49 protein-coding genes and 6 pseudogenes (2 of these 55 running past the window's edge) are annotated in these 56,464 nt (G+C 67.0%); 21 read left to right on the forward strand and 34 right to left on the reverse strand.

Annotation, left to right across the window (positions count from 1 at the left end; translation table 11 throughout):
• The 3 genes and pseudogenes from M2351_RS45165 to M2351_RS19720 form a co-directional block, all read right to left on the reverse strand.
• Window positions 1-65 carry the 5' portion of a DUF1127 domain-containing protein gene (locus tag M2351_RS45165; RefSeq protein ID WP_406567409.1) on the reverse strand. Its footprint begins 208 nt before the window's first position, so the window shows 65 of its 273 coding nt (coding positions 1-65); its start codon is at window positions 63-65; its stop codon lies off the left edge, out of view.
• Between the two features lie 224 nt (window positions 66-289).
• Window positions 290-442: pseudogene (locus M2351_RS19715) on the reverse strand (ISKra4-like element ISAzba1 family transposase); the annotation flags it as partial.
• A gap of 65 nt (window positions 443-507) precedes the next feature.
• Window positions 508-1,217, reverse strand: a pseudogene (locus tag M2351_RS19720) (IS6 family transposase).
• A gap of 755 nt (window positions 1,218-1,972) precedes the next feature.
• Between M2351_RS19720 and M2351_RS19725 the strand changes: the two are divergent.
• A complete protein-coding gene (locus M2351_RS19725) occupies window positions 1,973-4,726 on the forward strand; it encodes a hybrid sensor histidine kinase/response regulator (protein WP_264657786.1) in 2,754 nt (917 codons plus the stop codon).
• 554 nt (window positions 4,727-5,280) lie between these two features.
• Here M2351_RS19725 and M2351_RS19730 read toward each other — a convergent pair.
• From M2351_RS19730 to M2351_RS19740, 3 genes are all read right to left on the reverse strand, one after another.
• Complete coding sequence (locus M2351_RS19730) at window positions 5,281-5,958, reverse strand: hypothetical protein (protein WP_264657787.1); 678 nt, start codon at window positions 5,956-5,958, stop codon at window positions 5,281-5,283.
• A gap of 92 nt (window positions 5,959-6,050) precedes the next feature.
• The gene (locus M2351_RS19735) at window positions 6,051-6,788 is read right to left on the reverse strand and encodes an IS1 family transposase (RefSeq protein WP_264654917.1); all 738 of its coding nucleotides are present in this window, start codon (window positions 6,786-6,788) and stop codon (window positions 6,051-6,053) included.
• A 45-nt stretch (window positions 6,789-6,833) separates the two neighbouring features.
• Window positions 6,834-8,405 carry an AAA family ATPase gene (locus tag M2351_RS19740; protein WP_264657788.1) on the reverse strand — a complete coding sequence of 524 codons (1,572 nt, stop codon included), beginning with the start codon at window positions 8,403-8,405 and terminating at the stop codon, window positions 6,834-6,836.
• Window positions 8,406-8,517: 112 nt separating this feature from the next.
• Between M2351_RS19740 and M2351_RS19745 the strand changes: the two genes are divergently transcribed.
• Genes M2351_RS19745 through M2351_RS19755 form a run of 3 tightly spaced genes read left to right on the forward strand, consistent with a single transcriptional unit; the run spans window position 8,518 to window position 12,980 of the window.
• Window positions 8,518-9,099, forward strand: coding sequence for a transposase family protein (locus tag M2351_RS19745; protein ID WP_264658092.1), 582 nt, complete (start codon window positions 8,518-8,520; stop codon window positions 9,097-9,099).
• The gene (locus M2351_RS19750; RefSeq protein WP_406567410.1) at window positions 9,096-9,389 is read left to right on the forward strand and encodes a hypothetical protein; all 294 of its coding nucleotides are present in this window, start codon (window positions 9,096-9,098) and stop codon (window positions 9,387-9,389) included. Before M2351_RS19745 ends, M2351_RS19750 begins: the two co-directional genes overlap by 4 nt.
• Window positions 9,390-9,395: 6 nt before the next feature.
• Entirely contained in the window at window positions 9,396-12,980 is a 3,585-nt protein-coding gene (locus M2351_RS19755; RefSeq protein WP_264657789.1) for a hybrid sensor histidine kinase/response regulator, read from the forward strand.
• A gap of 67 nt (window positions 12,981-13,047) precedes the next feature.
• On the opposite strand, the gene M2351_RS19760 is transcribed toward M2351_RS19755, so the two are convergent.
• The 4 genes and pseudogenes from M2351_RS19760 to M2351_RS19770 form a co-directional block, all read right to left on the reverse strand.
• Complete coding sequence (locus M2351_RS19760; protein WP_264657790.1) at window positions 13,048-13,413, reverse strand: hypothetical protein; 366 nt, start codon at window positions 13,411-13,413, stop codon at window positions 13,048-13,050.
• A 96-nt stretch (window positions 13,414-13,509) separates the two neighbouring features.
• On the reverse strand, window positions 13,510-13,716 hold the full coding sequence (locus M2351_RS19765; protein WP_264657791.1) for a hypothetical protein: 207 nt from the start codon (window positions 13,714-13,716) through the stop codon (window positions 13,510-13,512).
• 308 nt (window positions 13,717-14,024) lie between these two features.
• Window positions 14,025-14,186, reverse strand: a pseudogene (locus tag M2351_RS45475) (IS256 family transposase); the annotation flags it as partial.
• A gap of 55 nt (window positions 14,187-14,241) precedes the next feature.
• A pseudogene (locus M2351_RS19770) lies at window positions 14,242-15,247 on the reverse strand (DDE-type integrase/transposase/recombinase).
• A 608-nt stretch (window positions 15,248-15,855) separates the two neighbouring features.
• On the opposite strand from M2351_RS19770, the gene M2351_RS19775 reads away from it, so the two are divergent.
• Window positions 15,856-17,055, forward strand: coding sequence for an IS256 family transposase (locus M2351_RS19775; protein WP_264654291.1), 1,200 nt, complete (start codon window positions 15,856-15,858; stop codon window positions 17,053-17,055).
• 39 nt (window positions 17,056-17,094) lie between these two features.
• Here M2351_RS19775 and M2351_RS19780 read toward each other — a convergent pair whose 3' ends face one another.
• Together M2351_RS19780 and M2351_RS19785 are read right to left on the reverse strand one after the other, a co-directional pair.
• Entirely contained in the window at window positions 17,095-17,469 is a 375-nt protein-coding gene (locus M2351_RS19780; protein ID WP_264657792.1) for a hypothetical protein, read from the reverse strand.
• A 271-nt stretch (window positions 17,470-17,740) separates the two neighbouring features.
• Window positions 17,741-18,256: a hypothetical protein gene (locus M2351_RS19785; protein ID WP_264657793.1), complete on the reverse strand. Its 516-nt coding sequence runs from the start codon at window positions 18,254-18,256 to the stop codon at window positions 17,741-17,743.
• 264 nt (window positions 18,257-18,520) lie between these two features.
• Between M2351_RS19785 and M2351_RS19790 the strand changes: the two genes are divergently transcribed.
• Entirely contained in the window at window positions 18,521-19,231 is a 711-nt protein-coding gene (locus M2351_RS19790; RefSeq protein ID WP_264657794.1) for an IS6 family transposase, read from the forward strand.
• A gap of 107 nt (window positions 19,232-19,338) precedes the next feature.
• On the opposite strand, the gene M2351_RS19795 is transcribed toward M2351_RS19790, so the two are convergent.
• Both M2351_RS19795 and M2351_RS19800 read right to left on the reverse strand, forming a co-directional pair.
• A complete protein-coding gene (locus tag M2351_RS19795; RefSeq protein WP_264657795.1) occupies window positions 19,339-19,794 on the reverse strand; it encodes a hypothetical protein in 456 nt (151 codons plus the stop codon).
• A 227-nt stretch (window positions 19,795-20,021) separates the two neighbouring features.
• Window positions 20,022-20,723: a CBS domain-containing protein gene (locus M2351_RS19800; protein ID WP_264657796.1), complete on the reverse strand. Its 702-nt coding sequence runs from the start codon at window positions 20,721-20,723 to the stop codon at window positions 20,022-20,024.
• A 646-nt stretch (window positions 20,724-21,369) separates the two neighbouring features.
• On the opposite strand from M2351_RS19800, the gene M2351_RS19805 reads away from it, so the two are divergent.
• Both M2351_RS19805 and M2351_RS19810 read left to right on the forward strand, forming a co-directional pair.
• Window positions 21,370-22,101 (forward strand): IS5 family transposase, encoded by a 732-nt coding sequence (locus tag M2351_RS19805; protein ID WP_406567411.1) that lies wholly within the window; start codon window positions 21,370-21,372, stop codon window positions 22,099-22,101.
• A 665-nt stretch (window positions 22,102-22,766) separates the two neighbouring features.
• The gene (locus M2351_RS19810; RefSeq protein WP_264657797.1) at window positions 22,767-22,955 is read left to right on the forward strand and encodes a hypothetical protein; all 189 of its coding nucleotides are present in this window, start codon (window positions 22,767-22,769) and stop codon (window positions 22,953-22,955) included.
• A gap of 823 nt (window positions 22,956-23,778) precedes the next feature.
• Here the strand turns inward: M2351_RS19810 and M2351_RS19815 are convergent.
• The gene (locus M2351_RS19815; RefSeq protein ID WP_264657798.1) at window positions 23,779-25,119 is read right to left on the reverse strand and encodes an IS1380 family transposase; all 1,341 of its coding nucleotides are present in this window, start codon (window positions 25,117-25,119) and stop codon (window positions 23,779-23,781) included.
• Window positions 25,120-25,246: 127 nt separating this feature from the next.
• Between M2351_RS19815 and M2351_RS19820 the strand changes: the two genes are divergently transcribed.
• A complete protein-coding gene (locus tag M2351_RS19820) occupies window positions 25,247-25,390 on the forward strand; it encodes a hypothetical protein (protein WP_264657799.1) in 144 nt (47 codons plus the stop codon).
• Between the two features lie 201 nt (window positions 25,391-25,591).
• Here the strand turns inward: M2351_RS19820 and M2351_RS19825 are convergent, their stop codons facing one another.
• Window positions 25,592-25,846 (reverse strand): hypothetical protein, encoded by a 255-nt coding sequence (locus tag M2351_RS19825; RefSeq protein ID WP_264657800.1) that lies wholly within the window; start codon window positions 25,844-25,846, stop codon window positions 25,592-25,594.
• Window positions 25,847-25,949: 103 nt separating this feature from the next.
• Here M2351_RS19825 and M2351_RS19830 point away from each other — a divergent pair.
• Window positions 25,950-26,483, forward strand: a pseudogene (locus M2351_RS19830) (IS630 transposase-related protein); the annotation flags it as partial.
• Between the two features lie 64 nt (window positions 26,484-26,547).
• Here the strand turns inward: M2351_RS19830 and M2351_RS19835 are convergent.
• The 12 genes and pseudogenes from M2351_RS19835 to M2351_RS19890 all read right to left on the reverse strand — a co-directional run bounded on the left by M2351_RS19835 (window position 26,548) and on the right by M2351_RS19890 (window position 40,348).
• Window positions 26,548-27,260: pseudogene (locus tag M2351_RS19835) on the reverse strand (IS6 family transposase).
• Window positions 27,261-28,725: 1,465 nt separating this feature from the next.
• The gene (locus M2351_RS19840; RefSeq protein ID WP_264657801.1) at window positions 28,726-29,430 is read right to left on the reverse strand and encodes an ABC transporter ATP-binding protein; all 705 of its coding nucleotides are present in this window, start codon (window positions 29,428-29,430) and stop codon (window positions 28,726-28,728) included.
• A complete protein-coding gene (locus M2351_RS19845) occupies window positions 29,417-30,226 on the reverse strand; it encodes an ABC transporter ATP-binding protein (protein ID WP_264657802.1) in 810 nt (269 codons plus the stop codon). The genes M2351_RS19840 and M2351_RS19845 overlap by 14 nt, the downstream gene beginning before the upstream one ends.
• The gene (locus M2351_RS19850) at window positions 30,223-31,275 is read right to left on the reverse strand and encodes a branched-chain amino acid ABC transporter permease (protein ID WP_264657803.1); all 1,053 of its coding nucleotides are present in this window, start codon (window positions 31,273-31,275) and stop codon (window positions 30,223-30,225) included. Before M2351_RS19850 ends, M2351_RS19845 begins: the two co-directional genes overlap by 4 nt.
• Entirely contained in the window at window positions 31,272-32,144 is an 873-nt protein-coding gene (locus tag M2351_RS19855) for a branched-chain amino acid ABC transporter permease (protein WP_264657804.1), read from the reverse strand. Before M2351_RS19855 ends, M2351_RS19850 begins: the two co-directional genes overlap by 4 nt.
• Before the next feature lie 51 nt (window positions 32,145-32,195).
• A complete protein-coding gene (locus tag M2351_RS19860) occupies window positions 32,196-33,350 on the reverse strand; it encodes an ABC transporter substrate-binding protein (protein ID WP_264657805.1) in 1,155 nt (384 codons plus the stop codon).
• A gap of 135 nt (window positions 33,351-33,485) precedes the next feature.
• On the reverse strand, window positions 33,486-34,643 hold the full coding sequence (locus tag M2351_RS19865) for an ABC transporter substrate-binding protein (RefSeq protein WP_264657806.1): 1,158 nt from the start codon (window positions 34,641-34,643) through the stop codon (window positions 33,486-33,488).
• A 28-nt stretch (window positions 34,644-34,671) separates the two neighbouring features.
• Entirely contained in the window at window positions 34,672-36,039 is a 1,368-nt protein-coding gene (locus M2351_RS19870) for an L-serine ammonia-lyase (protein WP_264657807.1), read from the reverse strand.
• Window positions 36,036-36,677, reverse strand: coding sequence for an SRPBCC family protein (locus tag M2351_RS19875; RefSeq protein WP_264657808.1), 642 nt, complete (start codon window positions 36,675-36,677; stop codon window positions 36,036-36,038). The genes M2351_RS19870 and M2351_RS19875 overlap by 4 nt, the downstream gene beginning before the upstream one ends.
• Window positions 36,678-36,681: 4 nt before the next feature.
• On the reverse strand, window positions 36,682-37,167 hold the full coding sequence (locus M2351_RS19880) for a (2Fe-2S)-binding protein (protein WP_264657809.1): 486 nt from the start codon (window positions 37,165-37,167) through the stop codon (window positions 36,682-36,684).
• Window positions 37,164-37,979, reverse strand: a complete 816-nt coding sequence (locus M2351_RS19885; protein WP_264657810.1) for an FAD binding domain-containing protein — start codon at window positions 37,977-37,979, stop codon at window positions 37,164-37,166. The genes M2351_RS19880 and M2351_RS19885 overlap by 4 nt, the downstream gene beginning before the upstream one ends.
• The gene (locus M2351_RS19890; protein WP_264657811.1) at window positions 37,976-40,348 is read right to left on the reverse strand and encodes a xanthine dehydrogenase family protein molybdopterin-binding subunit; all 2,373 of its coding nucleotides are present in this window, start codon (window positions 40,346-40,348) and stop codon (window positions 37,976-37,978) included. The genes M2351_RS19885 and M2351_RS19890 overlap by 4 nt, the downstream gene beginning before the upstream one ends.
• A gap of 288 nt (window positions 40,349-40,636) precedes the next feature.
• On the opposite strand from M2351_RS19890, the gene M2351_RS19895 reads away from it, so the two are divergent.
• Genes M2351_RS19895 through M2351_RS19910 form a run of 4 tightly spaced genes read left to right on the forward strand, consistent with a single transcriptional unit; the run spans window position 40,637 to window position 44,875 of the window.
• On the forward strand, window positions 40,637-42,118 hold the full coding sequence (locus M2351_RS19895) for a pyridoxal-phosphate dependent enzyme (protein WP_264657812.1): 1,482 nt from the start codon (window positions 40,637-40,639) through the stop codon (window positions 42,116-42,118).
• Between the two features lie 28 nt (window positions 42,119-42,146).
• Window positions 42,147-43,109, forward strand: a complete 963-nt coding sequence (locus tag M2351_RS19900) for a CoA transferase subunit A (protein ID WP_264657813.1) — start codon at window positions 42,147-42,149, stop codon at window positions 43,107-43,109.
• Window positions 43,102-43,869 (forward strand): CoA-transferase subunit beta, encoded by a 768-nt coding sequence (locus M2351_RS19905; protein WP_264657814.1) that lies wholly within the window; start codon window positions 43,102-43,104, stop codon window positions 43,867-43,869. Before M2351_RS19900 ends, M2351_RS19905 begins: the two co-directional genes overlap by 8 nt.
• A 52-nt stretch (window positions 43,870-43,921) precedes the next feature.
• On the forward strand, window positions 43,922-44,875 hold the full coding sequence (locus M2351_RS19910; RefSeq protein WP_264657815.1) for an LLM class flavin-dependent oxidoreductase: 954 nt from the start codon (window positions 43,922-43,924) through the stop codon (window positions 44,873-44,875).
• 82 nt (window positions 44,876-44,957) lie between these two features.
• Here M2351_RS19910 and M2351_RS19915 read toward each other — a convergent pair whose 3' ends face one another.
• From M2351_RS19915 to pxpB, 3 genes are read right to left on the reverse strand one after another with little or no spacing between them, the layout of a single operon-like run.
• The gene (locus M2351_RS19915; protein WP_264657816.1) at window positions 44,958-45,782 is read right to left on the reverse strand and encodes a GntR family transcriptional regulator; all 825 of its coding nucleotides are present in this window, start codon (window positions 45,780-45,782) and stop codon (window positions 44,958-44,960) included.
• 32 nt (window positions 45,783-45,814) lie between these two features.
• Window positions 45,815-46,867 (reverse strand): 5-oxoprolinase subunit C family protein, encoded by a 1,053-nt coding sequence (locus tag M2351_RS19920; RefSeq protein WP_264657817.1) that lies wholly within the window; start codon window positions 46,865-46,867, stop codon window positions 45,815-45,817.
• Window positions 46,864-47,598, reverse strand: coding sequence for a 5-oxoprolinase subunit PxpB (gene pxpB / locus M2351_RS19925; protein ID WP_264657818.1), 735 nt, complete (start codon window positions 47,596-47,598; stop codon window positions 46,864-46,866). The genes M2351_RS19920 and pxpB overlap by 4 nt, the downstream gene beginning before the upstream one ends.
• A gap of 172 nt (window positions 47,599-47,770) precedes the next feature.
• Between pxpB and M2351_RS19930 the strand changes: the two genes are divergently transcribed.
• From M2351_RS19930 to M2351_RS45170, 7 genes are read left to right on the forward strand one after another with little or no spacing between them, the layout of a single operon-like run.
• On the forward strand, window positions 47,771-48,550 hold the full coding sequence (locus M2351_RS19930; RefSeq protein WP_264657819.1) for a LamB/YcsF family protein: 780 nt from the start codon (window positions 47,771-47,773) through the stop codon (window positions 48,548-48,550).
• Between the two features lie 23 nt (window positions 48,551-48,573).
• Window positions 48,574-49,236: an NADPH-dependent F420 reductase gene (npdG, locus tag M2351_RS19935; RefSeq protein WP_264657820.1), complete on the forward strand. Its 663-nt coding sequence runs from the start codon at window positions 48,574-48,576 to the stop codon at window positions 49,234-49,236.
• A 12-nt stretch (window positions 49,237-49,248) separates the two neighbouring features.
• Window positions 49,249-50,007: a coenzyme F420-0:L-glutamate ligase gene (gene cofE / locus M2351_RS19940; RefSeq protein WP_264657821.1), complete on the forward strand. Its 759-nt coding sequence runs from the start codon at window positions 49,249-49,251 to the stop codon at window positions 50,005-50,007.
• A 7-nt stretch (window positions 50,008-50,014) separates the two neighbouring features.
• Window positions 50,015-50,983 carry a 2-phospho-L-lactate transferase gene (gene cofD, locus M2351_RS19945; protein WP_264657822.1) on the forward strand — a complete coding sequence of 323 codons (969 nt, stop codon included), beginning with the start codon at window positions 50,015-50,017 and terminating at the stop codon, window positions 50,981-50,983.
• Window positions 50,980-51,654 carry a 2-phospho-L-lactate guanylyltransferase gene (gene cofC, locus M2351_RS19950; protein WP_264657823.1) on the forward strand — a complete coding sequence of 225 codons (675 nt, stop codon included), beginning with the start codon at window positions 50,980-50,982 and terminating at the stop codon, window positions 51,652-51,654. The genes cofD and cofC overlap by 4 nt, the downstream gene beginning before the upstream one ends.
• 8 nt (window positions 51,655-51,662) lie before the next feature.
• Entirely contained in the window at window positions 51,663-54,101 is a 2,439-nt protein-coding gene (gene cofH, locus M2351_RS19955; protein ID WP_264657824.1) for a 5-amino-6-(D-ribitylamino)uracil--L-tyrosine 4-hydroxyphenyl transferase CofH, read from the forward strand.
• Window positions 54,102-54,103: 2 nt separating this feature from the next.
• Window positions 54,104-54,595: a hypothetical protein gene (locus M2351_RS45170; protein ID WP_406567412.1), complete on the forward strand. Its 492-nt coding sequence runs from the start codon at window positions 54,104-54,106 to the stop codon at window positions 54,593-54,595.
• On the opposite strand, the gene M2351_RS19965 is transcribed toward M2351_RS45170, so the two are convergent.
• The 3 genes from M2351_RS19965 to M2351_RS19975 form a co-directional block, all read right to left on the reverse strand.
• The gene (locus M2351_RS19965; protein ID WP_264657826.1) at window positions 54,565-55,020 is read right to left on the reverse strand and encodes a MarR family winged helix-turn-helix transcriptional regulator; all 456 of its coding nucleotides are present in this window, start codon (window positions 55,018-55,020) and stop codon (window positions 54,565-54,567) included. The two genes, M2351_RS45170 and M2351_RS19965, sit on opposite strands and share 31 nt — an antisense overlap.
• A gap of 334 nt (window positions 55,021-55,354) precedes the next feature.
• Entirely contained in the window at window positions 55,355-56,179 is an 825-nt protein-coding gene (locus M2351_RS19970) for a phytanoyl-CoA dioxygenase family protein (protein WP_264657827.1), read from the reverse strand.
• A 94-nt stretch (window positions 56,180-56,273) separates the two neighbouring features.
• Window positions 56,274-56,464 carry the final stretch of an amino acid ABC transporter substrate-binding protein gene (locus tag M2351_RS19975; RefSeq protein WP_264657828.1) on the reverse strand. 1,015 nt of this gene lie beyond the right edge of the window, so the window shows 191 of its 1,206 coding nt (coding positions 1,016-1,206); the start codon falls outside the window, past its right edge; it ends in the stop codon at window positions 56,274-56,276.

Genomic DNA, 56,464 nt, shown 5'->3' on the forward strand with positions numbered 1-56,464 from the left:
GTAGCTTTCATGATCGGGATGCCTTCCAGGGTGGCGAGATGCCGGCAAATTTCCGGGCATGCCATAACTCAAATGCACAAAAAATGTACGCAACTGCACAGCATTGCACCACGCGCATCATGGAATGCTTGCACTGCAGCATTCGAATAGATTGGCCAGACAAACCAATCATGTTGGTGTCTGCAATTAAGTTGCGATCAGTGTAGCGGTGGGGGTGGCCTTCGGGCTGCTCTTCGCCATTGATCGTCACGATTACGAGTATGTGAGACCGCCGCGAACCTGCGGGCCATCATGCCGCCCGCCGGAAAGGTCGGTGGGCGTATAGATTGGCGGCGGTGTAGTCGGAGGCGGGCGTGCCGTTCATCGCGGCGGTGCGCACCTTCAGCATCCGGTGAGCACCCCGTGGAGACCAGCGCATGTGTTGGTTGGCACCCTTGCGCCGGGGCGTTATCAACTTCGCGACTGGTTGAGGAACTGAGGGCCTGAACTATCCGTTTGCTGGATGGCTCAGGCCCTCAGGACGAGGCTGGTCGCCTGACGCCACGTGGTGAAGGCGTGAGCTCGGGCGGCGCGGTATTCGGTGGCAGTGATTAGATGGCGGCGAAGCTGGACATGGTTGTGGATCGGGCTATGGGGGAGAGGAACCTCTGGGCATGTCGGGCGGATTTGAACCTCTTCCTGTGCCGCTCGTGCCGTCGGGTCGGTTGATGCGACACTTCGCCGGCGTTGTTCAGGTATCGGCTTTGCCGATGCTCGCGGCCGAGCTTCAGGTCCTTCGTCGCCGCGGCGTAGGACTTCAGCTTGTCGGTCACGAGGACACGCGGGGCGTAGCGCAGCCCTTTCAGCAGCTTGCAAAAGAAGCGCTTGGCCGCTTTGGTGTTGCGGCGGCTCTGGATCAGGATGTCGAGGACCACACCGTTCTGGTCGATGGCCCGCCACAGGTGGTGCTGCTTGCCGCGGATGCGGATGAACACCTCATCCAACAACCACGTGTCGCCCGGCTGGGACCGGCGGCGCTTGAGCGTGTTGGCGAACTCCCGGCCGAAGCGCAGGCCCCACTCCCGGATGGTTTCGTCGCTGACCTCGATGCCGCGCGCCGCCAGGATCAGCTCGACCTCGCGCAGGCTCAAGCTGAATCCGTGATACAGCCACACCGCTTCGCTGATGATCTCGGCCGGAAAGCGGAAGCCGCGGTACGGGTCAGGCGTCGTGCTCATGCCGACCAACTTGCCATGCGCGATCCGCCCTCGCCAACCTGACAACACCCGCGCCAGCCCTGGCTGGAATTGCTGCGACGGGGTGGAAAGTGCGGGGTTCCGGGGTGCGATGTGCGGGGCGACGTGCACTGGTCGGGGTGAAAAGTACGGGGAGACGGGGTGACGAGTCTGGAATCGGCGAACACGGCGGTTGGAACCGGCGCTGTCGCCGGGTGGCGCCATCGCACCGGGTGCGCGCCGGGGCGGGACCACTATCGCTTTGGAATCGTTGAGACATCCGGGCGCACAACGGTTCTGGGGGAAGTCGGGCGGAGAACTGCGGGAGCACGGGCGGCGCATTCCCGCACCCCTAAGAGCTTGATCTCTCAAAGGACCCGCGCTGCGTTTGCTGTGCGTTGGCATCTGCGACCGCAGCGGCGCGACACCGACGGCGCCCACGGCGCCGGGCACCGTCCGGCCGCCACCGTTGTCCCGTTCGCTCGACCGCGCCAGGTCGGCGCCATTGCCCTCGGCTGGGTTATCGACCGGCTGACTCCACACTTGGTGTTGGGCAGCGCCTACGCCCCTTCGGCCGCCTTCATCGCGGTGGTGGCGTTCGGGGCCTCCAACCTGTGGGTTCTCATGCCGGCCACCTTCCTCGCCGGCTTCGGCGTGGTCGGCACGCAGATCGTCCTATGCGGGCACGACATACGTCCGTATGCTGTTGTTCGCGTGCGGTCTGAACGGCCCGGCGGTCCGGGCCAGGACAGTGGACCATGTCGATCGTTCGGCGCCTTCTGCTTCTTCTCCTGGCCTTGACCCCGCTCGTCGGCTTCGAGGGCTACACGCATGTCAGCCTGTGGGGCGAACGCGAAGCCGAGATCACCCAAGAGGCGCTCCGGCTGCTCGACCTGATCCAGACCGAGCAGCAGCGCATCATCGACGACATTCACCATATCCTGGCAACCCTGGCCGAGACCGGCGGCGCGGAGATCGCCGGGCCGGCGTGCGCGACCACCATGGACCGCCTGCGGCCGCAGTACCCGGCCTACCTGACCATTGCCGTGGCGGACCGGACCGGCGTTGTCCGGTGCGCCACCGAGCCGCGGGCCATCGGCGCCAACATCGCGGCGCGGCCGCACGTCCAGCGCGCCCTGGCGACCGGGCAATTCGCCGTGGGCGAGTACGACTTCGCCCGCAGCGTGGGCCACCACGTCCTGCCGTTTGCCATGCCCTTCCGCAACCCGGACGGCACGCCCGGCGGGGTGATCGCGGCTCTGCTCGACCTCGACTGGCTCAAGCAGTACCAAGCCCGCAAGCCCCTGCCGCCGAACTCCGCCGTGGTGCTGACCGACCGCTCCGGCACGGTCATCCTGCGCGTGCCGGAGGTACCCTCTCTGGTCGGCACCCTCCTGCCCGAGCGCTTTCGCGCCTACCTGGGGGGTGATCACCCCGGCACGGCCTTGATCGACGGCGTCGATCATGTTGCGCGGGTCTTCGCCTACTCCCCGTCCAGGGCGAACGACGGCGGCCTCGCCTTGGCGGTCGGCATCGACCGCGCGGCGGCGCTGCGCACCGTCGACCGCGCCGCGATGCGGTCCTGGGCGCTGTTCGCCAGCGTTCTGGCCCTGTCGCTGATCGGCGCGGCCTGGGGCATCGGCCGGTTTTCCAGAGCGGTGCAAACCGAGCGGACGCTGCTGAAGGCGGTGCTCAAGCACCTGCCCTCGGGCGTCGTGGTGGCGGAGGCTCCATCGGGCCGCGTGCTGCTGCACAACGCCGCCGCCGCTCGGCTCATCGGGCGGTCGCTGGACAAGGTCGAGTGCGTTGCGGAGTACCCCCTGGCCGACAAGCGCCATCCCGACGGCACTCCCTACCGGCTCGACGAGCTTCCGCTGGTTCGCGCCTTGCGCCACGGCGAGGTCGTCGAGCAAGAGGAAATCCTCCGCCAAGCCGCCAACGGCGCCGTGCGGACGTATGTCACCGACGCGGCGCCGGTGCGCGACCGCGACGGCCGGATCACGCTGGCCATCACCGCGCTGACCGACATCACCGAACGCAAGGCCACCGAAGCGGCCCTGCGCCGCAGCGAGGAGCGCTTCCGCACCCTGGTCGAGCACACCCCGGTGATGATGTGGATCAACCGCCCGGACGGCACGCTGGAGTTCTTCAACGCCGCCTGGCGGGCCTACACCGGCCTTGCGCCCGACGAAAGCAGCCTCTGGGTACCCATTCTCCCAAACGACCAGGCACACATGAAGGAGGTCCGGGCGCGCGCGATTGCTGCGGGTGAAGCCTATGGGTTCGACACGCGCATGCGGCGGCACGACGGCGCCTTCCGCTGGCACACCTGCCGGGTTCATCCGCTGCACCAGAACGGGACGCTCATCGCGTGGGTGGGCACGGCGGTCGACGTTCACGAGAGCCGCCTGGCGCGCGAGGTGGCCGAGCAGGCGAACCGTTCAAAGAGCCGCTTCCTTGCCGCGGCCAGCCACGACCTGCGCCAGCCCCTGCAGTCGATGGTCTTCTTCGCCGAGGCGCTGCGCAGCCACGTGCACTCGCCGCGCGGACGCGACGCTCTGGCCATGCTGGAGCGCGGCATGGACACGCTGAAGGGCCTGCTCGACAGTCTGCTCGACGTCTCCCGCCTCGACTCCGGGGTGATCGAGCCCAGCATCGCGAACGTCGCGATCAAGCCCCTGCTCGACGACATCGGGGCCGCGTACGCCCCGGTTGCGGCGGCCAAGGGCCTGGAGTTCCGGGTCAAGAACACGTGCGACTGTGTGGTGCGCAGCGACCGCAACCTGCTTGGGCGCATGGTCCGCAACCTGGTCGAGAACGCCATCCGCTACACCGAGCGCGGGGCCATCCTTTTGGAATGCCGCGCCGAAGACGGGCATGTCGGGATTGCCGTCCGCGACACCGGCATCGGGATTCCGCCTGACCAGCTCACCCAGATCTTCGAGGAGTTCCATCAAGTCGGCAACCCCGAGCGGGACCGCAGCCAGGGCTTGGGGCTTGGCCTGTCCATCGTCCAGAAGCTTTCCGTATTGCTGGAGCACCCAGTGGAGGTTCGGTCAGAACTTGGCAAGGGCTCCGTCTTCCGCATCTCCGTGCCGTCCGGCTCGGCCGAGCCCATCTCGGTCGCACCGGCCCAGACCAAGCCGGACGGGCACGGCCGCTTGGCCGTCCTGATTGACGACGACGCCATCGTGCTGATGGGACTGCGGTCGATCTTCCAGGATTGGGGCTTCGAGACGATCATCGCGGCGTCGACGGAGCAGGCGCTGGACCGCTTGCAGGCTTCCGGGCGGCGGCCGGACATCGTGGTGGCCGACTACCGGCTGCGCGCGCACCGGGTCGGGACCGAAGCAATTGTCCGAATCCGCGAGCAGGTCGGCACGCCGGTTCCGGCCGTGCTGCTGACCGGGGATTCGGGGCCGGAGGTCCGGCACGACGCTGAGCGCCATGGCATCGGCTTGATCTTCAAGCCGGTCACCGCGCGCCTGTTGCACGAAGCCCTGTGTCAGTGAGGCGTTGCCCCACCAAATCCCTTCCAGTTCGCTCCTGACCCGTGGCGGGGTGGCGACCCTATCCAGTTTGAGCCTTTCCATGGTCTCTGACGAACATCCATTGAGGGCCTGGCAAATTGGTTCTCTGACCAATGGAGCGTGGCAGTCCGTCCCCGTCAAGCGGACTTATTCACAGCCGTCCACCTCATTTTCTTGACTCCCGCTCCCGTCGCGCGAATGCAGCGACTTTCGAAGAGAATAACTCGGAGGCCAAGAATCTGCTTGGTTTCCGATTCTTTAATTTGCGCCTAAAATTTAGGCAAAACGCGCGAACCCGTTGAGTCGGATCGGTCCCAAAGGGCTTACCCTTCGATTCGCCAACAGGGTTATCCACAGCATATGGGGATATCCGAATGGCGGAGGCCTCCATTGACGACGCCTCAAGAGCGCCACGCACGCACCCGGGCAGGAGTGCGCGTGTTTTTGCGCGTTGGGCAGCAACAAGCCACCCCCGCCGCGGCCATGCCGCCGCTATGTGTGCTTTGCGGAGAAGGTCGCATCCGCCAAAGACACCGCTATGCCGCCTGGTCGAGCAGTGCTTTGGCCTTCACCAAATCGGGCAGGTCGGCGCGCCCATCAAGCCAATCGCAAAGAGGGGCGAGCAGATCACGGGCCGCTTGGCAGTCCTCCCGCTCAATCCACAGGCGGGCGAGATCATAGTTGATGCGCAGTTCGGCAACCCGGTCCCCTTGCCGGCGCGCCTCACCCAAGGCTTCCGAAAGCCATCGCTCGGCGTCCTCCTTGGAAACGGCGGCACACAGTACGGCGCGACACGCCCGACGTCGGAGCAGCTCCGGGCGAACCCAGACCTCGCCCGTCGTCTCGGCCAAGGCCAGCGCCTGCCGCAGCAGGCCATCCGAGCGCTCGGGGTCTCCCGCGGCGAAACACGCATCGGCCACGAGCATCAGATTGAACGGCATGTTGAGTAGGAACCCGGTTTGCCGCTGCCGTTCGAACGCGTCGAAGATGCCGTCCAATCCCACCCTCTCACCGGCGCCCAGTGAGGCCCACAGGTACATCAGCTCGCCCAGGTGTCTCCACTGATGGACGTCCCGCTCAACGCAGATGGTCCGAAGCGCTGACGCCAAACGTTGAGCTGCACTGTGGTTTCCGATCATCGCCTCGAAGATCGACGAGTGCCGAAGAACAAGGGCCAGGGTCAACGTGTGATCAAGGCTCTTGGCCTCGTCCATTGCACAGGCCACCAGCCGGCGCGCGCGGTTGACCTCACCGCGCCTCAGTTGCACGCTCGCGAGATGAAGGTGTCACGGGGTAACGACGCAGTTTAGGCAAGAGCCTTGCGCTGGAGCGAAATGCCGGGAAGCCGGTGCATTTCTGGCCGGGCCTCATCGTTGCCATGGAGATGGGCAAACAGGGCCATACGGCGGTTCACCATGGCCTTGCTCTTGGAGACGATGATCGACTTGCGGCGGCAGGTTCCGACCCAATGCCGCTGGCGGCCATTGTTGCGCTCCAGGGCGACACTCTGGTCCTTGCCCTGATAATGCCGCCCGATCGGGAGAACCGTGTCGTAGACGGCGAACTGATCGGTGCAAAACAGGCGTGCGCCCCAGCGTTGCAGACGCTCGTACAGACGCCGGAAGGTGGCTTCGTCGCGCTTGCCGCATTCCCAGTCGATCAGGCGTCCTCTGTCGCGGTCGTACGCCTTCCAGATCCAGAGTTTCTGCGCCTTGCAGCCGAGATAATGCCACATCTCGTCGATCTCGATGACGTTGGCCGGCTCCGGAATCGGCTTGGAGCAATGCCGGTCCACATACTGGCAGACCCAACGCAGCACGGACTGGCCGGTCGTGCCGAGCAACTTGCCGACGGCGCGCAACGACAGCCCATGCCCGTACAGCGTCACCGCCGCTTGCTTCGTCGGCTCCGGCACCGTCGTGTCCGGCAGGCGCGTGAACTGGAAGCCGCACCTGCGGCACAACCAACGTTGTTTGCCCAGCACGTGGCCGGATTTCACCACCCGCACGCTGCCGCAGCGCGGGCACCACGGTCGTTCACCCAAATCGACCCTTCCTCGTAGAATGAGCCGATTACATGGGATGCGTCGTTATCCCGTGACACCCTCCTCAACGACATCGGCGGGCAGTGTCGACCCTGCCGCGTCCGCGGCGATCCGCGTGATGGCGTCGCGGGAAAGGCGGCTCAGGGGCAGCGGCATCACCCGCGGGTCGGCGCTCAGTGATGGCAGGTTATCCGGGCGACTGGTGAAGAGCAGGAAGACCGGTGCCTTCACCGTGCGATCCAGCGCTTGATCGAAAAGCTCAAGGGTCGTCGGGTCAAGCCAATGCGCATCTTCGATGATGACGAGCACCGGTCGCTGACGCGCCCATCCGAGAAGCTGATCAAGCAGAGCGTCGAGCGCCCGCTCCCGGCGTTTTCGGGGGGCGGCCGCGGCCCAGGCCGGATCGGCCTCGGCCATGCCGGCGGCGGTCGCAATGAGCGCTACCGTGTCGGCGTCCACCTCCACCGCCTGCCTGAGCAGAAGAGCAAGCTTCGTCAGGCGCGTCTGGGCGTCGTCGTCCGAGGCGAGACCGGCGGCGAAGCCCAGTTGCTGCCTCACGGGCCAAAGCGCCTGGTCGGTGTGGAGCGGCGATCCCTGGTAGCGCAGGCAAACATGGTCGTCCTCGTGCACGGCGTCCATGAGCGCCCGCACCATCCTGGACTTGCCAATCCCAGCCTCACCAATAAGCAGAATAGCTTGCCCCGCGCCGGCACGCGCCTGGTGCCAGCGCTGCAGAAGCAAACCGAGTTCGATCTCCCGCCCGACAAGGGGCCGAACGATTGCGGAGCGGGCGTCGAATCGACACATCCCGACCTTTTCGATGAGCAGCGTGAAGGCACTGACCGGCTCGGCCACCCCTTTCAGCCGCGTCGGGCCGAGATCCTCCACCTCGAAGAGGCCGTTCACCAGCCGGCGGGTCGGCTCGTCAATCACCACGCTCCCCGGCTTGGCCATGGCCTGCAGTCGGGCGGCCCGGTTCGGAGCCTCGCCCACCACGTGCCGCTCACGCGCTTCGCCGCAGCCGATGAGATCGCCAACCACGACCAACCCGGTCGCCAGGCCAACGCGCGCGGCCAGCGTCTCGCCTGATGGCGTCGACAGGCCGGCAACGGCGGCGGTGACGCAGAGGCCGGTGCGGACGGCCCGCTCGGCGTCGTCCTCGTACGCCCGCGGCCACCCGAAATAGGCCAAGACGCCGTCGCCCATGAACTTCGCCAAGTGGCCATCGAACCGCGCGACTGCGCCCGCCACCCGGTCCTGGTAAGCGCGGATGAGTTCACGCATCTCCTCGGGATCGAGCCGGCACGCCAGCGCCGTCGAACCGACGAGATCGACAAACATGACCGTGAGCTGACGCCGTTCCGCCTGCTCCTTAGCGACCGCAAGGGGGCGCTGAGCCGATGCCCCCAGAGGTGGCGAGCCTTCAGCATCATGAGCTCCGGCAAGAGCCGCAATCGCCATGAGAAGGCGCTTGCGATGGCCGAGCGATGCGACACCGATCTCCTGCAGATCCTCCGCGGTGAGCGTGATCAGCACTGCCTCGTCAATATCGTTATCGCGGAACGCCTGCTCGTACTGGCCGAGGCCAAGGCTGCGCAACCAGGTTTCTACGTCCACGCTCTGCCCCCCGAGCAAACGTGACGCTCAGTCGCCATACGCAGCCTAGCAATTTTCCCCCGCGCTCGCATCAAGGAAGCCCGTCGGAAGGCGCAACAGCGTCCGTTGTCCGATTTGTGAAGTTCCGAGCCGAGCCGACCACAGCTGGTACCGACGATCGCCGGCTGACCTTCCTGCAATCGAACGGAGCGTGCGGATCGACTTGACGGTTCGGCGCTTCTACTGCCGCGAAGCCAACTGCCCCAGGCGCACGTTCGCGGGGCGCTTCGGCTTGGCCGTTGCCCCCTTCGCTCGGCGAGCCCGGCGGCTGGGCCAAGCTCTGGGGCGGATCGGAACGGCTCGCGGCGGCGAAGCCGACGCACGGCTCGCTGGACACTTGGGCATGCCGGTCAGCGGCGATACCCTGCTGCGTGCGGTGCGGGCCCTGCCCCTGCCGATGCCGGCATCACCGTGTGTGGTTGGGGTGGATGAGTGGGCGCTGCGCAAGGAGCGGACCGATGGGACCATTGTCATCGACCTGGAGCGCCGCCACGTCCTCGACCGCCTCGCCGACCGCTCGACCGGCACGCTGGCGGCTTGGTTGCGCGAGCATCCGGGGATCACGGTGGTCGCGCGCGACCGCGCGAGCGAGTACGCCCGCGCCGTTTCGCTCGGTGCGGAGCACGCGACGGAGGAGGCCACTCATGGAGCATGATCAGCCGCATCGGCATGGACACGTCGAAACATGTCTTGCACCGGCATGGCGTGGATGCCGCCGAGCGGCCCGTCCTGCGCAAGGCATTGCGGCGCAAGGATACGGTGCGGTTCTTCGAACGGCTGCCCCCGACGCGGATCGGCGTCGAGGACTGCGGCGGGTCTCACCGTGGGGCCCGGCTGTTGGGCGGCTTTGGCCACGAGGTGCGGCTGATCCCGGTGCGGTTCAATATGACAATGCCCGCGCGGCGCTCTAGTGTATTGGCCAGCGCCACGGCCATTTTCGGGTAGCCAGCCATGCCGAGCCGCCGCCTCCTGTTTCTCCTGCCCTTGGCGGTTCTTCCCCTGCTCCTCTTCGAGGTCGCTACCCAGCTTGCCCTGCGCGATACGCGGGCGACGGAAGTCCGCCAGGACGCCATGCGTCTGCTCGACCTTGTCGTGTCCGAGCAGAGCCGTCTGGTCGAAGACATCCGGCACGTCCTCGGCACCGTCGTGTCGGTTGGCGCCGCTGAACTGGCGGGCCCGGATTGCCAAACGGCGTTCGAGCGAATGAGGCCGCGCCTGCCCGACTACCTCATTGTCCAATACGCCGATCGCATGGGGACCGTGCGGTGCAGCACCGACAGCCGGGCTCTGGGCGCCCATATCGGCGACCGCCTGAACGTGCAGCGGGCGCTCGCCACCGGCGCCTTTGCGATCGGAGGCTACAGCACGGTGCGCGGCATCGGTCACACCGTCCTTACCTTTGGCCTGCCCGCCATCGGTCCGGATGGGCAGGCCGATGGGGTGCTCACCGCCTTGCTCGACGTGCGCTGGCTCGAGGACTACTTAACCCGCAAGCCTCTGCCGCCGGACGCGGCGGTCGTGCTAGCGGACCGGGACGGCACCATTTTGGCCCGAACCCCAGAGATGCCGGATCTGGTCGGTCAGCCCTTGCCTCCACGGTACCGCTTCATGCTGGAAGGCACCCAGAGGGGCATCAGCGAGGTTGTCGGATTCGATGGCATCGGTCGTGTGGTCGCCTACTCGCCGGCGCGGGCCGACGTGGCCGACCTCATGGTCTGGGTCGGCCTAAGCAAGGCGCACGCCATGCTCCCGGTCGAGCGGACCATGTGGCGCACCCTGGCGGGGTTCGCCGGGCTGTTCGCCTTGGCGGTCCTCGTCACCGTCTGGGTCGTGAGGCACATGGCCCGGCTGCGCGAGCAGTCCGGCCGGACGGCCGTGAAAATGGCCAGGATATTGGAGAGCACGAACGATGCCGTGCTGGAGGTGGACCGTGGCTGGCGGGTCACCTTCCTCAACGAACGCGCGAAGGCGATCTTTGCTGGGCGCGGCGATTTGAAAGGCCAGAGGTTCTGGGATGTGTACTCGGAACTGGTCGGCACCGGAGCCTGGTCATGCTGCCACCAGGCCATGGACGCCAACGCCCCCTGCGAGTTCGAGATCGCGGGGCCGCTCTCAGGGCGCTGGTTCGCCGCTCGGGCGTTTCCATCCAAGGATGGTTTGGTCGTCTTCTTCCAAGATGTCACCGCACGCAAGCAGGCCGAACAGGAACGCGAGCGGCTGGCCGGGGAATTGGAGAAAGAGCGGACACTGTTCCAGACCGTGCTCACCCACTTGCCTTCGGGGGTGTTCGCGGTGGCCGCACCGGATGGACGTCTGCTGCTGCACAACCCTGCCGCCGAACGCGCCATTGGTCATCCCGTTTACAGCGCTCAGACCGTTGACGACTACACTGCGTACGGTGCCGTTCATTCGGACGGTACACCGTACCGGTCGGACGAGTACCCGCTGGCCCGCGCGCTGCTGTATGGCGAGACGGAAGCTCAGGGGGAAATGCGCTACCGCCGCGGCGATGGGACCATCGCCACCTTCGCCATCAGCGCCGCGCCCGTGCGCGATGCGAACGGACAGATCATCATGGCGGTCGCCATCTTCCATGACATCACCGAGCGCAAGCGCATGGAAGAGGCGCTGCGCCAGAGCGAGGAGCGCCTGAGCCTCGCCCTTGCCTCGGCCCGAGCCGGGACTTTCGACTGGGATCTGCGCTCGGGACGGGTGATGTGGTCAGAGGAGAGTCATCGCATCTTCGGGTTCAATCCCGACCACGATGAGGGCATCTTCGAGCAGTGGCTGGATCTCGTGCAGCCAGAGGACCGTGAGCGATTGCGGGCTCAGATGTCCGCCGACTTTGCCGAGCACCGGACGGATTTCCAGTCCGAGTACCGCATTGTGCAGCCGGACGGTCGCGTGCGCTGGGTGATGGGCAGAGGGCGGATCACTTACGGCGAGGACGGCGCTCCGGTGCGGGCGGTCGGCCTCGACATCGACATCACCGAGCGCAAGCAGCTGGAGGAGGCCCTGGTCCACAGCCAGGATCGCTTGAAGGACGCCTTGCTGGCCGCACGGGCTGGGTCCTGGGAGTTGGACCTGCGAACGGGTGAGATGTTCTGGTCCGAGGAGAACAACGCGCTTTTCGGCCTGCCCGCAGGCACCATCGCCTCCGGGTACAATGTCTGGCTGAATGCCGTCCTCCCCGAGGATCGGGAGCAGGCGGACCAAGCTGTTCAGAACGCGTTGGCCACGGGTGAGGAACGGTTTCAGGTCGAGTTCCGCATCCGGCATCCCGAGGACGGGGTGCGCTGGCTGAACGGGTTGGGCCGCGCCCATTTCAGTGCCGATGGCCGCCCGGTGCGCCTCAGTGGCCTGAACGTCGACATCACCGAACGCCGGCGCATGGAAGTAGCGCTGCGCGCCACCAAGGACGAGGCGGAGCGGGCGAGCCTGGCCAAGTCGAAGTTCCTGGCGGCGGCCAGCCATGACCTGCGCCAACCCTTGCAGGCGCTGTTCCTGTTCGCCGCCGCCCTGCACAACCATGTGACGACCGAACGCGGTCAGAAGGCTCTCGACACCCTGGAACGCAATCTGGAAACCCTGCGGGGATTGCTGGACAGCCTGCTCGACGTTTCCCGCCTCGACGCCGACGTGATCCGGCCGACCATCGAGGATTTTCCCCTCGCCCCGGTGCTCGACGACATCGGCGCCTCCTTCGCCCCGGTTGCCAGCGGCCGGGGTCTGGACTTCCAGGTGGCTGTCGCACAGACCGTTGTGGTGCGCAGTGACCGCCACCTGCTCGGCCGCATGATCCGCAACCTAGTCGAGAATGCGATCAAATACACCGAACACGGTGCCGTCCGCCTGGAATGCCGCGTCGCCGATGGCCTTGTCCGGATCGCGGTTCACGACACCGGCATCGGCATCCCGCCCGATCAGCGGGAGTTGATCTTCGTGGAGTTCCATCAGGTCGGCAACCCGGGGCGCGACCGAACCCAAGGGCTCGGCCTGGGGCTGGCGATCGTGCAGCGGCTGTCCAAACTCCTCGGCCACCCGGTGGCCGTCCGGTCCACGCCGGGGCGGGGTTCGGTGTTCACCGTCGACGTTCCACTGGGCGAGGCGGAGGCGGTGCGCGCGCCGGAGCCATTCGCGGTGGTTCAGCCGGACGGTGCCGGGCGTCTGGCGGTGCTGATCGACGACGACGCCGATGTGCTCGTCGGCTTGCAGGCCATGTTCCGGGATTGGGGGTATGACACCGTAACCGGCAACTCAGCGGTGCAGGCCTTGGAGCGCCTCCGCGCCGATGGCCGACCGCCGGCGGTCATCGTAAGCGACTACCGGCTGGGGGAGAACCGAACCGGCCTGGAGGCGGTGCGCCTCATCCGCAACGAGGCCGGTCGGGCGGTGCCGGGGGTGATCCTGACGGGCGAGACCGCAGCCAGCCTGCACGCCACAGCCGCCGAGCGCGACGTGGGGATCGTCATCAAGCCGGTTGCCCCTCGTCAGCTTTATGAAGTCCTGAAGTGTCTCCTCGGCGAAGCAGCCTGAACGCCAGCCCTGCAAGCTTGATCCGGAGGGCAAAATCAAGCCCGTTCCGCGAAGTATAGGGGGAAGCTCAGGCCACACGGTTGCCGGGGGCGCTCGCCACCAGCCGACGGGCGAGCGGGGCGTCGGGGTGGCGCAGCGTCTGTCCCGGATCGTCCATGGTCCAGCAGGCCAGCCCTTCCAGCGTCTGGACGCAGGCCACGGCGGCGTCCCGCGACAGGAAGTCGCGCGGCAGATGATGTCCGGTCGGCAGGTGGGTGATGATCCAGACCGGCGTGCCGTCCTCGGCGGTGCGCGGGTCGATGCCGAAGGCCCCACGGACCTCCCCGGTGATCGGGATGACGATGATTTGGCTCGGCGCGGTGCGCTCTGCGGCGACGGCCTCGTAGGTCGCGGGTGTCCAATCCGGTTTGCTGATCAGATCGCGGTTGCGCATGTCTGGCCTGGAGTGAGGTCGTTGCCCTGCTTGGAGATTCCACCGAGCCGCCGTCGTGAGGACATCGCCCTTGGTTCCATGTTGGTCAGGCGAATCTTACCGCGAGGTTCCGTTCGGCGAGCGGCGCGGCGGTGGGGAGACGGGAGCCGTCCGCCACCGCAAGACGCTGCGCACCGCAAACCGGGCATTGTCGTTGTCCTCGATGGCAAAATAGCGACGCAGTTCGACCACGGCTGCCCACTCGCCGCCGTCCTCGTAGGCGCGACTGATCGCCGCGCGTTCCTCCTCGCTCACCGTGAACATACCAAACCCTTCTTCGCAACTTTGGAATTGGCCGTTGTAAGGGCCTCCACCATAGGCCGGTCGCCTTCGCTCTTCGGCACAGGCAACTCACGTGCGCATCTGGTCGGCCCGCTCACCGGGCACGTCGAGATCGCCGCACAGGACCGTCATAACTGGACTTCATCTCTTTGTCGCGGTCATCGGCGTCATTGGCGTGTCGGTGTGGGCGACACGTCCGGATCACCCCCGCCGTGGGCAAAGCCGGGGGCCCCCGCGGGTCACGTCCGTCAAGGTGGTGGAAATTGGAAGGTGGTCAGGTGCGTCGTCGGTCAGGCCGCCTTTGTTGAAGGGAGCGGTGTAATGGCGGGCTCGTCGGCGGCGGCGATTCCGGCCATGGTTTCGAGTGTCAGGTAACGGTGCTGGAGCTGCCAGTCATCATTTTGCTCCAGCAAGATAGCGCCGACCCGCCGTCGAACGAGTGCCTCCGTAGGGTTAGATTTGGAGGTGAGCATGGACCCCATAAATATTTTGGAGGTACAGCACCCCCTAGTTGTCCGGATGCGATAGGTCCTTGGCGGCATACACCCTGAGCTGAGCGGCAACCTTGATTTTGGTGAGGTCGCACGGACTGGGAGGTCGGTAAGCGGGGTTGATCAGTTCGGGTTTTGCCTTCAGGCGCTCGCGGACGACCTCGTCGGGCGAGTGGCCCTTGAGGACGCGCTGTCGGCGGGCGTTGTCGGCGAGCCGGTAGCCGTGAAGCAGGCGCTCCAGGGCGTCGTGCGTGCCGATGCACAGGACCAACACCTCGCGCCCGATGCGCCCGTTGAAGCGTTCGACCATGCCATTGGTCTGCGGCGTATAGGGCTTGGTCTTGCGGTGCTGCACGCCCAAGGCGCGGCAGGCGGCCTCGAAGCCGTCGGCGGTGAAGCAACGGCCGCGGTCGGTCAGCACGTGGGTGATGGTGAAGGGAAAGGCGGTGACCGCCTCGTTCAGGAAGGCGGTGGCGGCAGCTTCCGTCTCCTCGTCCTTGACCGCCAGGTGGACCATCCGCGAGGCGCGGTCGATGGCGACATTAGAGGTAGCGTTTGCGCGCGCCGGCGCCGATCACGTGCAGCTTCGGCAGGTGCTTGATGGCGATGTGCAGGAAACCGAGGTCGTATGCCTTGAACGTCTTAGTGCCCTTCTTGGGCGTGGTGGTCGGGGGTGTCGGCAGGCGCCCCAGCCCTTCGGCCTTCAGGATCCGGTCGATGGCGTCGCGGTTCAGGTGAGGGAGGAAGTGGCGCAGCGTGAACGTGAGGTCATCGAGGGGGAACCCGGTGCTCCGGCGCAGCTCACAGACGATGGCGCGTTCTTCCTCGGTGGCCCGCCAGCGCAGGTGCTGGGGGAGCGACGAGTGATCCTGAACGTCCTCGGGACCACGCTTGCGCCATGTGCGGATGGTTTCGGTGCTGACACCGTAGCGCTTGGCCAGCACGCTCGAGGGCTCCGTGGAGGCGGCGATGGCGGCGCGCACCACTGGGGTGGTGCGGGCGTTGGGATGGATTTGGTCCATGGCGGCTCCTTCCGGCTGGGGCCGAACAGGCTCAGCGTCGCCGCCACAAGGGATGATGCCCGCCGCGGCCGGCCCGTCAACCCTGGCCCTGACGGGCCACCGCCGAAGGCGGCTGTGGGGTTGACCGGCCGTCACGCGGCGGGCGCTTTTGGCTCGTCATGGCGACGACGGAGGGGACTGCGCCGAAAGCTGGCCTACTGAGGCGCAGGGCCCAGACGCCTTTCGATCCACCAGCCATGCTCTTGGATGGCCCAACAGACCGGGTCCCAACAACGTTCCGCCATCACACAATTAGAACCTATTCCAGTAGGGAGGAGTTCGCGCCGTGCCGGAACCGACCGGTTGGAGCAGAATGCGGTTTAGCACGAACCGCATTCTGCTCTCGGCGAGGCTTCCCGTACTCTGCCCTAGAACCCGCTCAAGGGGGAGTCCGGCATAGTCTGGTAGAGATCGCGTCCCACCGCGTGGTGTCTGAGGCGTGAGGCTGGCCCGCCGGAGCGCTCCCCCATAGCTGGCGCAGGCGGGCCGGCCGTTCGGGAGCGGCGGTCACCGTGTTCTTCGGCTAAGTTGAGGTTGCTTAACGACCATCAACCAAGACGGAGACCACGATGACCGAGGACAGGATCGCTCTTCAGGAGCTGATTGGGAAGAGCGCCGATGCCGACTTTCTGCGCGAGATGGTCGGCTTCGCCGCCCAGCGCCTGATGGAGCTGGAGGTGGAGAGCCTGTGCGGCGCCGGGTATGGCGAACGCAGCGAGGACCGCCAGACCAAGCGCAACGGCTACCGGGAGCGGACCTGGGAGACGCGCGCCGGGGCCATCGACCTGCGCATCCCCAAGCTGCGGCGCGGCTCCTACTTCCCGGCCTTCCTGGAGCCGCGCCGCACCGCGGAGAAGGCGCTAATCGCGGTGATTCAGGAGGCCTACGTGCAGGGCATCTCGACGCGCAACGTCGATGATCTGGTCAAGGCGATGGGCATGACCGGCATCTCCAAGAGCCAGGTCAGCCGCCTGTGCCAGGACATCGACGAGCGCGTGCAGGCGTTCCTGAACCGGCCGCTGGAAGGCGACTGGCCCTTTGTGTGGCTGGATGCGACCTACGTGAAAGTGCGCCAGGACGGCCGCATCGTCTCGCTCGCCGCCATACTGGCCATCGGCGTCAACAGCGATGGCCGGCGCGAGGTGCTGGGGCTCGGCCTCGGGCTGTCGGAAGCCGAGACCTTCTGGACCGATTTCCTGCGCACCCTCACCCGCCGGGGCCTACGCGGCGTAAAGCTGGTGATCGCCGATGCGCATCTCGGGCTGAAGGCCGCCGCTTCCAAGGTGCTGGGCGCCACACTTCAACGCTGTCGTGTTCATTGCATGAGGAATCTCCTCGCCTGCGTCGGCAAGGCGCACCAGACGATGGTCGCGGCCACCATTCGCACCGCCTTTGCCCAGGAGACCGCTGAGGCGGCGCATGAGCAGTGGCGCCGGGTGGCCGACAGCCTGCGGCCGCGCTTTTCCAAGCTGGCGGCGCTGATGGACGAGGCGGAGTTCGACGTGCTGGCCTACATGAAGTACCCCAAGGACCTGCGCACCAAATTGCACAGCACGAATCCTCTGGAGCGGCTGAATGGCGAGATCAAGCGGCGCACCAACGTCGTCGGCATCTTCCCTGGCGAAGGGGCGGTTGTGCGCCTCGTCGGCGCCTTGCTGCTGGAGCAGCATGATGAATGGGCGGTGGCCCGGCGCTACATGACCATGGAAAGCCTGGCCGAGCTGTGCCACCCTCACACCCCTGATCCGCTGTCCATCGCAGCGGAGTAGACCGGCGGCCTCAACCCGCCGAAGAGCACAGAGGCCCCCTCAGACACCACGCCTCGGGGCACGATCCTGGTAGATGTTGGCGTTGAGGTCGTAGGGATCGTAGATCGGCCCTAGACCCGGATCGTAGATCGATCCGGAGGATGGGCCGACATAGCCGTAGGGATCCCAAATCGGCAGATAATTGCTGCCGGTGTTGTACGGGTCGAAGAGCGGGTCGGTCGCCGGCACGTCAGCGAGCCCGGAGATGCTGTGCAGTAGGGTGGCGAAGTTGTCTTTGACCATGGTGACCTCCCTGTGGTCGGGGTTGGCAACACCACGACCGTAGGGCGGTTCGCGACCGTAGCCTGTGAGGAACACCACCGTACGGTGCGCGAGTGAGCAGCATTCGATCCGGTCCACGCGGCCGTCGCTCACGAACCTCTGAGCCCCCAACCCCACAGCCGGTTTGAGGGAGAACGAGGAAAACGGAGCGTCCCCACGACCTGCAGGGCACCAGCGAGCGCGGTGCAACACCAAGGCAAAAATGCCCCCACCTGTTTCCAGGTGGGGGCGAAAGCCGGCAGGCTTTGTTCTCCCGCCGATGGGAAGTCCTGACGCCGGGCGAATGAGGGGCGCCGGTCAGGTTGTAGATCACGAAGGCACTGGACCGGCGGACTGTACTCGGCCGCCCGTTGGCGCCCGGACCTTAAGTGAGCGAGCCTCCGCCGGTCGGGTCGAAGATGGCGAAGTCCGTGGGATCGAGCTGGGCCATGTGAACGCCGTCCAGCAGAATAGCGTTGCCGCCGCTGAGGTCCACGAGGGCGCCATACTGCGTGTCGGAGATCACGAGTTGTTCGACCGACTGCAGCCCGGACCCATTCACATTGCCTGCGATGGCGATCAGGTCGCCGGAGTCGGACGGATCGAAGCCGTACACGATGTCGAGCCCGTTGCCGTCGCCGAAGAGGAGCAGGTCGTGGTTCGGGCCGCAGTACAGATCGGTGTCCCCGGGCAGATCGACCACAGCATCGACGCCCGGCGTCTGAGTGGCCACCGGCGTGACCTCCGGAATGCTGGGCTGCGATGGCTCCGGATCGCTGGGCACGGTCCCTAGGCCTGGCGGCTCGGTGGCCACCGGCGGCATCACGGAGGTGTCGTGATGAGAAAGATCCGAAGAATTGGCGTGGACATCGGAAGGCGCATTCACGTTGAAAGCGTTCATTGTACTCTCCGTTACATGGGTTGATCGGGCGGCATCCTTGACCGCCTGAACCCAAATATGCCTTTCCTCTGTCGCGACCTCAGTGGCCAATCCCATAACTCAATCCGAACGCCAGCAAGATTATTGCTTTGCCTTCGGCCAGCGCGAATGAGATGGACGCTCCCCGTTTCGGGCGTAGCTAGACGTTGGTGCGAAAATCGGTTAGCAGTTGGCGGGGTGTTATCAGGTTGGCGACTGCCGGTTTGGCATGGCAGGGTGCCGGGCATGGGCACGACGCCCAATCCGTACCGCGGTTTTCGTTTTCCGGCGGCGATCATCAATGAAGCGGTGTGGCTGTACCATTGCTTCAGCTTGAGCCTGCGCGAGGTCGAGTTGATCCTGGCCGCGCGCGGCATCGAGGTCAGCGACGAGACCATCCGCGAGTGGGGGCTGCGCTTTGGCCGGGCATTCGCCAACACCCTCAAGCGCTGCCGGCCCCGGCCGGGTGACAAGTGGTTGCTGGACGAGGTGTTCATCCGCATCCGCGGCAAGCAACATTATCTTTGGCGCGCAATCGACCAGAACGGCGTTGTCCTCGACATCCTGGTCCAGAGCCGGCGCAACACCAAAGCGGCCAAGCGCTTCTTTCGCAAGCTGCTGAAAGGGTTGCGGCACGCCCCGCGCGTCATCATGACCGACAAGCTGAAGTCATACGCGGCGGCCAAGAAGGACCTAAAGCTGCGCCGCGAACACCGACAGAGCCGATACCTGAACAACGCCTGCGAAGTCTCACATCAGCCGACCCGACAGCGCGAGCGACACATGAAAAGGTTCAAGTCCGCCAGGCATGCCCAACGGTTTCTTTCCACCCACAGCCCGATCCACAACCACTTCCAACTCCGTCGCCACCTAATCTCCGCCTCCGAGTATCGCGTTGCCCGCGCTCGCGCCTTTACCACCTGGCGCGAGGCGACCGGCCGTGCCCGCACCGCCTGAACCAGTGAACAAGCAGGTTGTTCAAGTCCTCCGTGCATCAATCGACCGCGAAGTTGACAGCACCCTCACGCTGCCTCCTTGCACTCTGGCAGCCCGGTGCCCGGACCTCACACTGCAATGATCCGGTAGGCCAGGAACATCTTGAGCTTGGGCTCCGTGTCGACGCCGCGGAGTTCCCACCGGAGATCGTACGGCTCGTCGCTATCGGGCTGTTCCCAGTGCGCATCCTGCGGTGGCGGCACAGCCCGGGCCGGCACATAGAGGGCGAGTGTCGGGATTTCGACCCGGTCGGGGTGGCCTGATGCGGACGTCAACGTGGCGAGGTCCACGTCGCAGACGGCATAGCTGCGCCCATCCATCGATACCCGAAGCGTGTAGCGCTCCCGGCTTTCCGGTCGAAAGCCGTGAAGATAGCCGTCGACCAGGACGATGGAGGGATTCCATGCCACGACACCGTAGTGACCGGCGCAAACGCCCTCGCCGCCGCGGGCCGCCATGCTCTCCCCCTCGCCGGATTCGGCGTTGCCCACCATGACGTGATGCGGGACGGAGTCGGCCTTCATGTGTTTTCTCCTAATATTTTGGATCCGCTACTTTTTGAGTGCGTCTTCCCTGACGATGAGGGCCCAAGACATTTTCTGACGGGTGTGCTCTGGACAGAGAGACCGAACAAGAAAGCGAAGGAGGATCCGCCGCCTTCGATCGGAGGCGCCGCACCGCAGTGAATGAATTGGCCGGCGCCCCGCTCAACGACTTTGCCTTCAGCCTCCGCCAACCCGCCGCTTGGGGATCACAGGCCCCAGGCGGCGCTTTCCACTGGGTCGACGACCTGGATGTTGTTCTCCACGCCCTTCACGCCGGGGACGCCCTCGGCGGCGACCCGGATGGCGTCCCGCTGGGCTTCCGTGCTCACGAACCCCCAGAGATGAACGATGCCATTGCGGACCACGATGGCGTCGTGACTGCGGGCATCCCAAGCCAACGGCTTGGCGGCGGCCGCCACGCGCTCGTGCAAGGTGCGGTCGTCCGCCGCGGCCGGGGACGTCTCCGGGGTGATGCTGGCGAGCGCGCGCAGCAGGTTGGCGCGGCTGATGATGCCGACGAGCGTGCCGTTGCGCACCACCGGGACGCGCTTGATCCGGCGGCTTTCCAGGAGCCGGACGATCTCGTCCGGCGCGGCGTTTTCGTCGACGGTGCTGACATTGGTGGTCATCACATCGCCGACCTTCAGAGCGTGCGATTTGATGAAGTCCTCCGAGGCAATCGCACCGCCGGTAACCAAGCCCAGCCACCAGGAGCGCCGGCGCTCCGTGCCCAGTTCGACACGGTGTAGCAGGTCGCCCTCACTGATGATACCAACGACCCGGCCCGCCGTATCCATCACCGGCATGCCGCTGATGCGGTTGTCCAGCATGCGCTTGGCCGCTTCCGCCACGCTTGCGTCCGGGGTGATGGTGATGACCCGCGGGGTCATCAGATCGACTGCTTTCATGGCTTCGCCCCCCAACTTGCAACAGCCGCTAGAACCTCATCTAAAAAGGGCTGCACACGGCAGTCACTTGGAATGAAACGCAATGAAACCCCCGAAACTCGGCGTTTGACAATATCCACGTCCGGGCACGACACCAAAGCCGTAGGAAAAACGTCAGGCGGGCGGAGCTTTGACTTGGTGTACGGTATTAAGAATTCGGCCTACCCCATGATAGATTCGTTTTCAGAACCACCTTACGGAAGGGCTCGGCTCAAACCTCAGGGTGAGCTGCTGAGCCACTTCGACGGCGTTCCGCAAAACTCATTCCGCGCAGGACGAGGACTTTTGGACCTGCCAAGGCGAGAAAAAGCCTTTTGCCCCTCATCCTCGACCGATGCCGAGCAGCCGCTCGAACTGCTTGTTGACGACACCGTAGCACTCACAGGCGGTCGCCTCAGGCCCGGCTGGTCGAGAACCATCATGGTGCCATGACCGTAGTCGATCACGCCAACCCGCTTCAGAGCATGCTTTGAAAGTTTATTGCGCGTTGAAGCGCGCCATCACGGGGCGGAACAGTACCTGGAGCTTGGCTGTATCGACGCACCTCTCGTGACGAGCGGAGCGTGTCCGCCTGTACCCGACCGATCTGCCGGATGAGATCGAGCCCATGATCCCGCCGGCCAAATCGGGCGGGCGGCCGCGCACCGCGGACATGCGCGTGGTCTTCAATGCCATCCTCTACACGCTGCGCGCCGGCGGTCAATGGCGCCTGCTGCTGCGTGAGTATCCACCGGTCTCCACCGTGTACGGCTACTTCCAAGCCTGGCAGCGCAGCGGCGTCTGGGCGGCGATCCACGACCAACTGTGCGGTGATCTGCGCGAATGCCTCGGCCGCACGCGCGAGCCCAGTGCGGCGATCCTCGACAGCCAAACCGTCAAAACCACCGAGTGCGGCGGGGTGCGCGGCTACGATGGAGCCAAACTGGTGTGCGGGCGCAAGCGCCACCTCGTGGTGGACGTCCTCGGTCTGGTGCTGGTCGTGCCGGTGCACGCCGCCAACATCCAGGATCGCGCCGGCGCTCCGGCGGTGCTCTCGGCTCTGGTTGAGCAGTTTGCGTCGGTGCTGCTGATCCGGGCGGACGGCGGCTACGCCGGCAAGTTGGTCGACTGGATGTCCGAGACGCTGGGGCGGGTGCTGACGATTGTGAAACGGCCGCGCGATCAGGCGGGCTTCCAGGTGCTGCCTTGGCGGTGGATCGTGGAAAGAACCTTCGGTTGGCTCAACCGGTCGCGCCGGCTGAGCAAGGACTGCGAAGCCCTCCCGCAAACCAGCGAGGCCTGGATCCGCATTGCCATGATCCAGCTCATGCTCCGCCGCCTCGCTCGCAACGCGCAATAAACTTTCAAAGCACGCTCTGAGGCTGCGCTGCCCCGGCCCGTGGTTCGAGGACTGGAAGGCCCGCGGCAACGACGGCACGCGCAGATGGGCATGGCGGTGGTGGGTCAAACGAGCATCGCCAGCTCCGATAAGATCAACGCGAGCGAAAGCTGACTCGCAGACCGCAAGATCCAAAGAGATTTTTGGGGCATGGATATGCCTTCTTCTCTACAAGCGCGTTTGCACCTGTTCAGCCACATCCGCCCTATCATACGTTGGATAAAGTTGCCGCGTAGCTCCAAGACCTCTGCATAGCGCGCTGCCATGGCAAGAGATTGAAGCATAGCCTGCGTGCGACTGTGCCTATTTATGATCGAGAATTGAGCGTGGCGTAGACATGAGTAAGCACTTCTGCATCCATCTACTGCTATGCGAGGTGGATAACTGTGCATTTCGGCGTTCCTACAATACCGGCCTTGCACCATTTTATACCGAACGCAGGGTGTTGCGATACGCATTTACGGATGATCCGTTTTCTCCTGGAAACAGGCCAAGCATGCTAGCGCGTGTGGAGCGAATAAACTGTGCTTCGGCCGCACTCCGGAACGGCCGTTGTCGTTGGGGGCAAAGGGGAGTACCGTTGAGGTGCTGCGCGCCGGCTTTGCGCGTCTCCAGAGGAGGGCATCATGCACCTCGCTCATTGGAACACTCCTACCGTAAGTGCCCACGCCCGTTCCGTCGCCTCAGCCCTCCTTGCCACGGCGCTGATTGCCTTGCTGGCCGTGGCGGCTTACTGGCTGGCGCTGGAATTGCTCGGTCTGTTCACTGTCGAGAACACCCACTCGCTGATCATGACGCCAGTTCACCAACGGTGATGCGAGCCAAAGGCGCTGGGATGCGTTCGGGCCCGCCGCCGTCACCACCGTGATGAGCTACCCCGTTCGAACGCGCCACGCCTCGCCGAACGGGCGGCGCGGGGGTGTGGGAGCGGTGAGGAGATGTCCAGTTCTGGAGGGCGGACGCAATTGCGACGCCCCAACGGGACCAGGGCGCCACAACTGTTCTCCGATCGTATACCTGAAATGATTTCCAACGGACTCTGATACTCGGACTCTGCTCTGCCAAACCTGCATGCGCGATGCAGGCAACGGTTCAACACCATGGCGCTCGGCTGGTGCGCTGGTTCACTCGGCATACCGCCTCGGGGGAGGTCGCCTCTGCCGGGTGATAGACACGAAACGCCCGCCGCGACAGGCAGAGGGCGGCGGGCGAGGTGATCTGTTACTGCAATCAGATTGTCCCAGTAAGGACGCGCCAAGTGTACAGAGCCACCCCTGTCGGGCCAGCGGGCATGCGGGGCGGTATAGTCCGGCCGAGGTCCTTCGATCGGCATCGATACGCATTTCCGCAAACAGGCAGCGCGCGTTATTAGGCATCGCCCCGATCCCCCTCCAGATAGCTTGATTTACCCGGACTGTTGGCGCTACTGCGCCCTTGTGCAAAGAGCGTTCGGGTCCGGTGGAGCGCCTAGCCGCCTTTATTCACCGGAGTGAGGCGCGGGCTGGCCACCGAGCGGAGATGTTCAGCGTGGGGTTGCAGGGGCATGCGCCCTCAGCCGCCGCGCTGCTGGCGGCGTGAGGTCGGTGGAGTTGGCGGTGGACGGGAGTGGGTGACGGCTGGGGCACGCTGCCCCGGTGTTCAAGTGATCAGCCGCGGCAGACGGCCGAGGGCGAGATGGATGATCGCCTGATCGGGGGCGCTGGTCGGCAGATGAACCTTGATTTGCGTCTTCATCTCGACGATGCGCGCGGCGATCTTCACCAGGCGCAGCCGCAAGGTGTCGAACTGCGCCGTGCGCCAGCGGGAGCGTTTGGGCATCAGCGAGCGCAGGCTCCACAGCAGCCAGTACGCCCCGGCGTGCAGGAACAGGCGGAACTGGTTGGCGCTCGCCTTGGTGCAGGAGGTGCGGTCGGCGGCGAGGTGGGCTTTCCAGGCCTTTATATGATTTTCCGCTTGTCCCCTCGCACAGTACAGGCCCTCGTATAGCCACCGCCCGGTGCCGTGGCGGAGGTTGGTGACGATGAAGCGGGTGTCGGTGCCCTGGCCTCCGGCCTCGACGCGCGCGACGATGCGCCTCACCCGGCTCCAGGTGCTGGCGCCGTCGTAGAACTCCTTGAAGCGGCGCACCTTGTCGGCTCCGGGCGTGGCCTGGAAGCGGGCGGCGGTGCTGGCCTCCAGCGTGGTGACGTGACGGCGCAAGGTGCGGCTGGTCGGTAAGCCCAGCACGTAGTCGATCCTCTCGCCCTCACACCAGTCCAGCACCTCCGGGCAGGCGTAATGACCGTCACCACGGAGCAGGATCTCGGTGTGCGGCCAATTCGCCCGAAGGGCACGGAGCAGGCGGCGCAGGAAGGCGCGGATCTCGGTGCCCTTGGGCCGCTTGGCCGGGCGCAGCACGGCGGTGACGAAGCGCCCATCGCCGTCAAAGACGACGATGGGCTGGAAGCCGTACTCGTCGTAATGGGCGTTGAACAGGCGCAACTGCTGGCCGCCATGCACCGTGTCGAAGGTGTCGTCCACATCCAGCACGATGCGCTTGGGCACGTGGCGGAACGACGCGCAGTAGAGATCGACCATGGCCCGGCCCATGCGCAGCAAGGCACGGGTATCCGGCAGGTTCTCCAGGCGCGAGATGGTGGCTTGCGAGCACAAGTCGCGCTCGGACGGCAGCCGCTCCAGGGCCATTTTGAACAGCGGATCGGAGCGCAGACTGGCGGCATCGTTGCCGTCCTCGTAGCCCGCCGCGATCGCCAGCAGGCGGAATCCGATGATGTCGGCCAATGGATGCACGGTGCGCGTGGGATCGCGCGGATCCTTGAGGCAGGCGGCCAGCCGTTCGGCCACGCGCAGCCGCTGTTCGACCTCGCGCAGGACCAGCAGCCCGCCATCGGAGGACAAGCGGCCGCCATCAAAGCGCCCGATCACCGGCTTTCCAGCCAGGGGTGACAGACCGGGCAGCGGCAGCGTAGGATCAACCATGGCGGGTGGGCGCTCCGAAAACGGCAGGAGTTGGCGTCAGCACCCAAATCCTACGGCCGCTCAACGGATGCCGCTACACCCGCCAACCCCGGTGCATAATCCCGGCTAGCAAAGAACCGGGGCAGTGATGGAAATCAAGCTCGACGTCAACTCGGAGAATGTTCTTTCAGCGGAGGAAACGCGGTCTCTCACGGCCTCTATCAAGGCCTTGCAGGAACGCGTCGAAGAGGCTGAAGGGGAGGTCGCCCGGCTGAGAGAAGCGCTGCGTTAGGAATCCGCTCGGGCTGATAAGGCTGAGGCAGCCTTCGTCGAAGTTCGAGCGGCAGTCCAGCAGGCGATCATCGATATTGCCCCCCGGCAATTAACACCTCGGCGGTCTGGATCTCCGTTGCTGCGGGGCCAGCCGCAGCCGCCCCTTGCGGCGGTCGGGCAAAATTGAAGGTAGAGGGCCACGATCAGAGCCTGCTCCTTCTTAATGAATAGCCTCTGATTGTTCGGGTCGCGTAAAGCGCCACATGGTAACCGCGCAAACCAATCGCAGATCGCGCACACTCTCATCCATGTGCTTGGCATTTCCGTGCATTTTTGAGATTGTTAAAGCGCTGTCAAGAAAACTGACGCAATCCTCCACGCCGGCTTTCAGCATGTTGCGAATTGCGTGAGTAAGAAATTCGATCGCGCCTAACTCAATGTCGTCTCCGCCCCCACTCTCCAATGCATCGAGCATGATTGATATTCCGGCTGGAGCCCTTTCAGGAGTTACCGATTCAGGAGGAATTTACGGCGACTGGGCTGCGTGATTCACCGTCCTTGACGGATGGAGGAGCAGCATGGCCCGAGCCTACAGCCAGGATTTGCGGGATCGCGTGTTGAAGGCGGTGGCGGCCGGCCTCTCGGCCCGGCAAGCGGCCGCGCGCTACCAAGTTGGCATCGCGACGGCGATCGTGTGGGTGCGCCGAGCGCGCTGTACCGGCGAGACGGCGGCGCGGCGCCAAGGCCCGCCGCGGGGCTCGAAGCTCGATGCTCATGCGGCGTTCCTGCTCGGCCTCGTCGCAGCAACGCCCCACCTCACCTTGGCCGAGTTGCAGGTGCTGCTCCGCGACGAGCGCGGCGCGTCCGCCAGCCTCGGCACGCTGTGGCGCTTCTTCGCCGTGCGCGACATCACCTATAAAAAAACCGCGCATGCGGCCGAGCAGGACCGCGCGGACGTCGCCGCGGCACGGGAGGCGTGGTTTGAGGCGCAGCCCGACCTTGATCCGACCAAGCTGGTGTTCCTCGACGAGACCGGCGCCTCGACCAAGATGGCCCGCCTGTACGGGCGTTGCGCCCGCGGCGAGCGGTTGCGCGCCGGCATCCCGCACGGGGGCACCGTCAACTTGTCGACGACCGGGCAGAGTGAAGGCACGGCTGATGGCAGCGGTCTGCTGATTACGCGGCCAGCGGCGCGCCGGCGACCGCGGCCCAGACCTGGAACGCCTGGGTGCGAGCCTTTCGATAGTCGGCGGCAGGGCGGTGGTCGCGACGAAGGTGGAAGAGGTTGGCGATCGGATCGTGGATGGCCAGGAAGCGCTGGACTTGGGCGGGGTCTTTGAAGCGCTTCCTCTGCCGTTCACGCCGCCGGGTGGGTTGGTGGGAGTTCTCGGCCCGGTTGTTCAGCCCTTTGTGCTGACGGTGTTCCCCGCCCATGGCCAGCTCCCGCCTGGCGGCGGCGTAGGATTTCAGCTTGTCGGTGATCAGCACGCGCGGTGCCGGCCCTGCTTTTTCAGCAGCTTGCGCAGCAAGCGCTTGGCCGCCTTGGTGTTGCGGCGGCTCTGAAGCAGGGCGTCAAGAACGAAGCCATCCTGATCGACGGCCCGCCAGAGGTAGTGCTTGCGGCCGCCGATGGTCAGGACGACTTCGTCGAGGTGCCATGTGTCGCCCCGCCGTGGCGCCCGGCGGCGCAACCGAGTGGCGATCTCGGGGCCGAACTTCCGGGTCCACTGGCGTACCGTCTCGTGGCTCGCCGTGATGCCGCGTGCCGCCAGCAGCTCCTCCACCATCCGCAGGCTGAGCGGAAAGCGGAAGTACAGCCAAACCGCCGTCGCGATGATCTCGGCGGGATGGCGGTAGCCGGCGTAGCGGGGATCGGGGCGCGTCGTCATGCCGTCCCATACCCCGCCACCGTTGGCCCAGGCAACTGGGTGACCGACAAGTTGACGGTGCCCTCGTGTGAACGCCGCACCAGTGGCATGCCAAAGCCGGCTTGGTCATCACCTCGGGAACGGCGTCACGCAGGCGGTCGAGCCCCGGGCGCGGCAACGTGGCGCCGCTGTAGCCATCGTCGCGGAAGACATGGCCCGGGTCGAGCACCTAGCCTTCGGCCGTGTGTGCGTGCACATGCGCGGTCAGGCGCTCGAATTGCTGCTCAATGGTCTGGTGGTCGACTTGGTGGCTGGTCGAGACGCGACCATAGATCGCTACGCGCATGACACACCTCCGGCCGGATCGGGGGCGCCCACGTCGGGGTTGGCGCCGGTGCGGTCATCGCCCACTGCAGAAGGAGTTGATAGGCCCGGTCCCAACGCTGCTGACTGGTTGGCGTCGACACACCGGTGCGCCGAACGCGCCAAGGACACCGCTTTTGCCGCCGCATCCTTCCCTCCTTGGTGAGTGACCTCACCGCAGAGGTAGGACACAACCGCCTCCCACCCGCCGCCCCGCACGTGTGACAAGCTCAGCTGAAGATGCCCTGTGCGCGTCAGGCAGAACTTGTCATTTGTGATTAGACCATTGAACGCTCTTTTGGATGGCTCGCCCTTTACCGCCGGTTGAACACGGTCGTCGAGCGGACGAAGGAGCATCTCGTCGCCTTCGTCGAGATAGCCTTCGTTTCTATCCTCTCCCGGCGTCTGAAGCGCTCGGTGATCTAGGAGGTCAGTGCCTGACGTCTACGAACAGCGTCTAAGCTTTAGCTTCGTGCCGGGACATCTATGGCCAGTAAGCCAAAATTCGAAGGACAGGACAAAACCGCACAGGAGTTCGGCACGTAAACGTGCGCAGGCGACTTGATCGCCCGGCGGACCGTCGTAGGACGAGGTGCGTGATAGTGCGACGTAAGATTGCGCAAGTGCGAGGGCCGACTCCGCGGGTACAGGTGTGGTTTCTTGCGAGGAAATGCCGAATTCTCCAAGTTCGGCTGCGGACAATCGTTGAAAGGGAAGGCACCTCCCGCCAGAGTTTGCGCCTCCTACCACCAGAAACGGGGGACGGGGCTGGAACGTCCTCGACCACTGATCTGCGAAGGCACCTTGACACAAAATGCAGAAACGAACGGGTAGTTATGTTACCCCGCCATTTGTTGGCCTCGCAGCAAGCGCTGTGCGGGTAACATGCGGTTTTCGCTGCGGTCCTAGGTTTTGAAGGAAATCCTATATCCCATAATGTTATGGAAATATATTGCAGATGAATTGTGGTGTCCCGGTGATGACGCCAGCCCAGCTTGGCCTCTGAACGGTGGTGTAATCGCAACCGGCCGTCTCGCCGCAACAACGTCAAACGGGGCCGTACCATCCTCCCGGTTTTGCGACGATCTCTGATTTGGTATGGGCAGCAGGGATCGCGAGAGGCCTATCCGCCGAGATAGGCTTTTTGAATGTGTGGATTCCCCAGCATCTCTCGGCCGGTGCCGCGTTCGACGACCTGCCCGGTTTCCAGCAAATACGAGCGATCACACATTTCGAGCGCCGCGAGCGCGTTCTGCTCGACCATGAGAACCGTTGTTCCTTCCTTGCGGATGTCGGAGATGATCTCGAAGGTGCGCTCCACCAAATTCGGCGCCAAGCCAAGCGACGGCTCGTCGAGCAGGACCATTTTGGGACGGGACATGAGGGCGCGGGCAATCGCCAGCATCTGCTGCTCGCCCCCCGACAGCGTGCCCGCCGCCTGATGCAAGCGCTCCTGGAGCCGCGGGAAGCGATCGAAGATGCGCTCCATATCGCGGGCGATGCCCTCACGGTCGTGGCGCAGGTATGCGCCCATTTCCAGGTTCTCGCGCACGCTGAGTTGTGGAAACACCCGACGGCCTTCCGGGCAATGGGCGAGGCCCAGGGCCAGAACATCGCGCGCGGGGGTGTTGCCGATGGGCTTGTGGCGGAACGTGATTTCGCCGGCCGCCAGCGGCAGAAGCCCGCTGATGGCGCGCAACGTCGTCGTTTTCCCGGCGCCGTTGGCGCCGATGAGCGTGACCAGCTCGCCCTCTCCGACCTCGAGCGACACGTTGCGCACCGCGGGGATCTTGCCGTAGCAGACGGTGATGTCCTTAAGCTTCAGCATGCTTGACCCCCTGCCCCAGGTAGGCGCGGATGACGTCCGGATCGTGCTGGATGGTTTCCGGCGTTCCTTCCGCGATGATGCGTCCGTGATTCAGCACGACGACGGTGTCCGAGATGCCCATCACCATCTTCATATCGTGCTCCACGAGCAGGACGGTGACGCCGCGGTCGCGGATGCGCTTGACGACCCCGATGAATTCCTCGGTTTCCGAGGGATTGAGGCCGGCCGCCGGCTCGTCGAGCAGCAGCAGCTTGGGGGCCGCGGCGAGCGCGATGGCGATGCCCAGCAAGCGTTGCTCTCCGTAAGCGAGATTGCCGGCCATCTCGTCGGCACGGTTTTGCAAACCGACGAAGTCCAGGATCTCGGCCGCCTCCGCCTCCAGCCGGGCATCCTCGTCGCCAACCCAGCGCGGGCGCAGCAGCGCTCCCCATGTTTCCGTGCGGCCACGCTGGTGCATGCCGGTCAGCACGTTGGACAGGACCGAGCATCCGCCGAAGATGCTGGTCCGCTGAAAGGTGCGGACCACCCCCAAGGCGGCGATGCGGTCGGGCGACAGGCGGGTCAGGTCGGTTCCATGGTAGAGGATTTTGCCCGCGGTGGGCTTGAGGAAGCCGGTGATGACGTTGAAGGCCGTCGTCTTGCCCGCGCCGTTGGGGCCGATGAGGCTGACGATGCTGCCTTCCGGAACGGCGAAGGTCATGCGGGAAATGGCGACGAGGCCACTGAAATGAACCGCGATGTCGCGCACCTCCAGCGCGACCGGCGGCGTGGCCGTGGCGGCAAGCTGGGCGCTCATGACGAGGCTCCTTCGGTGATGCGCGGTGCCGTGGGCGTGCGGGCATCGTGCCGGGGGTGCTTCTTCTTCCGGGAGAACAGCTTGCCCACCGCCGGCACGATCCCCTGCGGCAGGAAGAAGATGATCACGATCATCACCGCGCCGTAGATGATCCACTGCACCTCGGGCCGTGCGACGTCGCGCAGGACCTCCGGCAGGAAGCCGAACAGAAGGCCGCCGACCACCGGCCCGGCGAGCGTTCCCTTGCCGCCCGTGATGACCATGATCACCATGGTCACCGTGTAGATGAACATGAAGATGTCCGGATCGACGATGCGGATGTAGTGGGTGTAGAGCCCACCCGCCGCACCCGCCATGCCGGCCGAGACCACGGTGGCGATGACCAGGTAGCGGGTGACGTTGATGCCGACCGAACGCGCCAGCGACTCGTTCTCGCGCAGCGCGATCAGCGCCCGGCCGACGCGCGACTGCACGAGGCGGTGGATGATGACGTAGCTCAGCACGCCCACCGCCAGCACGAGCAGGTAATAGTGTTCCTTGCTGTAGAGCGGCACGAAGCCTTCCCCCGGCCACCAGACCGTCAACGGCGGGATGTTGTTCAGCGCCATCGGGCCTTCGGTAAGGTCGACCCAGTTCAGCGCCACCATGCGCATGACCTGCGCGAAGCTGATGGTGACGATGACGAAGTAGGCGCCACGCACGCGGAAGGCCAGCCGGCCGATCAGCCACCCGAAGACCGCCGCCATCAGGATTCCGCCGAGGAAGGCGATCCACACCGGCTGCGGGTCCAGCACGAACGGCTCCGCCCCGCCGAGGTCGAGGTCGAAGCCCAGCGACAGCAGCGCGCTGGTGTAGGCCCCGATGCCGAAGAACGCCACGTGGCCGAGGCTGAGCTGGCCGGTGTAGCCCAGCAGCAGGTTCAGGCTCATCGCCGCGATGATGAAAATGCCGGTCGAGGTCAGGACGTAGAGGATGTACTGATCGTGCATCCACAAGGGCAGCACAGCCATGAACGCGACGAAAAGCCAGGGGAGCAGGCGAGCCGTCATCCGATGCGCTCCTTTGCGGCAAAAAGGCCCTGCGGGCGGACCAGCAGCACGGCGATGATCAGCAGAAAGCCCATGGCGTCGCGGTAGCCGGACGACAGGTAACCGGCACCGAACTCCTCGGCGAGCGCCAGGACGAAGCCGCCGATGGTGGCTCCCGGAATGTTGCCGAGGCCCCCCAGAATGACGATCGCGAAGGCCTTCAGCGCGACGAGGTCCCCCATGGTCGGCGTGACCACGAAGATGGGCCCCAGCAGCGCGCCAGCCACCGCCGCCAGGCCGGAGCCGATGGCGAAGGTCAGCGTGTACATCAGCCCGTTGTTGACCCCCATCAGCGCCGCCGTGTCCGGGTCCTGGAAGGTGGCGCGCATCGCGATGCCCAGCTTGGTGCGGTTGAGCAGCAGGTAGAAGACGACCAGCAGCACCACCGCGACCGCCAGCACGAACAGCCGGATCGGTCCGACCGACACCGGCCCGAGGACGACGGGTTCCGTGGGGAACGGGTTCGGCACGGACTTGGCGACGCCGCCCCACATCAGCTGCTCGCCCGCCTGCATGGCGATGCCGGCGCCGATCATCACCAGCATGGTGGTGTCGATGTCGGCCCCTTTGAGCGGGCGGAGCAGCGCGAATTCGATCAGCGCACCGAGCGCCATGCCCAGCGTCGCAGCCAGCGCCAGCGAGGCGAAGAAGTTGAGACCGAACATCCCGGCCAGCATGAAGGCCATGTAGGCGCCGAAGGTGTACAGCTCACCGTGGGTGAAGTTCACCACCCGCATGATGCCGAAGATCAGCGTAAGCCCGATCCCCAGCAGCGCGTACGTGCCGCCAAGGATCACCGCGTTGGCCAGGTGTTGAAGGAATTCGGGCACGGGCGTCTCCGTTGTTCCTCCCCCGGCCGGGACCGGGGGAGGGCTGGGGCCTTACGGCAGCGTCACCTTTCCGTCCTTCACCTGGACGATGTAGATGTTCGGCTGGTTCTGGCCGCTTTCCTTGCCGGCCGGGCCTTCCTTGGTGAAGGAGACGTTGCCGTTGACGCCGCTGATCTTGGTGGTCCACAGCGCGTCGCGGATCGCCTTCGGTTCGGCCTTTCCGGCGCCCTTGATGGCCTCGGCGATGGTCAGGATGCCGTCGTAGCCGCGGAAACCCTCGGTCAGGCCGGCGAAGTCGTAGCCCTTTTTGTTCCAGGCGTCGACGAAGGCCTTGGCGACGTCCGGATTGGTGGCCTTCTCCGGGAACCAGGGGGCGAAGAACAGGATGTGATAGCTGTTGTTGGCGGCGTCGCCGGCCTGGGCGATGAGCTGGTCGGGCGAGGACGAGCCGCCAGTGGTGATGATGCGCTGTGGCAGGCGCTGCTCGGCCGCCTGCTTCAGGACCAGCGTGATCTGCTCCACGCCGGTGGTGACGAACAGCGTGTCGCCGCCGGACTGCTTGATGCTGGCGAGCTGAGCCGACAGGTCGGTCGCCTCCGGCGCCATCGTTTCGACGACACCGACCTTGATGCCCTTGCTCTCCAACATCTTCCGGAATTCGTCGGACGCGCCGCGGCCGAAATCATTGTTCACGGCCAGGAAGTCGGCTCTCTTGATCGGCGGGTTGAATTGGCTCAGCTTCTCGCCGAACGCCTTGGCTTCCATGGCGGACGTCGGTGCGATGCGGAAGACCCACGGGTTGCCCGACGTGGTGATCTTACCGGAGGAGGAGGTCTCGACCACCATCGGTACGCTGTATTCCACCAGCTTCGGCATCACCGCCAAGGTCAGGGTGGAACTCCACGCCCCCATCATGACCGGCACCTTGTCGCGGACGATCAGCTTTTCCGCCGCGGCGACGGCCTCCTTGGGGTTGCTCTTGTTGTCCTCGATGACCAGCTCGATCTTCTTGCCGAGCACGCCGCCCTTCGCGTTCAGCACCTCCTCGGCGATGCGTGCGCCGTTGGTGACGTAGGTGCCGCTGGCCGCGACAGCGCCGGTCAGCGGCTCGTCGACGCCGATCTTGATGGTGTCCTGCGCGAAGGCCGCACCGGCCCCGAGCAGTGCGACCGCGGTCACGGCCACGACGTTTAGCGTTTTCACCATTCCTCCCTCCTTCTCCCTGAACGATCGGCCTGAACGATCGGAACGATCACGCGCCCTGGAGAGCTTGCGGCCGCTCCTTCACCCCATTCGAAGGGGCCGGGCGTGCTCGATCACGGCATGTCCATTCTGCCGTTCCTACGGCATGGTCACTTTGCCGTTCTTGATTTGCACGATGTAGACGTTGGCTTCGTTCTGGCCGCTTTCCTTGCCGGCCGGCCCCTGCTTGACGAAGGCGATGTCGCCGTTGACACCCTTCAGCTTGACCTTCCACAGCGCGTCGCGGATCGCCTGCGGCTCGGCCTTGCCGGCGATCCTGATGGCCTCGGCGATGGTCCGGATGCCGTCGTAGCCGCGGTAGCCCTCGGTCAGGCCGGCGAAGTCGTAGCCCTTCTTGTTCCAAGCGTCGACGAAGGCCTTGGCGACCTCGGGGTTGGTGGCCTTCTCCGGGAACCAGGGGGCGAAGAACAGGGTGAAGTAGTTGTTGTTGGCGGCGTCGCCGGCCTGGGCGATGAGCTGGTCGGGCGAGGACGAGCCGCCGTTCGTGATGATCCGGTGCGGCAGGCGCAGTTCGGCCGCTTGCCTCAGGACCAGCGTGATCTGCTCCACGCCGGTGGTGACGAACAGCGTGTCGCCGCCGGACTGCTTGATGCCGGCGAGCTGCGCCGACAGGTCGGTCGCCTCCGGCGCCATGTATTCCGTAGCGCCGATCTTGACGCCTTTCGATTCCAGCATCTTGCGGAACTCCTCCGCCGAGCCGCGGCCGAAATCGTTGTTCACGGCCAGGAAGTCGGCCTTCTTGATCGGCGGATCGAACTGGCTCAGCTTTTCCGCGAAGGACTTGGCCTCCATGGCCGAGGTCGGCGCGATGCGGAAAACCCACGGGTTGCCCGACGTGGTGATCTTTGTGGAGGACGAGGTCTCCACCACCATCGGCACACTGTACTCCATCAGTTTCGGCATGACGGACAGCGTGAAGGTCGAACTCCACGCCCCCATCAGCACGGGCACCTTGTCGCGGACGATCAGCTTCTCGGCTGCGGAGACGGTTTCCTTGGGGTTGCTTTTGTTGTCCTCGATGATCAGCTCGATCTTCTGGCCGAGCACGCCGCCTTCGGCGTTGATCGTCTCCTCAGCGACGCGCGCACCATTCGCAACGTAATTGCCGTTCGCCGCGACGGCGCCGGTCAGCGGCTCGTTGACGCCAATCCGTATGGTGTCCTGCGCGAAGGCCGCTCCGGCCCCGAGAATGACGAGGGCAGCCCCGAGCGCGCAGCCCGGTGTCGTCAGCACCATCTCCCTCCCCCCTTCGCTTGGTCGGTGGTCAGCACTCGACCACGTTGACGGCAAGGCCGCCGAGGCTTGTCTCCTTGTATTTCGTCTGCATGTCGCGCCCGGTCTCCCGCATGGTGCGGATGGCGCAGTCGAGCGACACGTAGTGGTGCCCGTCCCCTTTCAGGGCCAGCGATGCGGCGCTGATCGCCTTCACCGCTCCCATGGCGTTGCGTTCGATGCAGGGGATCTGCACCAGCCCGCCGACCGGGTCGCAGGTCATGCCGAGGTGATGTTCGAGCGCGATCTCCGCCGCGTTCTCCACCTGAGCCGGCGTCCCGCCGAGCACCGCCGCCAGCCCCGCCGCCGCCATCGACGCGGCGACGCCCACCTCGCCCTGGCAGCCCACCTCGGCACCGGAAATCGAGGCGTTCATCTTCGCCAGGATGCCCACCGCCGCCGCGGTCAGCAGAAACGTGAAGGCGGTCGCCTCGTCTTCCTCGCCGTAGAAGCGGCGATGGTATTCCATCACGGCGGGGACGATGCCGGCGGCACCGTTGGTCGGCGCGGTGACGACCTTGCCGCCGGCCGCGTTCTCCTCGTTCACCGCGATGGCGAACAGACTGACCCAATCAAAGGCCTCGTGCGGCGCCACCGCGTTGCTGCCGCGCCCGTTCTCCAGCTTCCGGCGCAGCGACGGCGCGCGGCGGCGCACCTTGAACGGCCCGGGAAGTTCGCCATCCGTCCGGCAACCGCGGTCGATGCAGGCCCGCATGGTGGCGATCACGCGCCGCAGATGCTCGTCCACAGCCCCGGGGCCGTGCATCGCCTCCTCGTTGGCGCGCACCAGTTCGGCGATGGACAGGCCGTGCGCCTGCGCCAGCGCCACCAGATCCGCCGCGTTGGCGAAGGGGAAGGGAACGGACACGGTCGGCCCTTCCTCCCCGGATTCTTCGCCGGTGACGATGAAGCCCCCGCCGATCGAATAGTAATCGTGCACGGCCAGTTCCCGGCCGTCGCCGTCGAAGGCGTGGAAGCGCATGCCGTTGGAATGGACGGGCAGCACCTCGCCCATGTTGAAACACAGGTCGCGGCCTTCGTCGAACGCGACGTCCCGGACCCCGCCGAGCGCGAGCCGGCCGTCGGCGCGGATGCGCAGCAGAAGAGGCGCCACCGCGTCGGGATCCACCGTTTCGGGCCGCTGCCCGGCGAGGCCGAGCAGAACCGCCGTGTCGGAGCCGTGCCCCCTCCCAGTCAGCGCCAGCGAGCCGTACAGCTCCACCAGAACCCGCCGGACGTCCCCGAGCCTCTTCCCGGCCGCCAACGCCTCCAAGAAGCGCAGGGCAGCCTTCATCGGACCGACCGTGTGCGAGCTGGAGGGGCCGATTCCGATCTTGAAGAGGTCGAGGGCGCTGATCATGCCGCAGAGCCCTTCCGCCTGAACACGCCGGACAGCACGCTCTTCACCCAATCCCGAACGACGGCCCAGAGGAGCGCTCTGGCGTTCAGCGCCCGCGCCGGCTCGGGGGACGGCGCCTCGACCGGCGACGCCGAAACCGGCGGCGAACCGGCGGCCGGCACGTCGGGGCCGGAAGCCGCGGCCGGGGCCTCGGCGGCGAGCCGGGCTTCCAGGTTGCGGGCGAAGTCCGCGGTCAGGCGTTGGGCGATCTCCTGCACGATGGCGCCGCGGCTGAACTGGGCCAGCGTGCCGGTCAGGGTGAAGTCCACGGACAGGGTGACGCGCGTCGCCCCACCCTCCTCCACCGCCGCGAAGGTCACATCCGCCTTGGTGCGGGAGTTGTTCTTCTGGTCGCGCCCTTCGCCGTGGATGGTCCCGGTGTGGGTGGCCTCGTCCATGGACAGTTCGCCTTCGCCGGCGAAGGCGGCGGTGATCGGGCCGAGCTTGACCTTCATCTGGCCGAACAGCTTGCCGCTTTCCGGTGGCTTGGTCAGCGACGCGCCGGGCATGCAGCCGATCACCCGCTCGACGTTGCCGAGCGCCTGCCAGACACGCTCGCGCGGGAAATTGACAGTGAAGCTTTGCGCGATCTGCGGCATCGGGCTACTCCGCGGCCGTCTTGCGGGCGTCGAGCACCCGCCGGATGGCGTTGACAATTCCCACGTAGCCGGTGCAGCGGCAGAGATTGCCGCTCATCTCCACGCGGATCTGGTTGTCGTCGGCGGTCGGCCGGCGCAGCACCACGTCGCGCGCCGAGACCAGCATCCCCGGCGTGCAGAAACCGCACTGCAGCCCGTGTTCGGTCGAAAAGGCCTCGCGCAGGTCCGCGGCCACCGGGTCGCCGTCCAGCCCCTCCACCGTGGTCACCGCATGGCCGTCGCAGGCCACCGCCAGCGTGATGCAGGACCGCGCCGGCTCGCCGTCGATCAGGATCGTGCAGGCGCCGCACACGCCGTGTTCGCAGCCCAGGTGCGTGCCCGTCAGCAGCTGCCGCTCGCGCAGAAAATCGGCCAGATGCGTGCGCGGCTCCACCGCGGCGGTCACCGCCTTGCCGTTCACCGTCAGCGTGATCGTCTTGGAATGCGTCATGCCGTCACCTGCGCGATGGCGCGCTTCAGCGCGACCGTGTGGGTGTTGACCTCGAAGGCGTCGCCGCCGATCGGCGTGCCGGCCAGCAGGTCGGCGATCCGCTCTGGACGGCAGCCGTTGCCGTGGATCACCTCCGGGTCGTCGACGACCACAGGCCGGCCCGATGCCGCGGCGATCACCGCCCGGCTCACCCCGCGCGCCGGATCGACCAGCACGGCGCCGGTGGCGTGCGAGAACTCGCCGGCCTTGCGGCAGACCTTGTAGTAGCCCCAGCGTGCGCGCTCGGAGAGCGCCGGCACGCGGAACTCGGCGATGATCTCGCCCGGCTGCAGGTCGGTCTCGAAGACACCGAGCACGAAATCGGAAACCGGCACGGCGCGCCGCCCGGCGGGGCCGGCGACCACCACGTCGGCGCCGAGCGCCGTCAGCGTGGCGATCCAGTCGGCGGCCGGGTCGGCGTGCGCCACGCTGCCGCCGATGGTGCCGCGGTTGCGCACGGCCCGGTAGGCGATGCCCGCCGCCACCGCCGGCAGAACGCCACGCGTCGCGTCGTCGTAGTCGCCGTCTTCCAGACGGGCGTGCGTCACGCAGGCGCCGATCCGCAGCGTCCCGTCCTCCCGGCGAATCTGCCGCAGCTCGGCGATGTGCGTGATGTCCACCAGCAGGTCGGGTTGCGCCAGCCGAAGGTTCAGCATCGGCCCGAGCGACTGGGCGCCGGCCACCGCCCGCGCGCTGACGTCGTCGCGGGCCAGCAGCTCCAGCGCATGGTCCAGCGCGGTGGGCCGCTCGTAGTCGAAGCCGACGGCTTTCATCGGGTGGCCTCCGCCGTGCTGGCCGCCGCGCTGGTGCTCGCGTCGTGAATGGCGGCGATGATGCGCTCCGGCGTCATGGGGCTGTCGGTGACGCGCGCGCCCAGCGGCCTCAACGCGTCGTTGATGGCGTTGCAGAGCGCGGCCGGCGGGGCGATGGCGCCGCCTTCCCCGATGCCCTTGACGCCGAACTCCGTGTAAGGCGAGGGCGTCATCATGTGCAGGATGCGCACGTGCGGCACCTCCGTGAAGCCGGGGATCAGGTAATCCATGAAGGTGGAGGCGAGCGGCTGCCCCTCGTCGTCGTAGGGCATGCGCTCGTACAGCGCGGTGCCGATGCCCTGCGCCACGCCGCCGTAGATCTGGCCGTCCACGACCATCGGGTTGACCATGGTGCCGGCGTCCTCGACCACCACGTAGTCGAGGATCTCCACCGACCCCAGCTCCGGGTCCACCGCCACCGCCACGGCGTGCGTGGCGTAGGAGAAGGTGCCGTGGTCGCTCTTCGGCTTATAGCCGCAGGTGGTCTCCAGCCCGCCGCGGTCCACGTCCGGCGGCAGCAGCTGCGGCGCCCGGTACCAGGTGTGGGCGATGTCCCGGATCGGGATGCTGGCCTGCCCGACGCGCACGCAGCCGTCCACCAGCCGCGCGTCCTCCGGCCGTCCCTGAAGCAGGTGCGCGCCGATCCGCAGGACGCGCTCGGCCAGCGTCCGGCACGCGGTGGCGACCGCGCCGCCGGCCATCACCATGCTGCGCGAGCCCCAGGTCCCGGTCGAGTAAGGCGTCAGCGCCGTGTCGCCGTGCACCAGCTTGATCCGCGCCAGCTCGATCCCCAGCACCTCGTGCGCCACCTGGGCAAAGGTGGTCTCCATGCTCTGCCCGTGCGACTGCACACCGACCCGCAGCTCCAGCCCGCCGTCGGGCGTGATGCGCGCCTGGGCCTGCTCGTGCCCCGGCACCATCGGGATGCCCCAGCCGTAATAGACGGCGGTGCCGTGCGCCGACTGCTCGCAGTAGGTGGCGACGCCGACGCCGATCAGCCGCCCGTCCGGCTCGCCCCGCGTCTGGCGGGCGCGCCAGCCGTCCAATTCGATGGCGGCGACGGCGCGGCGCACGGATTCCGGATAGTCGCCGCTGTCAAAATGCTTCTTCGTCACGTTGTCGAAGGGCATCTTGTCCGGCGGCACGAGGTTCTCCAGCCGCACTTCCCACGGCTCGCGCCCGACCGCCTCGGCCACGGCGTCGATCATCTGCTCCATGGCGAAGCAGACGCCGGTGCGCGCCACGCCGCGGTACGGGACGATCGGCGGTTTGTTGGTGCAGACCGAGAAGGTGCGGCAGCGGTAGTGCCGGAAGTCGTAGGGGCCGGGCAGGATGCTGCCGACCTGCGCCGCCTCCAGGCAGGCCGAGAAGGGATAGACGGAATAGGCGCCGGCATCGACCCAGGCGTCGGCCTCCAGCCCGAGGAGCCGGCCGCGCTCGTCGGCGTAGGCGGTGATCTCGTAATGGTGCTCGCGGCAGTTGGCGGCGGCGACCAGATGCTCGCGGCGGTCCTCGGTCCAGCGGACGGGGTGGTCGAGGTGCCGGGCGAGCCAGCCAGCCACCACCTCCTCCGGCTGCAGCAGGCCCTTCCAGCCGAAGCCGCCGCCGACGTCCGGCGCCACGACGCGGATCAGCCCCTGGTCGAGGCCCAGGCATTCCGACAGGCCCGCGCGCACGATGTGCGGCATCTGGGTGGCGGTGGTGAGCACCAGCTGCTCGACGTGGCGGTCCCAGTGGGCGACCACGCCCTTGCCCTCCAGCGGCACCATGCACTGGCGCGCGGTGCGGATGGTGCGTGTCACCTTTACTGGCGCCGTGGCGGCGATCTCGGCGATGGCGCCGCCGACGTTGGTCTCCAGAAAGACGTTGTCGGACCAGTGCTCGTGCACCCGCGGGGCGCCCGGCTTCACCGCCTCCAGCATGTCGGCGTTGACCGGCAGTTCCTCGACGTCGACGAAGACCTGGGCGGCGATGTCCTCAGCCTCAGCGCGGGTAGCGGCGATGCAGACGGCGACCGGCTCGCCGACGAAGCGGACCTTGCCGTCGGCCAGCGCCGGCTGTTCGGAGGCCTTGAAGCCCGGCAGGCCAGACACGGCGCGGATCGGCTTCACGCCGTCCATCGCCAGATCGGCCCAAATGAAGACGGCCGCGCGGTGCTCCTCCGGGATATCGACGCCGCGGATGCGGGCGTGGGCGACCGGGCTGCGGACGAACGCCAGCTCCTTCATGCCGGGCAGCGCGATGTCACCGACGAACCGGCCGCGTCCGCGCAACAGCCGCTCGTCTTCCTTCCTGCGGACCCTGGCACCGACACCCGAGGCGTGCGCCATACCCGATCCTCCCCATGCCGTTCTTGCCCGTGCCATTCTGGCTTGTGCAGGGCGGAGCGTTGCGCTCCCGGTCCGGAGGGTTATTGGTTCCCTCTCGAACAATCAGCGTTACAGACTATCGTCCGATTTATAAGAGGAAATCAAGCCCCTCTTAAAAAACATTTTTCTTGCAGGCCCGATCTAACGTGCATATGGTTCTAAAGATAGTACCTTATGCCCAGTCGACGCACCCCGCTGGAGGCTTTGCGCACGGCCGCAAACGCCGGTACCGATCCGAGGAGAGCGACCTTGAACCCATTTCAGCTCCCCGCCTCCATCATCGACCACACCGTCCGCGACCGCACCGTCAGGCGCCTGCGCGAGGCGGGCGTTCGTCTGCCTACTTTCATGGAAATGGCCGACCCTGTCGCGGCGTCTCTCGTTGTAGAACAAACGGTCGATCCCGATTCACCGGATCCCGCCAACCTTCGGCGCGTGCACTGGCACAACGCGGCCGACCGCCGGCACCTGACCGAAACGCCGGGCTACCTGGAATTGCCGAGCGCCCTCACGGGCGTGCCCGCGCGCATTTTGGTGGTGCTGGGCGAGCGCTTTCCCATGATCGGCGCGCACAAGGTGCTGCCGGCCTATGCGTGCCTGGTGGTCCGGCTCGTGTCCGGTCTGTTCGACCCGGCGCGCGACAAGGCGGTGTGGCCGTCCACCGGCAACTACTGCCGGGGCGGCGTTGCCATCTCCCGCATCCTCGGCTGCCGCGGCATCGCCGTCCTTCCGGAGGGCATGAGCGCGGAGCGGTTCGACTGGCTGGCGCGCTGGGTCGCGGATCCCGCCGACGTCATCCGCACGCCGGGATCGGAGAGCAACGTCAAGGAAATCTACGACACCTGCGCCGAACTGGCTCGCCATCCGGACAACGACGTCATCAACCAGTTCTCGGAGTTCCCGAACTACGTCGTCCACCGGATTTGCACGGGCCGCGCGCTCGCCAAGGTGTTCGAGCATGCCGGACGCGGGTCCTCCGCCCGGCTGGCGGCCTTCGTCAGCAGCACCGGCTCGGCCGGGACGCTGGCGGCCGGCGACCATCTGAAGGCCACCTACGGCGCCAGGATCGTGGCGGTCGAGCCGGTCGGGTGCCCGACCATGCTCTACAACGGCTACGGCGTCCACAACATCCAGGGCATCGGCGACAAGCACATCCCCCTGATCCAGAACGTGATGAACAGCGACATGGTGGTCGGCGTCTCCGACCTCTCGACCGACACGGTCAACGTCCTGTTCAACACGCCGGAGGGCCGGGCTTTCCTGGCCGAGCGCAAGGGCCTGTCCGACGAACTGATCGGCGCCCTGGGCTCCGTCGGGATCTCCGGGATCGCCAACATCCTGGCGGCGATCAAGGCCGCCAAGCGCCTCGACCTCACGCAGGACGACGTCATCGTCACCGTGGCGACTGATGGCGCGGCGATGTACGGCAGCGAGCGTGACAAGGCGCTGGCGCGCGACTTCGGCAACCGGTTCGACCAAGTGGCGGCGGCGGAGGTGTTCGGCCGCGCGCTGGCGGGCGTCGGCGAGGACCACGTCCTGGAACTCGGACACCGCGACCGTCAGCGGATCTTCAATCTTGGCTACTTCACCTGGGTCGAGCAGCAGGGAATCCCGCTGGCCGACTTCGACCAGCGCCGGCAGCAGCGCTTCTGGGACGAGCTGTGCGCGCTGGTTCCCGTGTGGGACGAGCTGATCGAGAGCGTCAACCGCGACGCCGGCACCGGGCGCTGACGGCTGGCCACCAAACGAAAGGGAGGGCGTGACTGTGGTGATTTCCTACGACCAGTTGCGGGCCGAAACCGCTGCACGCGACCGCAGCCTTCACGAGAAGGTCATGACGCTCGAGGAGGCGGCGGGGCTGATCAAGGACGGCGACCACGTCGCCATCGGCGGCTGCATGATGTCGCGCACCCCGATGGCGATGATCTGGGCGCTGGTGCGCGCCGGGCGGCGCGACCTGACCTTCTCGCGCTCCATCGTCTCGTCGGACGGCGACATCATCTTCGCCTCCGGCATCGGCAAGAAGATCATCACCTCCTGGTTCAGCCAGGGCATCGTCTGGGGCATTTCGAAGGTGATGCGCCATTGGGTGGAGTCCGGCCGCGCCGAGTTCGAGGAATGGAGCCACATGTCCATGGGCCTGCGCTATCGCGCCGGGGCCATGGGGGTGCCCTTCATGCCCTCGCGCTCCATGATGGGCTCGGACGTGCGCCGCCGCGTCGACGGGCAGCTGAAGGAGATCGACTGCCCCTTCACCGGCGAGAAGCTGCTGCTGCTGCCGGCGCTCAACCCGGACGTAGCGATCATCCACGTGCAGCGGTGCGACCCCTACGGCAACGCCCAGCTCGACGGCCTGCAGTTCATGGACGTCGACCTGCCGCTGGCGGCGAAGAAAGTGATCGTCACCGCCGAGCGCATCGTGTCCAACGACCAGATCCGGCGCGCGCCCGACCAGACGAAGTTCCCCTTCTTCACCGTCGAGGCGGTGGTCGAGGTGCCCTACGGCAGCGCCCCGCACGAGTGCTACGGCCATTACGAGCCATTCTTCAAGCACATGGACCAGTTCGCCGAACTGACCCGCAAGGACCCCGAGAAAGGCGCCGGGGAGTATCTGGAGCGCTTCTACCACGATCCCAAGAGCTGGACGGACACGCTCGGCCGGATGGGCCTGGGCGACCTTCTCACGGCGACCCGCGGCGGCAGGAGCATCTACGATGTCTGATCGGACCCACACGGCATCCGAGCTGCTGGCGGTGATGGCCAGCCGCTCGCTGGACGACGGCCTGACCGTCTTCGCGGGCGTCGGCACTCCGCTCCTGGCGGCGACGCTGGCGCAGCGCCTGCACGCGCCGGGGCTGACCATCCTGTTCGAAGGCGGGGTGATCGGACCCTTCATCGTGCCGGGCGAACTGCCGCCCTCCACCAACGAGCAGCGCTGCACCCGACAGGCCAACATGCTCTGCCCGATCACCGACGTGCTGCTGCTGCTCCAGCGCGGCTACGTGGACGTGGGCTTCCTGGGCGGCGCGCAGATCGACCGCTACGGGAACATCAACAGCTCCTTCATCGGCGATCCCGACCATCCCAGCTGCCGCCTGCCGGGCACCGGCGGCGGCAACGACATCGCCAGCCTGTCGCGCGTGATCGTCGCCATGAAGCACGAGAAGCGCCGCTTCGTGGAAAGGGTCGAGTACATCACCAGCCCCGGCTACCTGGAAGGCGGCGACAGCCGCCGGCAGTCCGGCCTGCTGGCGGGAGGCCCCTACCGGATCATCACCGACCTGGCGATCATGGGCTTCCACCCGGAGACCAAGCGCATGCGCATCGAGGCGCTGCATCCGGGCGTGACCGCGGCGCAGGTGCAGGAGAACACCGGTTTCGAGCTTGAGGTGTCCGAGGACGCCCACACCACCGACACCCCGACCGAGAAGGAGCTTGCGGTGTTGCGCAACCTCGATCCCGACCGCCTCTACATCGGCTGACCGGCCGCGTTAGGAAACGCCCGCATCGAAAAAACATCAAGGAAACGCCCCCATGTCGTCGAAGACGGTCAAGATCGGAATCGCGATGCGCAACTTCACCCGGTATCCCGAGATGCCGGACCCGCGCGCGCTGATGGACTACGGCATCTGGGTGGAGGAGCTGGGCTTCGAGTCCCTGTGGGTGTGGGATCACATCCTGCTCGGGACCGAGCCGAACTTCCCCATCGCCGACTCCCTCACCATGCTCACCGCCGTGGCGGCGCGCACGAAGACCATCAAGCTCGGCACCGGCGTGCTGGTGCTCCCGCTGCGCAACCCGCTGCTGCTTGCCAAGCAGCTCTCGACCCTGGATCTGCTGTCGAACGGGCGGCTGGTGCTGGCCATGGCGTCGGGCTGGTACAAGCGCGAGTTCGACGCGGTCGGCGTGCCGTTCGAACAGCGCGGCAAGATCATGGACAAGAACCTGGAGATCATGACCCGCCTATGGACGGAGCCTTCGGTCACCGCCGACATGCCGCCCTACAACATGCGCGAGGCGGTCATGTACCCCAAGCCGGGCAGCAAGCCGCGCCCGACCATCCTCATCGGCGGCTATGTCGACGCGGTGCTGAAGCGCGCCGGCGTCGCCGGCGACGGATGGCTGACCTACTTCTACACGCCGGAGGGCTTCACCCGCTCCTGGGAGAAGGTCTGCACCTTCGCCGCGGAGGCCGGCAAGGACCCGGCGACGCTGCAGAACGGCAACCAGCTGCCGATCATGATCGGCAAGAGCCGCGAGGAGGTGAAGCCCAAGATGATGGAATGGCTGCACACGGAGTGGGACTTCGCCTCCTGGAGCGAGTCGACCACCGACAGCGCCATCATGGGAACCCCGGAGGAGTGCGTCGAACAGCTGCGCGCCCACGTCGACGTCGGCATCCAGCGCATCGTGCTCGTCCCCTACCGGTACGAGCGCGAGCAGATCGAGATCATCGCCCGCGAGATCCTGCCGAAGCTCCAGGGCTGAGCGCCCGGGCGTCGCTTTCTCTCCTGTTTGTTCTCCTCTCACCTTCGGCCCCCTGCCCCGGCGGCAGGGGGCCTCTTCTTGGTCACCCGAGCCCGAAGCCGACGGCTGCGCCGTCCTTCAGCCCGCCGTCTTTCAAAAGATCGATGTCGAAGCGCACGCAGTCGCCGCGGTAGACCAGTTCGGCCACGTAGATCACCTCGCCGTCGCGGTTTTCGATGACGTAGCGCGCCTCGGCGATGGGGGCGTTCAGCGGGATGCGCAGCTGCTCGGCCGTTTCCGGGTCGGCGCTTCCGATCACCACCGACGTCTGCGCCCGCCCGATGTCGTCACGCTGATGGCGCACCAGCACCGGCAGCGTGGTGTGCGTCTCGAACTCCTCGGGGAAGCGCTCGTAGATGGCTTGCGACACATGCACGCTGGCGATGGCGAACGGCTCGCCGGCGCGGTACTGGATGCTGCGCAGGAAATGGTACGCGTCGGACGGCCGCCCGTCCTCCGGCAGCAGGCGCGGCAGGGGGGGCGGGTTCTTCACCGCGACGAACCGCGGCACGTTGCCGTCGATGGACTGGGCCAGCGATTCCATGTCGATGGCCAGGCGCAGCCAGCGCCGTTCCCGCATGTCCTGGTTGACGAAGGTCCCCTTGCCCTGCTGGCGCCAGACCAGCCCCTCCTTCTGCAGCAGGTCGATCGCCTGGCGCACGGTCACCCGCGCGACCTGGAACTCCTGCTCCAGTTCGTCGAGCGTCGGCATCTTCTCGCCGGCGGCGAACTGGCCCTCCTCGATCCGGCGGCGCAGCAAGGCGGCCACCTGGATGTACAGGGGCACCCGGCTGCGCTTGAACGTGCGGGCCAGATTCTGCGCCGGACGCGCCGGGGTGCGGGCGGCGGCTGACGGCTTTACGGGCATGGTCTCACATCCTTCACAACCTGCACTCCTCTTTACTCCAGCACGGCAACGGCGTCATCCCATTCGAAACCGCTGACCGCGCCGCTCACCAGATTGCTGGAATACAACGCCTCCAGATCGATCGCCCTGTCGCCGGCGGGCATCGCCCCGGCGATCAGGCGCCTGAGCCCCGCCTCATGGGCGCGGCGCAGCGCCTGCGCTTCCTCTACGCTGACGGCCGTGAAACGGATCCGGTCGCCGGGCCGTAAGCGCCCCGCCCGCGGCAAATCCGCCGTGCACACGGCGCCGATCTTCGGATAGCCGCCGGTGGTCTGGCGGTCGGCCAGCAGCAGCACCGGACGGCCGTCGCCGGGGACCTGGATCGCGCCCCAGGCGATGCCGTCCGAAACGATGTCGTGCCCGCCGCGGAGGGCCAGAGCGGGGCCGTCCAGCCGCAATCCCATCCGGTCCGCCGCCGCACCGACCGCGTAGTCGGCGCCGAAGAAGGCGGCGATGGAGTCCGGCTCGAACCGGTCGTCCTGCGGCCCCAGGACGACGCGCAGAGGCCCGGTGCCAAGGGCGGGCGGATCGGGGAGCCGCAGGTCGCCGCGCTCCGAGGCGCGCTCCCGGCGCAGCGGCAGGCGGTCGCCCGCGACCAGCGCCCGCCCCTGGTGCCCGCCGAACCGGCCCCGCGTGTAGGTGGAGCGGCTGCCGAGCACCGGCGCCAGGTCGAAGCCGCCTTCCACGGCCAGGTAGGAGCACGCGCAATGGCGGGACGCGACGACCCGCACCCGCTCCCCCTGGCGGAGGACGACGCTGCGCCACGCCGGCACCGTGCGCGGCTCCGGCGCTTCCAGTACCAGCGCGCCGTCGAAGGCGGCGAGCGCGACCCGGACGGACGGCGCCGCGACCTCCAGCACCGGCCCGACATGCAGGATCTCCAGCGCCGCCTCGCCCGCGCCGTTGCCGACCAGCGCGTTCGCCAGCCGCAGCTGGTCGGGGTCGAGCGCGCCGGAGACCGGCACGCCGAACGCCTGGGCGCCGAATCGCCCGGCGTCCTGGACGGTGGTGTGCAGCCCCGGCTGCACCAGGACCAGTGCCGTCATGCCGCCACCTCCTCGACGTCGAGCGTTCCGTCCCCCGCCGCCCACGCCGCGCGCAAGTCCTCGAAGGCCGCGCGCTCCGCCGGTTCGAAGCGGACGCGGTCGCCGGGGCCAAGCAGGGCCGGCGACTCGCGACCGATCGCGAAGAGGTCCACCGGCACGGTGCCGATGAGCCGCCAGCCACCCGGACTTTCCAGCGGGTAGACCGCGGTCATGGCGTTGGCGATGGCGACGGACCGCGGCGGCACGCGGACGCGCGGGGTGGTCAGCCGCGGCAGGCGCAACGGCTCCGGCAGATCGCCCATGTATGGGTACCCCGGCAGGAAACCGAGCATGTAGACGTGGTAGTCGACCGAGCCATGCAGCCGCACCACCTCGCAGGGCGACATCCCCGTCAGGCGGGCGACCTCCGCCAGGTCGGGGGCCAAATCCTCGTCGTAGCAGACCGGCAGGCGGACGAGGCGCAGGCGCCGGTCGACCGTCCGGACGGCGGCCAGCAGCTCCCGCGCGCGGCCGGCGACGTCCGGGAACCCGAGGACCAGCGGGTCGTAGTGGACGAGCAGGGAGCGGAAGGTGGGAACCAGCTCGACCACGCCCGGAATGGCGGCCCCGCGCATGGCGTCGGCCAGGGCGGTGACGCGCTCGCTCACCTCCCGGTCGATCCGGTCGCCGAACTCGACGACAATGGCCGCGTCCCCTTGCGGCAGCAGCCGCGGCCAACCGCATTCGTTCATGGATTCTCCTTCCGCGTCAGCCTGAAACAATGAGCCTTTTCAGATAGTTCTTCTGCGTCTTGGCGTACTATGGTTCTATACTTGATAAAAGTTCGCGGAGCAACTACGCTCATGAATAAGGCGTCCGGGACGCTCCCGGGCCAGAACGGCAGCCACAAGGGAGGATTGCGGTATGGCGCGAAGGGTCAACCTCAACGCGGACATGGGCGAAGGCTTCGGCGCCTATGACATCGGCAACGACGAGGCGCTGCTCTCCATCATCGGTTCCGCCAACGTCGCCTGCGGGCTGCACGCCGGCGACCCCAACGTGATGCATCGCCTGGTCATGCGCGCCAAGGAGACCGGCGTCAGCATCGGGGCGCATCCCGGCTTCAACGATCTCTGGGGCTTCGGCCGCCGCCGCATCGACATGAAGCCGCACGACCTGGAGCTGATGGTCGCCTACCAGATCGGCGCCCTGCAGGCGATCGCGGCCTACGCCGGCCTCAAGGTGACCCACGTGAAGCCGCACGGCGCCCTCAACAACATGGCGGCGGAGATTCCGGACTACGCCATGGCCATCGGCCGGGCCATCAGGAGCGTGGACCCGTCCCTGATCTACGTGGCGCTGACCGGGTCGGAAATGGACAAGGCCGGCAAGAGCCTGGATCTGCCCGTCGCGCACGAGGCCTTCGTCGACCGCCTGTATGACGACGACGGCAACCTGACCTCGCGCAAGATCGAGGGCGCGGTCATCAAGGACCCGCAATTCGCCGCCGACCGGGTCGTGCGCATGGTGCTCGACCAGGAGATCATCTCGCGCAACGGCAAGCGCATTCCCACCCGCATCGACACCCTGTGCGTCCATGGCGACGAGCCGACCGCCGTCGCCGTTGCCCAGGCGGCCCACGACGCGCTGCTCGCCGCCGGCGTGGAGCTGGTGACGATCCCGGAGATGGTCGAGCGGGGCTGAACGGCCCGGAGGGAAGGACAGGCATGACCGAAAACAACCGTCCCACCGTCGCCGTCATCGGCGGCACCGGCGCCCTCGGGTCGGGGCTCGCCGGCCGCTGGGCGCGCGCCGGCTACCCCGTCGTCATCGGCTCCCGCAGCCCGGAGAAGGCGCAGGCCGCCGCGGCCGGGTTCGGCAGCCGCGGGGCGAGCCAGGCGGAGGCCGCCGCGGCGGCCGACGTCATCGTGCTCACCGTGCCCTACGCGACGCACGCTGCCGTCATCGACGAAATCCGCCCGCATTGTGCGGGCAAGACCGTGGTCGACGCCACGGTGCCGCTGGTGCCGCCGAAGGTCGGCACCGTCCAGCTGCCGGCCGAAGGCTGCGCCGCCGTCGAGGCGCAACGCGCGTTCGGCGCCGAGGTCCGCGTCGTCTCGGCGTTCCACAACGTGTCGGCCCACAAGCTCCAGGGCAGCGCCGCCATCGAGTGCGACGTCCTTGTCTTCGGCGACGACAAGGAGGCGCGGGAGTCCGTGATGCGCCTGGTTGAGGCGGCGGGCCTGCGCGGCATCCACGGCGGCCCGCTCGCCAACTCCGCCGCGGCGGAGGCGCTGACCTCGGTCCTCATCACCATCAACCGCCTGTACAAGGTCGACGGCGCCGGCGTCCGCATCGTCGGCAAGCGCGCCGACGGAAGCCCGCTGTAAGGGGGCGGGGCGATGCCCGCCGTCAGTCTTCACGGCCTGGAGGGCCTGCCGCTCGTCCAGCCGGGCGACGACCTGCCGGCCCTGCTGTGCGATGCGCTGGACCGCGCCGGCCTGCGCCTCACGGACGGCGACGTGCTGGTCGTGGCGCAGAAGATCGTCTCCAAGGCGGAGGGGCGGCGGCGGCCACTCGCCGAGGTCGTCCCCTCCCCCCGCGCCCTCGAACTCGCCGAGGTGGTGCGCAAGGACCCGCGGCTGGTCGAGGTGGTCCTGTCGGAAAGCCGCGACGTGATCCGGGCCGTTCCCAACGTGCTGATCGTCGAGCACCGCCTGGGGTTCGTCATGGCGAACGCCGGCGTGGACCAGTCGAACGTCGAGGGCGACGAGGCGGCGGCGCTTCTGTTGCCCGAGGACCCGGACGCGTCGTGCCGGCGGTTGCGCGCCGCGCTGGAGCGGCGGTACGGCGCGCGCCTCGCGGTGGTCATGAACGACAGCTTCGGCCGGCCTTGGCGCAACGGGGTCACCGGCGTGTGCATCGGGGCGTCCGGCCTGCCCGCGCTGCTCGACCGCCGCGGCGCGCCGGACCTGTTCGGACGGGCGCTGCGCATCACCGAGATCGCCGTCGGCGACGAGGTGGCCGCCGCCGCATCCATGGTCATGGGACAGGCCGGCGAGGGCATCCCGGCGGTGCTGGTGCGGGGCCTGCGCATCGAAGGACCGGACCGGCCGGCATCGGCGCTGATCCGGTCGCGGCAGCACGACCTTTTCCGATGAGGACGGCATGAACGAAGAGCGCTCTTCCAAGGTCCTTGCGCTGTCCGGCGGGGTCGGCGGGGCCAAGCTGGCGAGCGGACTCCACGCGGCGCTGCCGCCGGGCCGCCTCGGCGTTCTGGTCAACACGGGCGACGACTTCGCCCATTTGGGCCTGTCCATCTGCCCGGATCTGGACACGGTGATGTACACGCTGGCGGGCGTGGTCAATCCGGAGACCGGATGGGGGCGGGCCGGCGAGTCCTGGGCCTTCATGGAGGCCCTCGCGGCGATTGGTGGCGAGACGTGGTTCCGCCTGGGCGACAAGGATATGGCCGTGCATGTGGAGCGCACCCGTCGGCTGCGCGCCGGGGCTTCGCTGTCCGCCGTCACGGCCGATCTGTGCCGCCGTTTCGGCATCGCCGCCGCTGTCCTGCCGATGAGCGACGATCCGGTGTCCACGGTGGTCGATAGCGATGAGGGGTCGCTGGCCTTCCAGGACTATTTCGTCCGCCGCCGCTGCGAGCCGCGGGTGCGCGGCTTCCGCTTCCAGGGCGTCGAAGCGGCCCGGCCCAACCCCGACGCGCTGGCGTGGCTTGCGGACCCGGATCTGGCCGCCATCGTCATCGGCCCGTCGAATCCCTTCGTCAGCATCGCGCCCATCCTGGCCGTCCCCGGCCTGCGCGACGCGCTGATGCGCCGGCGCGTTCCGCTGGTGGCGGTTTCACCCATCGTCGGCGGGCAGGCGATCAAGGGACCGGCGGCCAAGATGATGGACGAGCTGGGCATCCGCCCCTCGGCCGCCTGGGTGGCGGAGCAGTACGGCGACCTGCTGGACGGGCTCGTCATCGACGAGCTGGACCGGGGGCTTGCCGACAGCATCCGCGGCCCGCGCGTTCTGGTGGCGCAGACCGTGATGCGCGACGCCGCCGACCGCACCCGTCTCGCCGGAGAGGTTCTGGCCTTTGCGCGCGGTCTGGAGCGGAGGCCCGGGCGATGACGGACCGCGATCCCCTCTGGGCTCTGGTTCCCGTACGGTCGCTGGGCGACGGCAAGCGCCGGCTCAGCCCCGTCCTGGCGCCGGACGAGCGCCGCGCGCTGGTGCGGAGCATGCTGCACGACGTGTTGGATGTGTTGCGCCGCTGCCGGCGGGTGGATCGCGTGGCGGTGGTGACCGGCGATGCCGCGGCTGCGGCGGTCGCCGCCGCGCATGGCGCCGTGCCGCTGCCGGAGACTCTGGAGGGCGGGCTCAACGGCAGCCTGGACGCAGCCCGCGCCCGCCTGCTGTGCCGCCATCCGCGCGCGCATGTGCTGATGATGCCGGCCGACCTGCCCGGCGTCACCCCGGCCGAACTGGAGTCCACCGTGATGGCGGCGGATGCCGACGTGGTGCTGGCGCGCTCCACGGATGGCGGGACGAACGCCATGCTTCTGCGGCCCATCGCGTCCCTGCCCTTCGACTTCGGGCCGGACAGCTGCCGGCGGCACCGCGATGCGGCCATCGCCGCCGGGCGCAGCGTTCGGGTGCTGGACAGCCCCGGCCTCGCGCTGGACATCGACCGCCCGGCCGATCTCGCCGCGTTCCTCTCGCGCGGCGGTTCGTCGCGCACCATCGACCTCCTCCACCGCCTGCGGATTCCCGATCGCCTGCTGGTCGGCGCCGCCCCATGAGGTGCACCATGACCGATCTCCTCTCCGCGGCCGCGCGTGGCGACCGGCTCGACGACGCCGCGGTCCGGCAACTTGCCGCCAGCGCCGACACCGCCGCCCTCCTGGAAACCGCGCGCGCGCGCCGCGACCTTGTGCACGGCGCGCTGGTGACCTACTCGCCCAAGGTTTTCATCCCGCTCACCAAACTGTGCCGCGACACCTGCCGGTACTGCACCTTCGCCGAGACTCCGCGCCCGGGCCTCGGCGCTTACCTGACGCCCGACGAAGTGCTGGCCATCGCCCGGGCCGGCGCGGCGGCCGGCTGCCGGGAGGCCCTGTTCACGCTGGGCGATAAGCCGGAGCTGCGCTGGGGCGCGGCGCGCGTGGAGCTGGAGCGGCTGGGCCACGCGAGCACCATCTCCTATCTGGCCGCCATGGCGAAGCTCGTGCTCGACGAGACCGGGCTGCTGCCGCACGCCAACCCCGGCACCATGGACGGGACCGAGGTGGCGGCGCTGCGCCGGGTCTCGGTGTCGCAGGGGATGATGGTCGAGGTGCTGTCCGAGCGCCTGTGCGCAAAGGGCGGCCCGCATCACGGCTGTCCCGACAAGCACCCGGCGCCGCGGCTCGCCACGCTGGAGGCGGCCGGGCGCGCGCGCGTGCCGTTTACGACGGGCATCCTCATGGGCATCGGCGAGACGCCAGAGGAGCGGATCGATTCCCTGCTGGCGATCCGCGCCGCGCACGAGCGGCACGGCCACATCCAGGAGGTGATCGTCCAGAACTTCCGCGCCAAGCCCGGCACCCGCATGGCCGAGGCTCCCGACGCCCCGCACGCCGAGCATCTGCGGGCCATCGCGCTGGCCCGCCTGATCCTGCCGCCGGAGATGACGGTCCAGGCCCCGCCAAACCTCAGCCCGGGCCACCTCGAAGCGCTTGTGCACGCCGGAATCGACGACTGGGGCGGGGTGTCGCCGGTGACCATCGACCATGTGAATCCCGAGGCCCCCTGGCCGCACCTTCCGGAGCTGGAGGCCCGCACCCATGCCGCCGGCAAGGAGCTGGCCCCGCGCCTCGCCGCCCACCCGCGCTACGTCCACGCGCTCGGCGACTGGATCGATCCCGCTCTGCACCGCGCCGTGCGCGCTCACGCCGACGCCGCCGGCTTGGCGCGCGATGCCTGGAGCGCCGGCCAGGAGACCGCCGCACCACCGCCACCGGCCGCGCTGGCGGCGCCTGCCCTTGCGTCCGGCGGCTTGTCCCGAATTCTGACCAAAGCGCGCGACGGGCGGGTGCTGTCGGAAAACGAGATCGTCCGTCTGTTCGAGGCGCGCGGCCAGGAGTTCGCGAGCGTCACCGCCGCCGCCAACGCCTTGCGGCGCGACGTGGCGGGCGACACCGTCACCTACGTCGTTTGCCGCAACATCAACTACACCAACATTTGTTCGTACCGCTGCCGCTTCTGCGCCTTTTCGAAGGGGAAGACGGCGGAGGCGCTGCGCGGCCGCCCCTACGACCTGCCGCATGAGGAAATCGCGGCGCGCACCCGCGAGGCTTGGGAGCGCGGAGGCACCGAGGTGTGCATGCAGGGCGGCATCCACCCCGATTACACCGGGCAGACCTATCTGGACATCCTCGCAACGGTGAAGGGTGCGGTGCCCGACATTCATGTGCACGCCTTCTCGCCGCTCGAAGTCCGGCAGGGGGCGGGGACCCTGGGCATCGGGCTGGAGGAATTCCTGACGGCTCTGAGACGCCAGGGACTCGGTTCGTTGCCGGGCACCGCGGCCGAAATCCTCGACGACGAGGTCCGCGCGGTCCTCTGCCCCGACAAGCTCAACACCGCACAATGGCTGGAGGTGATGCGCACCGCTCACGGCCTCGGTCTCCGCAGCACGGCGACGATCATGTACGGCCATATCGAACGCCCGGTCCACTGGGCCCGCCACCTGATCCGCATCCGCGACCTGCAGCGGGACACCGGCGGCTTTACGGAATTCGTTCCCCTGCCCTTCGTCCACATGGAAGCGCCGATTTACCTCAAGGGCGGCTCGCGAAAGGGGCCGACCTGGCGGGAGGCCGTGCTGATGCACGCGGTCGGCAGGCTGGCGCTGAATCCCTGGATTCCGAACATCCAGACGTCCTGGGTCAAGATGGGACCGGAGGGCGTAGTGGCCTGTCTGAACGCCGGCGCCAATGATCTCGGCGGCACGCTGATGGATGAAAGCATCACGCGCGCGGCTGGCGCGGCCCACGGACAGGAGATGCCGCCCGCCGCCATGGAAGCGCTGGTCGCCGGCATCGGCCGCACCCCGCGCCAGCGCACGACGCTGTATGGGCATCCACCGGCCGAACTGGTGGCCCGCTCCTTCCGCGCCGCTCCACTCCGTCTGGTCCGCAACCCGCCCCTGCCCGCGCCGGGGACAGCGCGGGGCGACCGGTCCCCCGCCACCATTCCGGCGTTGTAGCCATGGCGTGGTTTCCGTCCGATAGCGCCTCCTCTCTGACACGGGTAGCCGACGCGCATGTTCCTATCAGCGTCGCTCCGGATGCTCGGTTTGTCGCCTATCGCTCGGCCAACGGAGTGTCCGAGCACATCGCCGTCGTCTTCGGCGATGTGGGAAGCACCCGCACGGAGGTTGTCGTCCATCACGGCAACCGTCTCAGGGACGTGATCCAGGCGCTGACACCGAACGCGGGGGACCTAGACCGTGCCGTGGCCCAAGCCGCCGGTTTTGCCGGAGTCCTCATTTATCTGAACGCCGGAGGGGCAAGCGACCGCCGGGCCGACCATGTGCCTGACCAGGCCGTGGTCGACGCCATCCTTTTGGATCTCGGCCTTGTCCTGCACGGTCAACGTCACGCTGCCAGTGTGTTGCATCGAGGCGAGACAGGCAAAAGACCGTCCTGTGAAGGAGAACAAGCGGTGCCTCATGGAAGGTGGAGCGGTGTGCGCCCATAGCCATTGTTGGCGCCAACCAGATACGCGAGGTCGCGCAGAAAGGCGGCGCGCCTTTCCTCGGAAAGAGGTGCGATGGTACGGTCGTGTGCGCGCTGGGCTTTTTTGTCCATGCGTCGGAGCAGCTTCCGTCCGTCGGCGGTCAGCGAGACGAGCTTCATCCGTCGGTCGACCGGGTTAGGACTGCGGTTGAGCAATCCCCGCTGGACCAGTCGCGCGATCACGCCGGCCATTGTGGCTCGGTCGATGCCGACTTGGACCCCAAGGGTGGCTTGGTCCAGTTCAGGCTGCCGTTCCAACACCGTCAGAACGCTGTACTGAACCGGGGTGATTTTGAACTCCGCGCACTCCTCCAAGAACATTGCCACGTGGATTTGGTGAAGGCGGCGAAGAAGGAACCCAGGGCGCTGCGCGAGGGGTTGGTCCATATTTTCGCTCTGAGAATCATTGATGGGCATCGGATGCGCGCGGCAGTGGGGCGATGGTTGCGGTGGGAAGTTACGAGCTCTTCCTTCGGAAACCTATTGGCGCGTTGGCCAGCGGACAACGTTGAAAAGCCGTCGCCTGTTGGAGGAACGCCGTACGAAGGGCAAAACCCCGGGTATGACCGTGGCCCTGCGGGACCACGGAATCGTTCAGACCGAGGATTCCCAAGGGCCACGGCGGGCGGCCTTCCGACGTGAGCGTGGCGCTTGCCCGGAGTTTTGCCCCACAGACAAGCAGGCCCTCCCCCACCGGGTGGCGGGGGAGAGCGCAAAGCGGTCACGACGCTGCGCGGGACGCCTGGAGGACCGACTCGTCGCGGTATTGGTTCCAAACCCGGTCGAGGAAGGCCAGACTTTCCGGGTCGAGGTCGAAGCGCGGCTCCGGATCGCGGTCCCAATGTCCATAGGAATCCGATCCCGCGATCGGCAATGCCGCCCGCCGCCCGAGCGTGGAGCGCACGTGCGCCGGCATGTAGAAGAAGGCGAGCCCGATCCGCCGGCCCGGCGAGGGATTGGGCAGCGAGCCGTGCACCGTCCGCTCGTGGTGCATGGAGAATTCACCGGGCTGCAACTCCAGACCCACCGCTTGGGACTCGTCGATGCCGCGGATTGTTTGGCCACGGGCCAGCAGGTTGTTGGCGTCGTAGGTCTCGTCGTGCTCCATGTCGGGACCAAGATGGGTGCGCGGGATTACGCGCAGGCATCCGTTGGAGCGGTTGCTGGGCGTGAAGGCGACCCAGACCGTGACCTCCTCGTGGGGGGTCAGGCCGTAATAGGCGGAATCCTGGTGCCAGGACACGTAGCGCACGTCGCGGCCATTCTTGGCAAACAGCGACGAGCCGAACAGCAGGATGTCGTCGCCGATCAGTGAACGGACGGCGTCGACGATGGCCGGATTGCGGGCAAGTTCGACCATCCAGGGATAGGCGAGATGCGCCTTGATCTTCAAACGCTTCTGCGCCTCCTGGCCGGTCTGCCGCTCGTATTCCTCGATGCGCCGGCAGTAGCCGGACGCCGCTTCGGCGCTGATGGCGCGCAACGGTGCCAGATAGCCTTCGCGCCGGAAAAACGCGATCTGGTCGTCGGTTAGCGAGTGGTCCATAAAGAACTCCTTTCACCTGCGGCGTGATTTGGCCTTGATTAAGAAGGGTATGCCGCCAGCGCCTTTGGGTGCCGTCGGCATGAGGCGAGGCGCATCAATTCAAATGCAGCGCGGCCTGCTTGATCTCCGACGGGAAGAGCACGACGGGCTTGCCGCCCTGCACCTGGATGAGGGGGAGGTTGCGCGCGGCGTTCATCCCGTCGGGCCGGAAGCGGATCGGCCCGTAGAAGGTCTGGATGTCCGTTTTGGCCAGTTCGGCGCGGACCTTGTCGCGGTCCAGCGTGC

It is taken from the genome of Azospirillum canadense (assembly GCF_025961225.1).
GTDB classification, from domain to species: domain Bacteria; phylum Pseudomonadota; class Alphaproteobacteria; order Azospirillales; family Azospirillaceae; genus Azospirillum; species Azospirillum canadense.

Excerpts from the sequence above, each read along its gene's own strand:
- M2351_RS19755 (WP_264657789.1), top strand. The coding sequence starts at position 9,396 with ATGCCGAGCCGCCGCCTCCTGTTTCTCCTGCCCTTGGCGGTTCTTCCC.
- M2351_RS19910 (WP_264657815.1), top strand. The coding sequence starts at position 43,922 with ATGTCGTCGAAGACGGTCAAGATCGGAATCGCGATGCGCAACTTCACC.
- M2351_RS19750 (WP_406567410.1), top strand. The coding sequence starts at position 9,096 with ATGATCAGCCGCATCGGCATGGACACGTCGAAACATGTCTTGCACCGG.
- M2351_RS19765 (WP_264657791.1), bottom strand. The coding sequence starts at position 13,716 with ATGTTCACGGTGAGCGAGGAGGAACGCGCGGCGATCAGTCGCGCCTAC.
- M2351_RS19800 (WP_264657796.1), bottom strand. The coding sequence starts at position 20,723 with ATGAAAGCAGTCGATCTGATGACCCCGCGGGTCATCACCATCACCCCG.
- pxpB (WP_264657818.1), bottom strand. The coding sequence starts at position 47,598 with ATGAACGAATGCGGTTGGCCGCGGCTGCTGCCGCAAGGGGACGCGGCC.
- cofD (WP_264657822.1), top strand. The coding sequence starts at position 50,015 with ATGAACGAAGAGCGCTCTTCCAAGGTCCTTGCGCTGTCCGGCGGGGTC.
- M2351_RS19845 (WP_264657802.1), bottom strand. The coding sequence starts at position 30,226 with ATGAGCGCCCAGCTTGCCGCCACGGCCACGCCGCCGGTCGCGCTGGAG.
- M2351_RS19805 (WP_406567411.1), top strand. The coding sequence starts at position 21,370 with ATGATCCCGCCGGCCAAATCGGGCGGGCGGCCGCGCACCGCGGACATG.
- M2351_RS19890 (WP_264657811.1), bottom strand. The coding sequence starts at position 40,348 with ATGGCGCACGCCTCGGGTGTCGGTGCCAGGGTCCGCAGGAAGGAAGAC.
- M2351_RS19840 (WP_264657801.1), bottom strand. The coding sequence starts at position 29,430 with ATGCTGAAGCTTAAGGACATCACCGTCTGCTACGGCAAGATCCCCGCG.
- M2351_RS19820 (WP_264657799.1), top strand. The coding sequence starts at position 25,247 with ATGGAAATCAAGCTCGACGTCAACTCGGAGAATGTTCTTTCAGCGGAG.
- M2351_RS19860 (WP_264657805.1), bottom strand. The coding sequence starts at position 33,350 with ATGGTGAAAACGCTAAACGTCGTGGCCGTGACCGCGGTCGCACTGCTC.
- M2351_RS19905 (WP_264657814.1), top strand. The coding sequence starts at position 43,102 with ATGTCTGATCGGACCCACACGGCATCCGAGCTGCTGGCGGTGATGGCC.
- cofE (WP_264657821.1), top strand. The coding sequence starts at position 49,249 with ATGCCCGCCGTCAGTCTTCACGGCCTGGAGGGCCTGCCGCTCGTCCAG.
- M2351_RS19790 (WP_264657794.1), top strand. The coding sequence starts at position 18,521 with ATGGGCACGACGCCCAATCCGTACCGCGGTTTTCGTTTTCCGGCGGCG.
- M2351_RS19870 (WP_264657807.1), bottom strand. The coding sequence starts at position 36,039 with ATGATCAGCGCCCTCGACCTCTTCAAGATCGGAATCGGCCCCTCCAGC.
- M2351_RS19970 (WP_264657827.1), bottom strand. The coding sequence starts at position 56,179 with ATGGACCACTCGCTAACCGACGACCAGATCGCGTTTTTCCGGCGCGAA.
- M2351_RS19880 (WP_264657809.1), bottom strand. The coding sequence starts at position 37,167 with ATGACGCATTCCAAGACGATCACGCTGACGGTGAACGGCAAGGCGGTG.
- M2351_RS19775 (WP_264654291.1), top strand. The coding sequence starts at position 15,856 with ATGACCGAGGACAGGATCGCTCTTCAGGAGCTGATTGGGAAGAGCGCC.
- M2351_RS19785 (WP_264657793.1), bottom strand. The coding sequence starts at position 18,256 with ATGAACGCTTTCAACGTGAATGCGCCTTCCGATGTCCACGCCAATTCT.
- M2351_RS19730 (WP_264657787.1), bottom strand. The coding sequence starts at position 5,958 with ATGGACGAGGCCAAGAGCCTTGATCACACGTTGACCCTGGCCCTTGTT.
- M2351_RS19725 (WP_264657786.1), top strand. The coding sequence starts at position 1,973 with ATGTCGATCGTTCGGCGCCTTCTGCTTCTTCTCCTGGCCTTGACCCCG.
- M2351_RS19815 (WP_264657798.1), bottom strand. The coding sequence starts at position 25,119 with ATGGTTGATCCTACGCTGCCGCTGCCCGGTCTGTCACCCCTGGCTGGA.
- cofH (WP_264657824.1), top strand. The coding sequence starts at position 51,663 with ATGACCGATCTCCTCTCCGCGGCCGCGCGTGGCGACCGGCTCGACGAC.
- M2351_RS45170 (WP_406567412.1), top strand. The coding sequence starts at position 54,104 with ATGGCGTGGTTTCCGTCCGATAGCGCCTCCTCTCTGACACGGGTAGCC.
- M2351_RS19865 (WP_264657806.1), bottom strand. The coding sequence starts at position 34,643 with ATGGTGCTGACGACACCGGGCTGCGCGCTCGGGGCTGCCCTCGTCATT.
- M2351_RS19760 (WP_264657790.1), bottom strand. The coding sequence starts at position 13,413 with ATGCGCAACCGCGATCTGATCAGCAAACCGGATTGGACACCCGCGACC.
- M2351_RS19810 (WP_264657797.1), top strand. The coding sequence starts at position 22,767 with ATGCACCTCGCTCATTGGAACACTCCTACCGTAAGTGCCCACGCCCGT.
- npdG (WP_264657820.1), top strand. The coding sequence starts at position 48,574 with ATGACCGAAAACAACCGTCCCACCGTCGCCGTCATCGGCGGCACCGGC.
- M2351_RS19825 (WP_264657800.1), bottom strand. The coding sequence starts at position 25,846 with ATGCTCGATGCATTGGAGAGTGGGGGCGGAGACGACATTGAGTTAGGC.
- M2351_RS19930 (WP_264657819.1), top strand. The coding sequence starts at position 47,771 with ATGGCGCGAAGGGTCAACCTCAACGCGGACATGGGCGAAGGCTTCGGC.
- M2351_RS19885 (WP_264657810.1), bottom strand. The coding sequence starts at position 37,979 with ATGAAAGCCGTCGGCTTCGACTACGAGCGGCCCACCGCGCTGGACCAT.
- M2351_RS19915 (WP_264657816.1), bottom strand. The coding sequence starts at position 45,782 with ATGCCCGTAAAGCCGTCAGCCGCCGCCCGCACCCCGGCGCGTCCGGCG.
- cofC (WP_264657823.1), top strand. The coding sequence starts at position 50,980 with ATGACGGACCGCGATCCCCTCTGGGCTCTGGTTCCCGTACGGTCGCTG.
- M2351_RS19850 (WP_264657803.1), bottom strand. The coding sequence starts at position 31,275 with ATGACGGCTCGCCTGCTCCCCTGGCTTTTCGTCGCGTTCATGGCTGTG.
- M2351_RS19920 (WP_264657817.1), bottom strand. The coding sequence starts at position 46,867 with ATGACGGCACTGGTCCTGGTGCAGCCGGGGCTGCACACCACCGTCCAG.
- M2351_RS19875 (WP_264657808.1), bottom strand. The coding sequence starts at position 36,677 with ATGCCGCAGATCGCGCAAAGCTTCACTGTCAATTTCCCGCGCGAGCGT.
- M2351_RS19795 (WP_264657795.1), bottom strand. The coding sequence starts at position 19,794 with ATGAAGGCCGACTCCGTCCCGCATCACGTCATGGTGGGCAACGCCGAA.
- M2351_RS19965 (WP_264657826.1), bottom strand. The coding sequence starts at position 55,020 with ATGGACCAACCCCTCGCGCAGCGCCCTGGGTTCCTTCTTCGCCGCCTT.